Below are 54104 nucleotides of genomic sequence, written 5' to 3'. Positions count from 1 at the left end.
GCGCCGGCGCGCCGCCGGAAGGCGCCAAGGTGAAGACCGGCCATATGGGCTCGGCGCGCCTGATCGACGGGGTCTGGCGCCTTGAACTGTGGAATTTCCCGCCCGAAGTGGCCCGTACCGGTTTCGAATCATGACCTTCGCGGCGCGCTACCGGCTGGGCGTGTTCCTGGTGTTCGCCGCGCTCAGCATATTCCTGACCGGGGCGGGCGGGCTTGGCCTGTCATCGTCGGTGGGGTTCATCGGCTTGCTCACCCTGCCCTTTCTGGCGGTCCCGGGCTGGCGGGCCGCGCGCGCCGCGCCTTTGCCGCTGGCTCTGGGCGCGGCGGCCATCGCCTGGTTCTGCATCACGCATGCCTGGTCGGCGCATCCGCGAGCGGATGAGGTCTACAAGCTCGCCCTGCTGACCCCGCTCTATGTGGCGGCCGTCTATGCGGGCGTGCGCATGGGCGAGGACGAAGCGCGCTTCGCGCGGCCATTGCTTCTGGCAGGCGCGCTGGCGCTCGGGGTGTTCTTCGCCATTGAAGCGCTGGCCGGCCTGCCCATCGCCGTGGCGTTCCAGGACTGGCTCCATGACCTGACCGATCCCGAAGGCGCACTGGGGATCGCCACGCGGCGCCTGTCGCGCGGCGCCACCGCCTTCATCATGCTGGCCGGCCCGGCCGGACTCTGGTTCTGGCTGAAAGGCGGCTATCTGCACCGCGCCGCTGCGCTGTGTCTTCTGGCCGCCAGCGCCATCGCGGCGTCCGGCTTCGGCGTCGAGGCGAACATTCTGGCGCTGGTTGGCGGGCTGGGCGCCATGGCGTTCGCCCTGCGCTGGCCGCGCATGACGCTGCAGGTGATCCTGACCGGAGCGGCGATTGCTGTGCTGATCTCGCCGCTGATCATTGGCGCGCTCGTTGCGTTTCTCCCCGACAGTGTGGCCGAGCGCCTGCCGCTCTCATGGCACTGGCGCCTCGAGATCTGGGGTTTCGCGCTGGAGCGGATCGCGGAGGCGCCCCTGCTGGGCCAGGGCCTCGACGCCGGGCGGACGCTGTCTGAAACGATCTTGCTGCGCGGCGTGGAGATCGAGCGCATGCCAATCCACGCCCACAACGCCGGCCTGCATATCTGGATGGAGACCGGGGCGGTGGGCGCCATGCTTGCGGCCGGAACGCTGCTGGCGCTGGCGCGCAGCGCCGGGCGGGCCGCGCTGGGCGGCCCGTTGAGCGCCGGTCTCGCCTTCGCCGGGTCGGTCTGGATGATCAGCGTGATGCTGGGCTATGGCGTCTGGCAGGAATGGCACCACGGCGCCCTGGCCTTTGCACTCGGCTCAGCCTTCATCTTGCTGCGCGCGCGGGGCTGAACGCCAGCCTGACCCAGCGCTACACCACAAAACAATTTTTGTGGTGTAAGCCGTCGCTTCAGCGCGCCCGGATCGCCCGGGCGCGGATCGTGCCGTCAATGGCGCGAATCCGGTCCAGGAAATCGTCCGGCAGTTCGCCTTCCAGATCGGCGACCGCATAGCCAAGCTCGCCGTCGGTCTGCAGGAATTGCGCGGCGACGTTGGCGCCGGCGTCTTCGGCCATGTTGTTGAGCTTGCGCAGATAGCCGGGCCGGTTGAGGTGCGGCGCCAGGATGCGTACGCGGCCTGGCTGCAACGGGCCGGGATCCACTTCGGGAAAGTTTACCGCCTGGGACGTGGCGCCCTCAAACATGAAGCGCGCGAGCTTGGTGGCCGCGTCCATGCCGATCGCGGCCTGGGCTTCCAGCGTCGAGCCGCCGATATGCGGGGTCAAAATAACATTGGGGCAGCCGATCAGCGGGCTCTCGAACCGCTCGTCCTTGCTTTTGGGCTCCACCGGGAACACGTCCACCGCTGCGCCCGCCAGATGGCCCGAGCGCAAGGCCTCAGCCAATGCATCGACATCCACCAGATCGCCGCGCGCCTGATTGATCAGGAAGGATCCCGGCTTCATCGCCTTGATGCGTTCAGCATTCATCAGATTGCGTGTGCGCGCCGTGGACGGCACGTGGACCGTGACCACATCGCACTCCGCGATCAGCGCGTCCAGGCTCTCCATGGGCCGGGCATTGCCGTGGGCGAGCTTGGGCTCGATGTCATAGAAATACACGTGCATGCCCAGCGCCGAGGCGATCACCGACAGCTGGGCGCCGATATTGCCGTAACCGATAATGCCGAGCTTCTTCTTGCGCACCTCGTTGCAGCCGTCGGCGCTTTTCAGCCATTCGCCGCGTTCGATGGCGCTCATCTTCTCCGGCACGCGGCGCATCAGCATGATGACGCTGGCCATGGTCAGCTCGGCCACCGAGCGGGTGTTGGCGAAGGGGGCGTTGAACACCGGGACGCCGCGCGAGGCGGCGGCGGCGAGATCGACCTGGTTGGTGCCGATGCAGAAGCAGCCCACCGCCAATAGCTCCGGCGCGGCGTCCAGAAGCGCCGCGTCCACCTGGGTGCGCGATCGTATGCCCAGCACCTGGGCGCGGGCGATCTCGCTGCGCAGCGCCTCGGGCGAAGGCGATCCGGCCACCCGGCGGATCGCCACCGGCCCATACTGGGTCAGCGCGCTGTCAGCGTCGGGATGGACGTTTTCGACCAGAAGAGCGTCAAAGGCGGGCTGGGTCATGGGGCGAATCCGCGTCGGGGGCTGGGGGCGTGTTGCGCTGCACACAATGGCGCCCGCCCATACAATTGCAAGCCGCCCTGAAACCGCTGCGGCATACGGCGCGCTAGCGTCTGCCGCCGCCGCTGCGGCGCTTTTTGGGCGCGGCCCGGCGCGGGGCGAACACCACCACGAACCAGAAGGCCGCCGCGAAGATGATCCCGGCGATAAAACCCTGCAGCCAGCCGCCCAGCACCAGCCACATGATCAGGCCGATGATCACGGCCAGCGACACGATCATGCTGATGACGTTGGCCGGCGGCAGCCAGCGGGGGCGCGGTTTGCTCATCGCGTAGCGTCCCGGTACAGTGTGGCGGTCATGCGCTCGGTGGTGATGAAGCGCCAGTTCCACTCTTCGTGGAACGGCGCCAGCGGCGCGGCGGCCATCACCTCTTGCTGGGTCAGGCCCTGGGCGGCCAGTTCACCCACCGCGTCACGCGCCGCGGTGAGCATGTCGATGCTCGCCAGCACGTCCGCGCGGGTGGATAGCGGGCCATGGCCGGGAATGATTTGCGTGTCCGGACCGGCGGCGTCGGCGATGGCCTGCATGCCCGCGATCATGCCGTCCACATCGCCGCCATTGTCCAGATCAATGAAGGGAAACATCCCTGAGAACAGCAAATCGCCTGCATGGATGATGTCGGCCTCGACGAAATGGACCCACAGATCGCCGTCGGTATGGGCGTCCGGGGCGTATTGGATGCGCGCCGTCAGGCCGTTCAGAATGATCTCGCTCTCGCCCGGAATGCCGATCACAGGCAGGAAGCCACCGGACAGCGGCTCGGGCGTGCTGCCGGTCACCGCATTGGGTGAGGGCGACTGAAGCCGCGCGCGCACGCTGGTGTGGGCCATGATCAGGGCGCCGCGTTCAGCAAAATAGGCATTACCCAACACGTGATCGCCATGCAGGTGCGTGTTGAGCACCAGCCGCACCTCGCCGCCGTCCGAAACGGCCTTCTGCGCCTCATCCAGAGCCGGCGCGATGGGCGCCATCTGGGTGTCGATCATCCACACCCCGTCCTCGCCGACGCTAACCGCCACATTGCCCGCCATACCGGTGGAAAGCATGTAGACGCCGTGTCCCAGATCGGTGGTCTCCACTGCCGGGCCATCCTGGGCCAGGGCGGCAGGGGCGAGGCACAGGACGGCGGTGGCGGACAATGCGCGCAGGATCATGACGTGAACTCCTTGGCAGGATCGGCGGTCCTCCAACCATGAAGGGGAAGCCTGGCGGCGTCCAGTATCTCAGCGCCTTAACCTGGCCTTCACCGTGTGCGCGCAGCTTTGAGCCATGCTTCGCACCGGTCTCGCCATCCTCATCGCCGCCAGTCTTGCTGTGCCCGCGCTGGCGCAGGACTGCGACACGTTTTCCGGGCTGGCGACGCCGCGCTTCGTGACGCTGAAAGGCGATGACGCCATCGGGCGCACCGGCCCGTCGCTCCAGCATCCTGCGCAGTGGCGCTACCGCCGCGCCGGCCTGCCGGTGCTGATCGTGGCCGAGACCCCGCTCTGGCGCCGGGTGGAGGACCCGGACGGGGCGCAGGTGTGGATGCATCACGCCCTGCTTACCGGGCGGCGCTCAGTGATCGCCCGCATCGGAACCGATCTGCGCGCCCGGGCCGACGCGGACGCCAATCTGATCGCGCGCATCGAGCCGGGCGCCATCTTGTCCCTTGAAAGATGCCGGGCCGGCTGGTGCCGGATGAGCGCTGGCGGGCGGCGCGGCTGGGCTGAGGCCGGAGCCTTCTGGGGCGTCTATGCCGATGAGGCCGGCGCCAGTGGCGCGCTTGAGGGCGCGCAGGACCCGTGCTACCGCTCGCTTCCGGAGCCAGCGGCGCTGGCCGCCCGCGACGCGACAGCGCCCGACGGGCCGGCCCGCTGATCATATCAGTCCCGCGCCGCGCATGGGCCTCGCCCTGCCCGCCGCCAGAGCAGACCGTCGCCGGGATTGTCATGTCCCGGCCGGCCCAGAGGACCCATGACCGCTCAAAGCAACAGCTATGACTATGACGCCCTGATCGCCTGCGGGCGCGGGGAGCTATTCGGGCCGGGCAATGCCCAGCTGCCCCTGCCGCCCATGCTGATGTTCGACCGCATCACCCGCATCGCCGCAGAGGGCGGCTCCTATAACAAGGGCGAGGTTATCGCCGAGCTCGATGTGAAGCCGGACCTTTGGTTCTTCGACTGCCACTTCCAGGGCGACCCGGTCATGCCGGGCTGCCTGGGGCTGGACGCCATGTGGCAGCTGGTGGGATTTTATCTCGGCTGGACCGGCGCGCCGGGCAAGGGCCGGGCGCTGGGCGTGGGCGAGGTGAAATTCACAGGCCAGGTGCCTCCGAAGGTCAGGGATGTGCGTTACATCATCGACCTGAAGCGCGTCATCAACCGCAAGCTCGTGCTGGGCATCGCCGACGGGCGTGTTGAGGCGGACGGTCAGCTGATTTATGTGGCGAAGGATTTGCGGGTCGGCCTGTTCCGCCCCGAAGACCTCAATAGCGGAGGCTCTCAATGAGACGTGTCGTCGTCACCGGCATCGGTATCGTATCCTCCATCGGCGACAATGCTGACGAGGTCGCCGCTTCGCTCAAAGCCGGACGCTGCGGCGTCGGCGCCGCGCCCGAATACGCCGAGCTGAACTTCAAATGCCAGGTGCATGCGCGCCCGAAAGCCAATCCGGCCGACCATGTGGACAAGCGCGCCTGGCGCTTCATGGGCGACGGCGCCGGCTGGGCCTATATGGCCATGGAACAGGCCATCGCCGATGCGGGCCTGAGCCCCGAAGAGGTGTCCCAAGAGCGCACCGGGCTGATTGTCGGCACGGGCGGGCCCAGCGTGGAAGCCATCGTGGCGGCCGCGGACGTCACCCGCGACAAGGGCCCGCGCCGCATCGGGCCGTTCGCCGTGCCCAAGGCGATGTGCTCCACCGGCTCGGCCACGCTCGCCACCCCGTTCAAGATCAAGGGGCTGAACTATTCCATCAGCTCGGCCTGCACGACCTCGCTGCATTGCATCGGCGCGGCGGCCGAACAGATCCAGTTCGGCAAGCAGGACGTCATGTTCGCCGGCGGCGGCGAGGAGCTGCACTGGGCACTCTCCAACCTGTTCGACGCCATGGGCGCCATGAGCTCGAACTATAACGACACGCCGCAGAAAGCCTCGCGCGCGTTTGACAAGGACCGCGACGGCTTCGTCATCGCCGGCGGGGCCGGCATCGTGGTGCTGGAAGACTATGAGCGGGCCAAGGCGCGCGGCGCGACGATCTGGGCTGAAGTGCTCGGCTATGGCGCCACGTCGGACGGCCATGACATGGTCCAGCCCTCGGGCGAGGGCGCGGCGCGCTGCATGCGCATGGCGCTGGCTGAGGCCAAGGGCCGCCAGATCGACTATATCAACCCCCACGCCACCTCCACGCCGGTGGGAGACATCAAGGAAGCCGAAGCCCTCCGCGCGGTGTTCGGCCAGACCATCCCGGCCCTGTCAGGCACCAAGTCCATGTCCGGTCACTCTCTGGGCGCCGCAGGCGTGCAGGAGGCGATCTACTGCCTCCTGATGATGAAGCACGGCTTCATCGCGCCTTCGATCAATGTGGACAACGTGGACCCGGAGCTCGCTGACCTGCCCATCGTGACCAAAACCCAACAGGCCGAGCTCAACACCATCCTGTCCAACTCCTTCGGCTTTGGCGGCACCAACGGCACGCTGATCATGGGACGGCCGGATTAGGCGCTTCAATCCGGCGTCAAAATCCACCCCTTTTCTGGCCGCAATGTCAGGTGCACCATGACGCTCTCAACGGGACAGGGAGCGGGATATGACACGTATTGTATGGACAGCGCTGGCGGGCGTGATGGCGGGCGCGCTTCTGGCCGGGTGTTCGGAGGGCGGCGGCGCCGGCTCGGACAGGCAAGTTATTGGCGAGTTCGATGCGCGGTCTTCGGTAACGACCGCCGGCGCGCGCATGGCCGCCGCGCCGCCGCCGCCCGCTATGGCCGAGCAGGCGATGGAGTCGGGCGGCGGCGCGTCACAGGCGCCGGCTGAGGCCGGCGATCCGGAATCCTATCTGGCGTATCGCTATGACTACTCGGTGCGTCTGCCCGGCGAGGGCCTGGCCGGTCTGCACGGCGCCCATGTGGCGACGTGCGAGGCGGCGGGGCTGGGTCAGTGCCAGGTGGTTCACGCCTCCACCCAGAATGCCGGAACGGAGAATGCCCGCGCCAATCTGCGCCTGCGCGCCGCGCCGGCCTGGATTGCGCGCTTCCGCGAGGGGCTGGCCGCCGAGCTGGAGGGCGCGGGCGGCACAGTGATTTCCGAGCAGACCGGCGTGGAGGACCTGACCACCCAGATCGTGGACGGCGAGGCGCGCCTGCGCGCCCGCATCGCCCTGCGCGACCGGCTGCAGGCCATGCTGGAGCAGCGCGAGGCGCGGCTGGAAGAGCTGATCCAGGTGGAGCGCGAGCTGGCCCGGGTCCAGTCGGACATTGAAGCGCGCGAGAGCGTGATCGCGGCCCTGCGCCTGCGCGTGTCCATGTCAGAACTGAGCGTGGCCTATCACCCCCAGCTGACCCCGGCCTCGGCCTCCAACTTTGAGCCTGTGAGCGAGGCCATCGAATCCATGAGCCGGACCTTCGCCGAGTCGGTGGCTGCGCTGATCAGCTTCCTGGCGGCGCTGCTGCCCTGGCTGGTGCTGATCATCCCCGGCGCCTGGCTGATCCGGCGCTGGGTGCGCAAAGGGCTGGAGCGCCGCCGCGCCCGCAGGGCGGGGGAGACGGGCTAGCTGGTCGAACGGGCTGAAGATTCCAACGCAATCAGGGCGCTCGTGGCGGACATGGGGGCCGAGGCGGTGATCCCGCGCAATCGAATCCGAACACGCGCGATCGCTTACGCATTCGAGGCCCGGAAGGCGAGAATCACCGTCGAGCGCTGCTTCAACAAGCTCAGGCACGTCCGCTGTATCGCCACGCGCCCCGACCGGCGCGCAGTTTGCTTCCTCGGCCTTCTGCAGATTGCAGCTACTCTGCTTTGGGTCCGCTGAATGTCGATTCAGCCCAATATCCCTCGCCATGGCGAACCGGCCCGGCTAACGTCGGCCTGGAGTGAGGGGGCGGGCCATGAGTGAATTTGAATATGCAATCTTGTTCGTTGAGTTCCTGAACGCGTCCAATGTCGTGTTCGCCAACTACATGACGCTGGTTTTCGCGGGCCTGACCGCCAGCTGGTTCCTCGCCCGCCGCATGACGCGCGCCGTGGCGATCAGCTTCCTATTGCTGTTCACCCTGGGCGCCTTCGCAATCGGTATAGGGGTCTTTTTCTCCTTCAGCGACTTCTTCGCGCTGCAGACCCATCTCGCCGCCTCGGGCGCGTCTTTCCCGGCGCTGGACTGGCTGGGACCGCTGCGTGCCGGCGGCGCGGCGCCACTGCTTGGCGTGCAGCTTCTGATCCTCGCCATCCTGGTTTTCAGCTGGGCGGGAACCCTTGTGTTTTTCTGGATCGTGCGCCGCTCGAAATCCAATCAGCCCGAGGCGGCCAGCTGATGTTTCAGCGCCCATTCATTTGAAGCATGTTGGCGCGTCGTTCATCTCTTGGGGCGTGACTGCGGCGCTTGCGCCTCCGCCTTTCATAGACGCCCTGCTCGCAGACGCCTGTGCGCCGCTTTGTGGAGGGCGCATGTGCGGCGCCGGGTCGCCGGGCTCGTGACGGCAGGCGTGCTGCATGCCGTGGCGCTCTGATTGCTCGACGTGCTGACCCCGGCTGTTCTGCCCCAATCGGTGTGCGCCGCCGCTGCGATCAGCGTATGGATTTAAAATCGCCGTACGCTCTGAGTTTTTGATCAGGCGCGAATTTGCCCGAAAACCGGCGCCGATTTTCCGGATTGCGTCCTAGCTCCGCAGCCGCGCGCCCGCTTTCTCCGCCGCCGCGATGATCGCTTTGGAGGCCGCGTCGATTTCGGCGTCGGTGAGCGTCTTGTCAGACGGCTGGAGCGTCACCTCAACGGCCAGGCTCACATGACCCTCGGGCACGCCCTGACCGGCATAGCGGTCGAATAGCGCGGCGTCGGCGATCAGCGCCTTGTCCGCGCCGTGCACAGCGCGCAGGAGGTCGCCTGCGCTGAGGCTGTCCGGCGCCAGGAAGGCGAAATCGCGCCGCACGGGCATCAGGTCTGACAAGGCCAGCGCCGGGCGGGCTTTCAGCGCCTTCTTGCGCGCCGCCGGGATCGCGTCCAGCACGATCTCGAACGCGACGACGCGGCCCTCAATATCGAGGGCTTTGAGGACGCGCGGGTGAATCTCGCCGAACTCGGCGATGATATTGCGCCCCAAACGCAGAACGCCCGACCGTCCCGGATGCCACCAGTCGCGCGCATCGGCCGTGATCTGCAGATTGTCCACCGGCGCTTCGGCGGCGGCGAGCGCGGCCAGGACATCAGCTTTGATATCGAACACGTCCGGCGCATCGCCGCCGCGCCAGTCGCGGGAGGCGATCACCCGGCGGGCCGCCGCGACGACCGTGCGCTGGCCATCGGGCTGGTCATTGAGATAGACGGGTCCGGCCTCGAAGAAGCGCGGGTCGGGCAGGCCCCGGCGCGCATTGGCTTCCAGCGCCGTGATGAGGTGGATCAGCGCGCTGGGGCGCATCACGTCCAGTTCCGAACTGATCGGATTGGCAAGCCGCAGGCCCGGCCCGGCGCCGCCGAACAGGGCGGCTTGCGCGTGGTGGCAGAAGGACCAGGTGACCGCTTCCTGATAGCCACGCTGGGCCACAGCCCGGCGCGCCGCGCGCACGCGGTTCTGCAGGGGCGTGGCGGGCGCTTCAAGCCGGCCTTCGGGGCGGGACAGGCGCGTCGCGGGCAGCTTGTCATAGCCTTCGATGCGCGCGATTTCCTCAATCAGGTCAGCCGCCTCGCGGCAATCGCGCCGCCAGCTGGGGGGCGCGACGGTCCACACCGGCCCGCGCGTCACCTTGAAGCCCAGCGCGGTGAGGATGGCCTCAATCCGCTGGGGCGGCAGGTCCAGACCCAGCAGTTTCTTGACCCGCGCGATATCGAGCTCGATGGCCGGCAGGCGGGCGGGCGCCTTGCCCGCCACGCGCACTTCGCTGGGCTCGCCGCCGCCATATTCGAGGATCAGCGCCGTGGCGAGCTCCAGCCCGTCCATGACGCTTTCAGGGTCCACCCCGCGCTCGAAGCGGTATTTGGCGTCGCTGTCGATGCCGGTCTCGCGCCCCGCGACGCGGGTGATGGCCGGATCAAACCAGGCGCTCTCGATGAACACGTCTTTCGTGTCGCCGGTGCAGCCTGAATGCGCCCCGCCCATGACGCCACCCAGGCCCAGGCAGCGCTCATCATCGGCGATCACGCAGTGATGGGATGCGGGATCATACTCGCGCCCGTCCAGCGCCTCGAACCGGTCGGCCTCGCCGGCGCCGCGCCGGGCGCGGATCACCTTGCCGATCTTGGAGAGGTCATAGACGTGCAGCGGGCGGGCGCGGTCGTAGGACACGAAATTGGTCACATCGACCAGGAGATTGATCGGGCGCAGGCCCACCGCCTTCAGCCAGAGCTGCAGCCAGTCGGGCGAGGGGCCGTTTTTGACGCCCTTGATCACCCGTCCGGCGAAGACCGGGCAGGCCTCCGGCCAGTCGGTTTCGATGGTCACCGGGCAGGGGAAGAGCCCCGCCACGATCTCCACCGGCGCGTCCTTGAAGGTCCCGGCGCCCGAGGCGGCGAGATCGCGCGCAATGCCGTGCACGCCCAGCCAGTCGGGGCGGTTGGGCGTCACCTCGAAATCAATCACCGGATCATTGAGGCCGAGGGCCTCCGCCGCGGGCGTGCCCACCGGCCAATCGCCGGTCAGGTCCGCGATGCCGTCATGGTCCTCGCCTGCTTCCAGCTCCTTGGTGGAGCACAGCATGCCATGGCTTTCCACGCCGCGAATCTTGCGCGGCTTGGGGTCCAGCGCGAAATTGAGACCGGGGATATAGGCGCCCAGCGGGGCGTAGATCGCGGTCATCCCGGCGCGGGCATTGGGGGCGCCGCACACGATCTGCTTCTCGCCTTCCTTGGTCTCGACGCGGCAGACCCGCAGCTTGTCGGCGTCGGGATGCGGCTCGGCGGCGATCACGCGCGCGGTGGTGAAGGGGGCAAGGCGCGCCGCCGGATCCTCGACATGCTCGATCTCCAGCCCCGCCATGGTCATGGCGTCGGTCAGGGCCAGGATGGAGAGGTCCGTGTCGAGATGGCGTTTCAGCCAGGAAAGGGTGAATTTCATGGGTCCAGTGTCCTGAAACGCTTAGCTGAGGCCGGTGGCGAGGTTTGCCTGCAGGAGCGGGCTGAAGCCGTAATGGGCCAGCCAGCGCGAATCCGGTTCGAAGAAGGGGCGCAGATCCGGCATGCCGTATTTCAGCATGGCTAGGCGATCCACCCCCATGCCGAAGGCGAAGCCCTGATACTCGTCCGGATCGAGGCCACAGGCGCGAATGACATTGGGATGCACCATGCCGCAGCCCAATATCTCCATCCATTTATCGCCCGAGCCCACCTTCACCGCGTCGCCCACGCGCTCATAGCGCACATCCATCTCCGCGCTCGGCTCGGTGAAGGGGAAGTGATGCGGGCGCAGGCGCGCCTCCACCTGATCGGTCTCGAAAAACGCCGCGAGGAAATCGAGAAGGCAGCCCTTGAGGTGACCCATATGGGTCTCCCGGTCGATCACCAGGCCCTCGACCTGATGGAACATGGGCGTGTGGGTCTGGTCCCAGTCACAGCGATACACCCGGCCCGGCGCGATGATGCGGATCGGGGGCTTGTCTTTCATGAGCGTGCGGATCTGCACTGGCGAGGTATGGGTGCGCAAAAGCTTCGCCACGCCGCTCTCGTCAGTGGACATGAAAAACGTGTCGTGCATGTCGCGCGCCGGGTGACCGGCGGGGAAGTTCAGGGCCGTGAAGTTATGAAAATCATCCTCCACGTCCGGCCCTTCAGCCACCGCAAAGCCCATATCGGCAAAGATCGCCGCCAGCTCTTCCATCACCTGCGCCACCGGGTGCAGACCGCCCTGCGGCTCGCGCCGGGCAGGCAAGGTCACGTCCACGCGCTCAGAGGCGAGAGCGGCATTGAGCGCTTCGTCTTCAAGGGCTTGCTTGCGCGCATCAATGGCGGCGCTGAGCCGGTCGCGCAGGCCGTTGAGGGCCGGGCCCATCACCTGACGCTCGTCCGGGCTCATACCGCCCAGCTCGCGCATTTTCAGCGACACCTCGCTCTTCTTGCCCAAGGCTGCGACACGGATGTCGTCCAGCGCCTTGAGATCGGCGGCGGCGGCGATGTCGGCGGTGAAGCGCGCTTCCAGCGTTTCAAGGTCTGCTGTCTGGCTCATGATTCCGGCGGTGTCCGTTTCAGGTCTGGCGCGGTGTCTAGCGTGTTTTCGTGATCAGGGGCGCCCGGTTTGTGCGATTGGCGGCGGTCTAACGCAAACGCCCGCCTGGCGGGGCCAGGCGGGCGCTGTCGAGACGGTGTGAGAGCGGTGAGCTCTTACGCCAGCGCCTGCTTGGCCTGCTCGGCCAGCGACGCAAAGGCTTCGGGCTCGTGGATGGCGATGTCGGACAGCACTTTGCGGTCCAGCTCGATGCCGGCCTTGTTCAGGCCGTTGATGAAGCTGGCATAGGTCAGGCCGTTAAGACGGGCCGCCGCATTGATGCGCTGGATCCAGAGTGCGCGGAACACGCGCTTCTTGGCGCGGCGGTCGCGATAGGCGTACTGGCCGGCCTTTTCGACGGCCTGACGGGCGATGCGGATGGTGTTCTTGCGGCGGCCGTAAAAGCCTTTCGCCTGCTCAAGAACTTTTTTTCTCCGGGCGAGACGCGCCGGACCGGTGGAAACGCGGGACATGGGATGATCTCCTGAACGTCGCTAAATCTGGTGGGTCCCGGCCGCGTTAGCGGCTGTACGGGAAGTAGGAACGCTTGACGATCTTCGCGTCCGGCGCCGAGAGGGCGACGGTGCCGCGTTTCTGGCGGATCTGTTTCGGGGTCCGCTTGATCATGCCGTGGCGCTTGCCAGACTGAGCGGCCAGGATCTTGCCTGTGGCCGTGACCTTGAAGCGCTTTTTGGCGCCGCTTTTGGTCTTCATCTTCGACATTTTGCTCTCCTTGAGTGGCGATCGAGCGCTGGCGCTGATCGCGGTCGGCGGCCGCCCGGCATGTCGATTGGGCCGGGTAGGCCTGTTTTTACGAAGCGGCGGTTATACGCGCGCGCGCCCAAAACGCAAGGGCCAGCGCGCATCCGCAGACGTCATTCTGGCATGGATGAAAGCAAAAGGCGCGCCCGGGATGTCCCGGACGCGCCCCATGCCTGCATATGACGTTTCAGGACGCCTAGTTCGCCCAGCTCGGGGTGATCTCGGAGATCCTCACGCGCGCCGGCGTGCCTGCATTGTCAGACCGGTAGGTGCCGACATAGATGTCGTAGCGGCCCGACAGGGCTTCATCGAACGCCAGACCCGGGTTCAGATTGCCCGCGCCGTCATCGTTACACGCCCAACTGCCGTCGGGCAGGTTGATCGCGATGGTCGTGTCCACCTCGCTCTCGGCCCAGATATAGAGCGGGCCGTCCTGACCGTCCCAGAACAGATTGGCGGTCGGTTCGCGGGTGATATGGCCCGCGCACCACAGCTCATCGCCCGAGAACCCGGCGTCGCTGGCGACGATTGAGCCGCCCGCCTCGACATCCAGATCATGCGGGTCGGGCAGGAAGCCGGCGGCCAGGGTCACCGCGCCGAACAGTGGCTCGGCATTGATATCGACCTGGCCCGCCATCGGGTCAGCGCCGCCGCCAATTTCCGAAATATACAGCGTGGCCGGGGCGGTCTCGCTGCCGAACGTGCCGGCATAGATGTCATAGACGCCTGCTTCAGCGTCGCTGAATCGCACGACGGGATCGAGCCCGATCGCATCGTCATTGCAATACCAGGCGCCGTCAGGCGAATTGACCGCCAGCGTGGTGTCGGCGTCGGACGTCAGCGAGATGAAGAGCGGCCCCATCGGCTCGTCAAAGCGAAGGCGGAAGCTCGGCTCGCGCGTTGCACTGCCGACACACCAGCCGTCAGCGACCACGCCGCCGGTGGTGCCCATGCCCAGATCCACCGGTCCACCGGCGGTCAGTTGGACCGAAACCGGATCGGGCAGGAAGCCGCCCGTCAGGCGGCGTTCGCCATGGCGCGGACGTCCGGCCACGTCGAGGCGGTTGTCCACCCCGTCAAAGCCCAGCTCTGAGATTACCAGCGAAGCGGACTCAGCCGGCCGGGACGCGCTGAGCAGGCCGGTCCAGATCAGGTACCGCCCGCTCTCCGGCTCGCTGAACGCGACGCCCGGGTTGAGTTCGATCTGGTCGTCATTGCAATGGAAGGTCCCGTCCGGGGCGCGCACGGCGAGCGTGCCGTCATTTTCCGAACGCATGAAGATATAAAGCGGCAGGTCGCCCGCCTCATAGTCCAGAGCCACGGCTGCTCCCTGGCTGGACTGGCCCACACAGGACCAGTCGAGCACGGCCATGTCGCCATCACCGCCGGCCATCACGTTGATGCGCCGCGGATCATTGCGGAAGCCCGCGCGCAGGCTGAGCGTCTGCAGCGGCGCCGCGTCCGCAGACGGGGCGGTGCTGTAGGGGTTGAGGGTTATGAAGGCATCGGTGGCCACGTGCACCACGGCGTCGGGATAGCCCACGCCCGGTGAGAAACTGCCCAGCCATACATCATAGCGGCCAGACGCGGCGTTATCGATGGCGACGCCGGGATTGAAGGAGCCGGCGCCGTCGTCGTCACACGAGATCGTTCCGTCAGGCGCACGCACGATCATGGTCGTGTCGGTGTCGCTGGCGGCCGCAAAGCGGACATTTCCGCGGCTGCGCAGGACAACCGCGACGGAGGGCTGTTCGGAAATATAGCCCCAGCAGTCCGGCGACAGGCGCTCGGCCGGGATGGCCCCGGCGGCGCGGATGCGCAGGCTGACCGGCTCGGCGCCGGGCGTGTAGTCCAGTTCGCCATAGACGGGCGCGCCGGTGAAGGATTGCGCCAGCGAAGGTGCGGACAGTCCCAGCGCGCACAGGGGCGCCAGACAGGTGGACAGAATGAGGTTGCGAGTACGCATGAGCGTCTCCTTGGCGGCGCGTCGGGATGACGGGGGAACAAAGCAAAGCGGCCCCGCCCGGGAGGGCGGGGCCGTTCATTGGCCTTAGCGGCTGGTCAGCTCGGAGATGAAGAGCTGAGCCGGCTGCAGCGACGCGGTGCCATAGGTTCCGATCCAGATGTCGTACTGGCCCGATTGCGGGTTGTTGAAGCGGATCGAGGCGTTGAAGCCCTGGCCGCCATCATCATTGCAGTACCACGAGCCGTCCGGACCATTGATCACCAGCGTGGTGTCAGCCGAGGAGCTGGTGGAGAGGATCAGCGGCAGGCTGCCAGCCGAGAACTGCAGGCGCACGTCCGGCGCGTCAGCGATGAAGCCGGCGCAGCTGGACGAGATATTGCTCGCGGCGATCCCGCCGCCCGACTGAACATTGATCACATACGGATCGGGCGTGAACCCGCCAGACAGCGCAACGGTGCCATAGGTCGGATTGAGCGAGAAGTTCTGCGCGGACGCGACGCCAGCCAGAGCGGTTGCGGCGAAGGCCGCAGTCATGAGAGTGCGAATCATTGAATTAGTCCCTTTAAGCCCCGCCATTCCCCCCCCGCCAGCCGGGGCGAATTGCCGGCGACGGTGATTCACTGCCGCTCCATTGGAGGTCGGCAGGTCACGCGAGCTTCATGAACGCAGGCTGTACCGGACATGAACGCCGGAGACTTGCGCCAATCGGGACCCTCAACTCTCTCGCATGGCGTGCGCCTGTGGCGCCATTCAGGCGAGATCGGACTCCAAAGCTTAAAGCTCGATCAATACTTTAGCCGGATTTCGAAGGGGGCGCTACTCAAATCACGATGCCGGGAGGCGGACACCTAGGCGCCTTCGATCTCCTCGCGCAGCAGCTCCAGCTCCAGCCACCGGTTTTCTTTCTCCGCCTTCTTCTTGGAGAGGCGCTCCAGCTCTGCGCTGGCGGCCTGGAAGCGGGCGTGGTCGCGGGTGAACAGGTCGGCATCGGCCAGTTCGGTCTCCAGAGCGGTGATGCGCCCGGTCAGGGTTTCGATCTCGACCGGCAGGGATTCCAGCGCATGCTTGTCCTTGAACGACATCTTGGCGCGGTTCTGGGGCTTGGTCCGGGCGCTGGTCTGGGCGGGGGCGTCGCGTGAAGTGACCAGGTTCGCGGCCGCGCGGGCGGTGACGCCTTCGCCGCGCTGGGAGGCCATGTCTGAATAGCCCCCGGCGAACAGGCGCCAGACGCCGTCGCTTTCATAGGCCAGCGTCGCGGTGGCGGTGCGATCGATGAAATCGCGGTCGTGGCTGACGAGGATCACCGTGCCGGCATAGTCCTGGATGAGCTCTTCCAGCAGGTCCAGCGTTTCCAGGTCGAGATCATTGGTCGGCTCGTCCAGCACCAGAAGATTGGACGGCAGCGCGAGCGCGCGCGCCAGCATCAGCCGGGCCCGCTCGCCGCCGGACAGCGCCCGCACGGGCGTGCGCGCCTGTTCGGGCTGGAACAGGAAGTCTTTCATATAGGCGGCCACGTGCTTGGAGACGCCGCCCACCTCGACGCGCTCGCCGCCGCCGGGGGCGATGGCCTCGGTGACGGTCCATTCGGGCTGCAGGGCGGCGCGGCTCTGGTCCAGCGCGGCGATATCCAGATTGGCGCCCAGGCGCACCTGACCTGTGTCCGGCGCCATCTGGCCGGTCAGCATCCGGATCAGCGTGGTCTTGCCCGCCCCGTTGGGTCCGATCAGGGCCAGCCGGTCGCCGCGCGCGATGCGCAAAGACAGGTTTTCCGCGATGACGCGGTCTTCAAACCGTTTTGTGAGGCCTTCAGCCTCGATCACCAGCTTACCCGACCGTTCGGCATCGCTGAGCGCCATGGACGCCGCGCCCTGGGGTCCGCGCCAAGCCTTGAGCTGCGCCTTCATGGCCTGGAACTCGCCCACGCGGCGCATGTTGCGCGTGCGCCGGGCGGTGACGCCATAGCGCATCCAGTGCTCTTCACGGGCGATCTGGCGCGACAACTTGTGGCGTTCGGCCTCCTCGGCTGCAAACACCTCGTCGCGCCAGGCCTCGAAATGGGCGAATCCCTTGTCCAAGCGGCGGGTCACGCCGCGATCAATCCAGACGACCGCACGCGTCAGCGTCTCCAGAAAGCGGCGGTCGTGACTGATCAGCACCAGCGCGCCGCGCCAGCTTTTCAGCTCGCCTTCCAGCCATTCGATCGCTGGGAGGTCCAGATGGTTGGTCGGCTCATCCAGAAGGAGGATATCCGGTTGAGGCGCCAGGCAGCGCGCCAGCGCCGCGCGCCGCGCCTCGCCGCCTGACAGGCTGGCCGGCGCCGCTTCCGGATCAAGGCTGAGATGTTCGCACAGATAGTCGGCCCGGTAGGCGTCATCGCCATCGGTCAGCCCGGCGCGGATATAGGAAATGACGCTGTCATGCCCGCCCAGATCGGGTTCCTGGGGCAGATAGCGCAGGGTGGATCCGGGATGGACGAAGCGGTCGCCCCCGTCCGCTTCGATCAGGCCGGCGGCGATTTTCAGGAAGGACGACTTGCCTGATCCATTGCGTCCGACCAGCCCGATGCGTTCACCGGCGCCGACAATCATGTCGGCCCCGGTCAACAGGGGCGTCGCGCCAAACGTCAGCCGGATGCCCGCGAGGGTCAGAAGGGGAGGAGCAGCCATGGCGCAGGTCTATGCAGGCGCGCGCCCGCCCCGGCAAGGGGCGCGCTACAGACGCGCCTCGCGCCGGGCCATCCGCGTGCGCAATTCCTCGCGGGCCATGTGCAGCTGGAAATCTTCACCGGTCTCCCAGTCTTCGGGCGGCTGGCGGATATCCTCGTATTCGAAGGGCGCTTCGGTCTCTTCAACCTCGTTGGCCAGCGCATTGCGCAGGTCAGCCTCACCCGACAGGATGCGCGTCTCCGGCGTGATCTGGCGCGGCGCGACCAGAATATCCGGAATCACGCCCTGACCCTGGATGGAGCGCCCGGCGGGGGTGTAGTAGCGCGCCGTGGTCAGACGCAGGGCGCCGTCCCGGCCGCCGCGCAGCGGCACCACAGTTTGCATGGAGCCTTTGCCGAAGCTCGGCAGGCCGATGATTGTGGCGCGCTGGCGATCCTGCAACGCACCAGCCACGATTTCCGAGGCGCTGGCGGAGCCCGCATTGGTGAGCACCACGATGGGCGCCCCGGCCAGCATATCGCCAGCCTCTGCGTTATAGCGGCGCGTGTCGCGCGGATCGCGCCCGCGCGTGGACACCACTTCGCCGCGGTCGAGGAACAGGCCGGAGACCGACACCGATTGTTCCAGCAAGCCGCCGGGATTGGAGCGCACGTCCAGGATCAGGCCGGGCAGCGGACCGCCCTGGGCCGTCGTCATGTCGCGCAGCGCGGCGACTACGCGCTCGGTGGTGTTCTCGTTGAACGTGGTGATGCGCAGGTAAGGCAGGTCCTCGTCCATATTATAGATCACCGAGCGCACTTCGACGGCGGCGCGCACGACCGTGACCTCGAAAGGCTCCTGGCCTTCACGGCCAATGGTCAGGGTGACCGGCTCGCCGGCGGGTCCGCGAATGCGGTCCACGGCGGCGTCCATGCCCGCGCCCACCATGTTCTCGCCGTCCACGGCCAAGATCACGTCATTGGCCTCCAGCCCCGCTGCTTCGCCGGGCGTGCCGGCCATGGGTGACACGATGGTCACCAGATCATTGCGGAAGGTCACCTCGATGCCGATGCCGAAATATTCGCCGCGCGTCGTGGTCTGCATCTCTTGGAAGGCTTCGGGCGGCAGGTAGCGCGAATGGGGGTCCAGCGAACCCAGCATGCCGTTGATGGCCGCCTCAATCAGCGCCGCCTTGTCGGTTTCGACCACGAAGTCGGATTCGACCCGGCTGAGCACATCACCAAACAGTTCCAGCTGCCGGAAGGTCTCGGCGCGCTGCTGGTCGGGCGTCTCCTGCGACATGCCCAGCGTGGCCGCCCCGATGCCGAACAATACGGCGGAAGCGATGATCAGAAGGCGCATGCGGGTCATCCTTGCTCGGCGTCGTCAGGCGCGGTTCACGTCAGAGGCTCAGCCCCTGCGAAATTCGGGCCGCAGCCATTGTTCAGGGTCTACAGCGTCGTCGGTGCTGCGCCGTATCTCAAGATAGAGCATCGGCGCCGGATTGACACGCTCGCTCATGAGTCCGACCGGCTCGCCTGTCAGAAGGGACTGTCCCTCCGTAGCGTAGATCAATGCAAGCCCGCCTAACACAATCGTGTAGCCGTCGGGCGTGTTGATCATCACCACGCCGTCAAACCCCTGGAAGGGACCGGCATAGACGGTGATCCCGTCAAACGGCGCCGTGACCGTGGCGCGCGCCGGAGCCTCGAACCAGATGCCGTCGCGCCGCACCCCGTCCGGGCCCGGCTGGCCCGCGCGGATGGCGAGGCGGCCATTGACCGGCGGCCGCAGGGCGCCGCGCGCGTCCGCCAGTCTCAATGTCTCGATCGGGCCGGCCAGCGGGCGGGCGTCGACAAGACCGCCGCTTTCAGCCGCGGCCCCGCTGCGCACCGCCGATTCCGCCTCCGCCAGCAGTGCACTGAGATCGGCGTCATCATTTTCCGGCGGGTCGGTTGGCGTCAGGGCCGGGTCCGGGCGCAGACGAGGCGAGGGGATGACCTCGGCCACGCTGGACGGGTCCGGCACAGCTGGTGGATCGGGTTCGAGCCTGGGCGCCAGGCGCGGTTCGGCGGCGGCGAAGCGGCGGATATCGGCCAGCAGATCGCGCAGCGACCCGGCTTCACGTGCGATGCGGGCCGCCTGCGCCGACAGATCATCGGCTTCGGCCCGCAGGCGGCGCTCGGCGTCGCGGCGCCGGGCGATCAGGGCGTCCACCTCGGCGCGGGTCAACGACAAGGCCTCGCGCGCCTCGCCCACGGTCTCGGCCTGGGCGGACAGCCGCTGCTCCAGGGTGTCAATCTCGGCCAGGCGCGTGCGCACCGCCGTGGCGCGCGCTTCCAGCTGAGGCGCCAGCGCCGCCAGCAGCCCAGCGGCGCGTGCGGCTTCAGCCGCGTCGTCCGGCGTGACAGCCAGAGCGGGCGGATCGGCCATGGCGATGCGTTGCAGCGCGGCCAACACCCGCGCGAGCCCGCCGCGATCTTCGGCAAGGCGCCGGCCCAGCTCGGCGCGCTCTGCTTCCAGCGATTCCAGCGTGCGCACTGCGGCTTCGGCTTCGCCTTCGCGGGCGCGCACCTCCTCACCCGCAGCGGCCAGGCGGCGTTGCAAAAGGGCGATCTCGGCTCTGGCGGCTTCCGCATCCAGGCGGCGCGCTTCGGCCGCTTCGCGCAAGGCTTCAGCTTCGCTGTCCAAAGCCTCAACCTGATCAGGGTCAGGGGCAGGCGGGGGCGTCGCCTGGCCAAGAGCGGCGGCGAGGATGAGGGCTGTGAACATCATCCCTCCCGGTGATAGGGCGCGCCCGCGATCAGCGAAGCAGCGCGATAAAGCTGCTCGGCCAGCATGACGCGCACAAGCTTGTGGGGCCAGGTCGCCGTGCCGTAGCTGATGAGCTGAACCCCGGGCGGCAGCAGGGCGCGCTCATGCCCGTCCGCGCCGCCGATCAGGAAGGCAGCGCTGCGCACGCCGTCATCGCGGGCGCGGGTGAGGCGGTCAGCAAAATTCATGGAGCTGATGGTCCTGCCGGTTTCGTCCAGCGCGATCACCAGGCTTCCAGGCTCCAGCCCGTCCAGCAGCGCAGCGGTTTCGGCCGCCTTGTCTTTCAGGCGGCGCGGATCAATCTCGTGGTCTGTAAAGGGGCCCAGGCCGCTCGGCCGGCCCGTTGCGGTGGCGCGGGCGAGATAGTCATCCACCATCGCGCGTTCAGGACCGGCTTTCAGCCGGCCTATAGCCCGGATTTCCGCCCGCATCGCCGTGCTCCGCGCGTGAGCCGCCGACGGGTCAGGCCGTCCCGCCGGGCGAGGCTGACCACATCTTCTCCAGATCGTAGAAGACGCGCACTTCGGGGCGGAACACGTGGACGATCACATCTCCGGCGTCGATCAGCACCCAGTCGGCGCTTTTCAGGCCTTCAGCCCGCACGCCGTCCACGCCCGCTTCCTTCAGCTTCCGCAAAAGGTGGTCGGAGATCGCGCCTACATGCCGGTTGGACCGGCCCGAGGCGATGATCACGATGTCGGCGACGGAAGATTTGCCGTCGAGGTCGATGGCGACGATGTCTTCGGCCTTGTCGTCCTCGAGGGCGGCGATGACGAGCGCTTCAAGCGCTTGAGGTCCGTTCGCGTCGGCGGCCGAAGGGCCGTCAGGCGCTCGGTGTTGCAGGTCAGTGGACAGAGTCCTTACTCCCATGGCTGTCACACCCGGCTGCGTCCGGGCGGTCAGCACCCTATCACGCTTCGCCCGGGCATTCGAGCCAGTGTATGGAGAAGGGCTCGTCATGCGCCTGCCAGGCGTGGACCGGCGCAAGCCCGGCCGAACGGGCGAGGTCGCGGAAGGTGTCGAGCGTGAATTTGTGCGAGTTCTCGGTGTGGATCGTCTCGCTTTCGCGCAGCACGAAAGCGCGTCCCGACACCGTGAAATGCTGATCCTTCACTGCTTGGAGATACATTTCCATGCGTGAGCGGTAGGGGTTCCAGAAAGCGCGGTAGCGCAGGCCTTCAGGGTCCAGCGTGCCATCGAGCTCGGTATTGATGCGCCGGACCAGATTGAAATTGAACTCCGCCGTGGCGCCGCCGGCATCATCATAGGCGGCTTCCAGAACCCGCGCGTCCTTGCGCAGATCGGCTCCGATCAGCAGCGCATCGCCGGGCCGCAGCCAGCCGGCCAGCGTCTGCAACAGCGCGCGCGCATCGATCAGCTCGAAATTGCCGATGGTGGAGCCGGGGAAAAACACGATCCGGCGTCCCGGCGGCAGCGGCAGGGCGGAGAGGTCAATAGGGCGGGTGAAGTCATGGCACACCGCCCCGATCACCATGTCGCGATGGTCGCTGGCGATGTCGGCGCAGGCTGCTTTGACGTGCTCGCCGGAAATATCCATGCCGACATAGGCGGACGGCGCGTCCAACGCATCGATCAGCTTGCGCACTTTCACGCTGGAGCCGGCGCCAGGTTCCAACACCACGGCGCCGGGACCGGCCAGAGCGCGCAGCTCCGGCCCGATCTCGTCGAGCAAGGCGAGCTCGGTGCGGGTGGGATAGTATTCCGGCGCCCGCGTGATCCGGTCGAAAATGCGCGAGCCTTCCGCGTCGTAGAAATACTTTGGCGCAATGGCCTTTTGCGGCTTGGCGAGACCTGCCAGCACATCGGCGCGGAAATCGCCGGCAGGCGGACGCAGATCTTCAAAAAAGGCGAGCGCGGGCTCGCTGGGGAGGGGGTTGGTCATGGCGCCAGCCGGGCTGCTGAGGGTCAACCGCGCAACAGGCGCGACGCGTGGGGATGTAAGGGCTCGGTCAGATAAGTCCACCCGGGCGAGCCGGTATTCACCAGAGCGTGCGCCTGGCTCTCAGGGATTTGCGTGTGGCCGGGCGCACGTGCGGCGCGGCTGAAGCGGGCGGCGAGCCCGGCGCCGGGCCTCGCCACCACAGCCAGCGGCGTGCGCGCGGTGATCTCGCGCCAGGCCTTCCAGCGGTGCAGCTCGGCGAGGCCATCCGCGCCCATGATCCAGACAAAGCGCACGCCGCGATGGCGCGCTTGCAGCCAGGCGATGACATCCACCGTGCGATGGCTCGGCAGGCGGGCTTCGATCGCACTGACCACATGGCGCGGCCCGGGCGCGAGGGTGCGCACGGCGTCCAGGCGCCCTTCCAGCGGTGCAGGCGGGTTGTCCTTGAACGGGTTGCCCGGGCTGACCAGCCACCAGACCCGGTCCAGCTGCAGGCGCTTGAGGGCCGTACGGGCGACGTGCAGATGGCCGTCATGGGGCGGATCGAACGTCCCGCCATACAAGCCCACCCTCATACCCGGGGCTAGCAGCTCGCTTTTCAGCGCGGCCATGTTCCGCGCACCTGACCTGTGCCGCGCACGATGTATTTGCCGGTGGTCAGCTGAGCGGCGCCGACGGGTCCGCGGGCGTGCAGACGCCCCGTTGCGATGCCGATCTCGCCGCCATAGCCGAATTCGGCCCCGTCAGAAAAACCCGTCGCCGCGTTGTGCAGCGCCACAGCGGAATCCACCTGCCCCAGAAAGCGCGCGGCGGCGTCCTCGTCCTCGGTGACGATCGCGTCCGTATGGCCTGACCCGTGGGCGGCGACATGGTCCAACGCCTCCTCGATGCCGCCGACCACGCGCACCGACAAAATGGCGTCGAGATACTCGGTGTCCCAGTCCTCGTCCGTCGCCGCATCCATGCCGGGAACCAGCTTGCGTGCAGGGTCATCGCCGCGCAGCACACATCCTGTGCCCGCCAGCGCTCCGGCGATCACAGGCAACAGGTCCGGCGCGCAGGCAGAATCGATCAGCAGCGTCTCGGCGGCGTTGCACACGCCGGTCCGGCGCATTTTGGAATCCAGCGTGATGCGCAGCGCCTTTTCAGGATCGGCGTCCGCGTGGACATAGACATGGCACACGCCGTCCAGATGGCTCAGCACCGGCACGCGCGCGTGCTGGCGCACATGGGCGACCAGGCTCTTGCCGCCGCGCGGGATGACCAGATCGCACCCGTTTTCATCCAGGCTCAGCATGGCGGTCACCCAGGCGCGATCAGAATCCGGCGGGGTCTGGACCGCGTCCTCCGGCAGGCCTGCCGTGCGCAAGCCCGCACGCATGGCCTCGACCAGCGCGGCGCTCGTGCCAGTCGTCTCTGACCCGCCGCGCAGGATCACGGCATTGCCGGCGCGCACGCACAGCGCAGCGGCGTCGGCGGTAACATTGGGCCGGCTTTCGAAAATCACGCCGATCAGCCCGATGGGAACGGACACTTCAGAAATCTCCAGCCCGTTCGGCCGGGTCCAGCGGCGGCGTTCGCCGCCCACAGGATCAGGCAAATCGGCCACCGCCTCCACGCCAGCGGCGATGGCCTCCAGGCGCTCGGCGTCTAGGGTCAGGCGATCCAGGAAGGCGCCGGTCTGGCCGCGTTCACGGGCCGCCTCGGTCTCTTTGGCATTGACGTCCAGAATGGCTTTGGCGCGCGCGCGGATTTCAGCGGCGCTGGCGCGCAGGGCTGCACTGCGGGCGTCGGGTCCGGCGGCCTCCAGCGCGCGCCGGGCGGCGCGTCCTCTGGCGGCCAGGGCGGCAAAGCGATCAAGATGGGTCAATGGGTCTCCTCACTATCCAGTACGATATCGCCGGCATGGACGAGGGATGCCCCGCGGCGATAGCCCAGCGTGGCCTCCACGGCCTTGGACCGCAGGCCGGCGATGCGCCGCGCCTCCTCGCCATTATAGCCGGCGATCCCGGTGGCGAAGCCGCGTCCGTCCGGGTCCGCGATGCGCACCGTGTCACCGCGCCGGAACACGCCTTCGACCCGGGTCACCCCGGCGGGCAACAAGCTGCGGCCTGAAATGATGGCGCGGCAGGCGCCGGCGTCCAGATGAAGCGTGCCGCTGGGCGACAGGGCACCCTGTATCCAGGCCCGGCGGGCGCTTTCAGGCGAGCCATGGGCGGCGAACCAGCTGGCGCGCGCACCGTCGCGCAAGGCCTCCAGCGGACGGGCCGGCGCGCCGGAGGTGATCACCACCGCGCAGCCCGCCGACATGGCGATGCGCGCTGCGGCGATCTTGCTGGACATGCCGCCGGTTCCGGCGCCGGGGCGGGGCGGGCCCGCCAGAGCCTCGATCTCCGGCGTGATCGCGGCGATGTCAGGAATGTGCTGCGCGCCCGGCTCGGACGGATCGCGATCATAGAGACCGTCCACATCCGACAGAATGACCAGCAGCTGCGCACTGCACAGCTGGGCGGTGCGCGCAGCCAGCTTGTCATTGTCGCCAAAGCGCAATTTCTCGGTCGCCACGGTGTCGTTTTCGTTGATCACCGGCACGGCGCCAAAGCCGAACAGCGCCTCGATGGTGTTGCGGGCGTTCAGCCAGCGCGGGCGCGCCTCGGTATCGGCGGGCGACAGCAGCGCCTGGGCGGCCGGGAAACCATGAAAGGCGAAGGCCTGGTCCCACATCTGAATGAGCAGGGCCTGCCCGGCGGCGGCGGCGGCCTGCTTGTGTTCGAGGTTCAGGCGCTGTCGCGGGCCAAGGCCAAGCCTCGGACGTCCCAGCGCGACGGCGCCGGACGATACCAGCACCGCCTCCTGCCCGCGTGCGCGCAGCTCCGCGATATCAGCGGCCAGGGCGGCAAACCGGTCGGCGCGTGGCGCGCCGGTCTGCTGATCGATCAGCTGGGCTGATCCGATCTTGATCACCACCCGGCGCGCAGACGCGAGGCGTTCGGCAGCGTTCATGGCGTCCATCCGGTTTCGGCTTGTGCGGCGGCCTCCACCGCGGCCGCGGCGGCTTTGCGCTCGGCGATCTGGTGCGCCTGGACGGCTTCCCAGACCTTGAACATCAGGGGGCGCACGCCGTCCTGCGTGGCGCCCGACAGGCGCATCACGTCGCGTCCGCTGGCTGCGCGCAAGGCGGCTTCGGCGGCGTCCAGCGTCTCGTCGTCCACCGCGTCGATCTTGTTGAGCACGACGATTTCCGCCTTGTCTTCCAGCCCGGCGCCATATGCTTCAAGCTCGCCACGCACGATGGCGTAGGCGCCAGCCGGGTCTTCGCCCGAGGCATCGACCAGATGCACCAGCAGGGCGCAGCGTTCCACATGTCCGAGGAAGCGGTCGCCAATCCCGGCGCCTTCATGGGCGCCTTCGATGAGGCCTGGAATATCCGCAATCACGAAGCGCGCGCCGGGCGCCAGATCCACCACGCCCAGATTGGGATGCAGGGTGGTGAAGGGATAGTCGGCGATTTTCGGCGTGGCCGCGCTGACGACCGAGAGCAGCGTCGACTTGCCCGCATTGGGCAGGCCGATCAGGCCCGCATCCGCGATCAGCTTCAGGCGCAGCCAGACCCAGCGCTCCTCGGCCTCTTCGCCCGGCTGGGCGATGCGCGGCGCCTGGTTGCGGCTGGTGGTGAAGTGGGCGTTGCCCTTGCCGCCCCGGCCGCCCTTGGCGAGCAGTACGCGCTGACCGGCCTCGGCCAGGTCGGCGAGGATTGTCTCATTGTCCTCATCCAGGATCTGGGTGCCCACCGGTACTTTCAGGACCACGTCCGGCCCGTCCGGCCCGGTGCGGTTGCGCCCCGAGCCATGCACGCCGCGCCCTGCCTTGAAGTGCTGCTGATACCGGTAGTCGATGAGGGTGTTCAGCCCCTCCACCGCCTCGGCCCAGACATCGCCGCCGGCGCCGCCATCGCCGCCATCGGGACCGCCGAATTCGATATATTTCTCCCGCCGGAAGGAGACACAGCCCTGCCCGCCTTGGCCGGACTTGATGTAGACGCGTGCTTGATCGAGGAATTTCATGGGCGAAGCTCTATCCGGTCTGGGGTCCGATGTGTAGGGCCATGGCCCGGTGCGCAGCGTGCGCCATGCGGCCCATGGAGAACATGTGTGTTTCGGCGCCGCCATCACTGTAGGCGAATCCGAGCTTTGTCAGCACCCGCGCCGAGGCCGGGTTGTCACTGAAATGGCCTGCGACGAGGCGCTCGATGCCGCGTGATTGCGCGTCTGCGATCACAGCGGAGCCCGCTTCCGTCGCGATGCCGCGCCCCCAGGCCGGCATCGCCAGCCAGTATCCCAGCTCCCACAAGCCATCGCCGTGGGGATGCAGGCCGATGACGCCCAGCGGCGCCTGGTCCGTGCGCTGCGTGATCAGCCGGACGCGGTCTCCGCGCGCGCCTTCAGCGGCGCGCATCGCCAGCACGAAGTGTTCTGACGCCAGCGCCATGCAGGGCGAGGGGATGCGCGCCACCATCCGCGCGACTTCAGGCCGCCCGCCTTCACGCGCCAGGAAAGGCGCATCCTCGAGGCGCAGCCTGCGCAGCGCGAGGCGCGCCGTGATCAGGTCAGGGGGCGAGGCCTCGTCCGGGTCGCCGATGCCGCCACGCATGTACCGCCTCCAGTTGAGCGGCGCGCCGGGGAGGGCGCAAGAAAAAGGGGAGGCGGGCGACCCGTCTCCCCTTTTTCAGCATGTCTGCCGGACCGGATCGCCCCTGTCGGGTGAGGCGGTCCGCGTCCTGTCGCGCCGCCCTATTCAGCCGCCTCGGCAAGCGGGGCCACGCTCACGAATGTGCGCTGGTTGGCTTTGGTGCGGAACTCCACCCGGCCCTCGGTCAGGGCGAACAGGGTGTGATCCTTGCCGATGCCGACATTGACGCCGGGATAATATTTGGTGCCGCGCTGACGCACGATGATATTGCCCGGGATGACCGCTTGGCCGCCGGATTTCTTGACGCCCAGGCGACGGCCTGCGGAGTCGCGGCCGTTGCGTGAGGAGCCGCCTGCTTTTTTGTGAGCCATATCCGCTCTCCTTTAATCCTTGCGCAGACGCGTTACGCGCCGGCCAGTTCTTTCGCCTGGGCGATCCACTCGCCCGATTCCGCTTTCGCCTTCAGGCCGGCGATCTCGCCGTCCAGACGCTCAAGGTCCGCCCCGGTCCACGCCGCCACCTGGGCAAACGTGGTGACGCCCGCCTCGGCCAGCTTTTTGGCGAAGGCCGGGCCGACGCCGTTGAGCTGGGTCAGATCGTCCGCGCCTGCCGCAGCTTTCGGCTTCGCCGCCGCCTTGGCGGGCTTGGCGTCGGCCTTTGCAGGCTTGGCCGGGGCCGCTTCAGCAGCCGGCTCTTCAGCCGCCGGCTTGGCCGCTTTTTTCTTGCCGCCGAGCGCGGATTTCGCGCCGGGTTTGAGAATTTCGGCGATCGAGATCACCGTGATCCACTGGCGGTGGCCGAGCTTGCGGCGGTAATTCTGCCGGCGGCGCTTCTTGAAGATGATGACCTTCTTGTCCTTGCGCTCGTCAAGGACTTCGGCCGTCACCGAGGCGCCATCCACGCCGGGCGCGCCCACCATGGGGTCGCCTTCGCCGCCGATCATGAGGACCTGGTCAAACGTGACCACGTCGCCCGCTTCGGCGTCGAGCTTTTCCACGCGCAGAATGTCGCCCTGGGCGACCCGGTACTGCTTGCCGCCGGTTTTGATCACCGCGTACATATGTCTCTTCCTTCTGATCCGGCACCGTGACCGCGTGCGCCTCGACGGAGGCGGCCTTCCCGCGGGCCGGGACCCTTTTTCTTCGCCGGTTCTGATCTGATCCGGCGTTGTGAACAGGACAAACGCACCGGGCGAGCAAGGCCGTTGACCTTGCCCGCCGCAGCGCGAGCGCGCGATATAGGCGCATGGGCCTTTGTGAGTCAATGAGCGCGCCTGCCGGTGCGCGGCCCTGCGCGCTTGATTTCGCCGCCGGACTGCGCCACAAACCGCACCGCCGCTCGGAGAGGTGCCGGAGTGGTCGATCGGGGCGGTCTCGAAAACCGTTGTGCCTTCACGGGTACCGTGGGTTCGAATCCCACCCTCTCCGCCACTTGCCCTTGAGAAAGCGTTCTCCCGATCCGGCTGCGGCCGGATTTTTCCGTTGTTTTCGGGGGTTATGCGGGTGGGGCTGTTAACCGGCCCACGCCCCGAAGGGCGCACACGCGTTCTCTCCGGGCCGATATTCTCCGGACCTGTTAACCGCCGCGTTTCCGGTGAACAGCCTCTAGTCTTTGCTTTCAAATGATCTTTCGAACTCTCTGATGCATGCGATTTGGAAAATCCTTCTGGTTGGCGGACGGAACAGAGATCGAACGCCGCCCGTTGCACCGCGGTTCGGCTGCAGCTGGAGACTAATCGGGCCACAGCGGCCGTTCGTGCTTTGTGCTGAGTCAACCGCGTGTTAGCCTCGTAAAAAAGTGAGAGGCGAGCAGTTGGCCCAGAAGTCAGACATCGAATGGACGGACGCAACGTGGAACCCGGTTACGGGCTGCACCAAGGTCGGTCCTGGTTGTGACAACTGCTACGCAGAGCGGTTCGCAGAGCGCTGGCGTGGAATCCCTGGACACCCCTACGAGCAGGGCTTCGACCTGACACTCTGGCCGTCGAGGCTGAAGCAGCCTGTGCTCTGGAAGAAGCCGCGGATGATCTTCGTCAACTCGATGAGCGACCTCTTCCACAAGGACATCGATCGGAAATTTGTCGACGCGGTGTTCGATGCTATGGAGCAGGCGGACTGGCACGTCTACCAGGTGCTGACCAAGCGCAGCTCGCTCATGCGCAACTACGTCCGGCGGCGGTATGATGGTGGGTCGGTCCCGCGCCATATCTGGCTCGGCGTTTCTGTCGAGGACGCCGCGCACACGAGCCGGATCGAGCACCTGAAGCAGATCAGTTCCGACGCACGCTTCATCTCGTTCGAGCCACTGCTCGGACCGATCGGGGATGTTGATCTGCAGGGCGTCGCGTGGGCCATCGTCGGGGGGGAAAGCGGGCCTCGGGCTCGGCCCATGGACGAGAGCTGGGCACGCCAACTTCGTGACATCTGCGACCGTGACGACGTGGCGTTCTTTTTCAAACAATGGGGCGGTGCACGGCCGAAGTCAGGCGGGCGCCTTCTTGATGGTGAAGAGTGGAATGGCTTTCCGTGGAAGATTGTTCCCGAACCCATCATCCGTGCTCTGCAGCCCGAGGATGCTTGATGCCACCTCGGATCGAAAACTATCAGGGGCGCGAACAGTCGTTCATCAAGCACCTGTTTCTCAACAAATACCTTGAGTCAGCGGCGTACAAGCTGTTCCAGGGCAGATCGCCGGTCTTCAATTTCGTGGATGCATTTGCGGGTCCCTGGCGGGTCTCGGACACGGACAAATACTCAGACGCTTCGTTTTCCCAAGCGATAGAAACGCTGGATGCCGTCCGCCGGTCGCTACTTGATATGGGGCGCCCGGGGCTGAAGGTTCGATTCCGGTTCTGCGAGCGAAACCCGGCTTCGGTCGCCAAGCTCCAACAGTTTGCAGCCCAGAAGCCCGAATTCGATATTCGGGTGTTCTCTGGCGCTTTCGAGGACAATCTCGATGGCATCCGCTCCGCCTGCCGCGATGGCTTCACTTTCACTTTCATCGACCCAACCGGCTGGAATGTCGAGTCCGGCAAGATCTTCGATTTCCTCCGGAATCTCAACGGAGAGTTCCTGTTCAATTTCATGGCCGAAGAAGTGAACCGACACGCAGGTTGGGATGGTGTGGCGCAATCGGTCGGTCGCTTCCTAGCGGACCCCGCTTGGAAGGCTGCGTTCGAGGCGCTGCCCGAGGGGGCCAACGAAACGAAAATCCTGCATCTCTTGAAAGCTAGGATGAAGGAGGCACGGGTCGCGACGTATCTGACGGACATGGCTATCCGGAAGCCTCGTGAGGACCGGATCAAGATGCGCTTGATCCTCGGCACGCACAGTAGTTTCGGAGTGTCCCCCGTCAGCACCTATGGCACAGGTTTGGGGTTGTGATTTAAGGAGGATTTGGGTCTCGTCGCAGTGACGAAGGAACGAAGATGAGATCCAAATCCACAAAGCCCAAAGCCCCTGCTGCAACCGTTGTGAAGGACATTCGCCGAGCGACCCGGCGACACTTCTCGGCTGAAGACAAGATCCGCATTGTTCTGGAAGGCCTGCGCGGTGACGACAGCATCGCCGAGCTGTGCCGCAAGGAAGGCATAGCCCAGAGCCTTTATTATACTTGGTCGAAGGAGTTCATGGAGGCTGGCAAGCGCCGACTGGCGGGCGACACGGCACGTGCTGCCACCAGTGACGAGGTCAAGAACCTGCGCCATCAGGCGCGTGACCTGAAAGAATGCGTGGCTGATCTGACCTTGGAGAACCGTCTGCTCAAAAAAAGCATGATCGCGGATGGGGAGGACGACGCATGAGGCACCCCGCATCCGAGAAGCTCGAGATCATCAGGATCGTCGAGCAGTCGCACCTGCCTGCCAAGGTCACGCTCGACAAGCTGGGTATAGCCCGTCGGACCTTTTATCGCTGGTATGACCGGTATCTGGAAGGCGGACCTGAAGCGCTAGAGGACCGGCCATCAGCGCCAAGCAGGGTGTGGAACCGCATCCCCGCCGAGGTGCATGACCAGATTATCGAACTGGCGCTGGAGCAGTCCGAGCTGAGCCCGCGCGAGCTGGCTGTGCGGTTCACCGACGAGACGCGTTACTTCGTGTCGGAGGCGACGGTCTATCGCCTTCTGAAGGCCCATGATCTGATCACCAGCCCGGCCTATGTCGTGATCAAGGCCGCCGACCAGTTCCACACCAAGACCACCCGGCCGAACGAGATGTGGCAGACCGACTTTACCTACTTCAAGATCATCGGCTGGGGCTGGATGTATCTGTCAACCGTGCTCGACGACTTCTCGCGCTACATCATCGCCTGGAAGCTTTGCACCAATATGCGGGCCGAGGACGTGACCGACACGCTGGACCTCGCTCTCGCGGCTTCCGGCTGCGACCAGGTGAACGTCCATCACAAGCCGCGCCTGCTGTCGGATAATGGCCCTTGTTACATCGCCGGCGAGCTCGCCGAATACATCGAGGCCCAGCGTATGAGCCATGTGCGCGGTGCGCCGTTCCATCCCCAGACGCAGGGCAAGATCGAGCGCTGGCACCAGACCATGAAGAACCGCATCCTGCTGGAAAACTACTTCCTGCCCGGCGATCTTGAGACCCAGATCGAAGCGTTCGTCGAACATTACAATCACCAACGCTACCACGAGAGCCTGAACAACGTGACGCCCGCCGACGCCTACTTCGGCAGGGCCCCAGCCATCATCAAAGAGCGTGAAAAGATCAAGCGACAGACCATCGAACATCGACGCTTGCAACACCGAAAGCACGCCGCCTAATATCAACCAACCAGACGAGGCCGATGCTCCACTAATCTACGATGCCATCTGTGCCAAATGTTCTGACGACGGACACATGGCCACAGATCGTGCGCACCCGTCAGGAGATCGCGGCCATGGAGCCGGAGCCGATGCGGGTGCGGCCATCACCCGCTGCGATCACGAGGCTGGAACAGACCTTCGACTGGATGCTCTGGATCGAGGAGGAGGAGCGCAAGCTGGTCTGGGGCCGCGCCGCGCGCACGCCGTGGAAGCAGCTGTGCTGGAGCATGGGCTGCGATCGCACCACTGCATGGCGACGCTGGCAGATCGCGCTGACCAAGATCGCAGCGCGGATGAATGCGCAAAGGGCCAGACATGTCGCAGCAGATTTACGTTGAGGGCGTACGGACCAAGCCCTTCCAGCCGGACTTGAGCTGGCTGCGCGCCATGTCAAACGTCAGAGGAGCTACCGTGCTCAAGAGTCAATTGATAACTAGGGTCGCAGAACTGAACCCTCATTGGACGCGGGCTGAGATTGATCTGGCCGTGCGCACGATCTTTGAGGCGATCGCCCACAAGCTCGCTGAAGGCGGACGCGTGGAGCTTCGCGGTTTCGGCGCGTTCACTGTGAGGCAGCGCGATGCTCGTCATGGCCGCAACCCGCGTACAGGAGAGGTCATTGACGTCAAGGCGAAGAGCATTCCCTGTTTCAAGCCGGGCAACGAAATGCGCCGCCGTCTCAACTCGAAAGGCCGCTGAAGTGTTGCAACACTTTTGTGTTCGACACCTGCAACAGATCAGTGCTAGGAATTATGCATCGTGGGGAGAGTGCGCCGAAGGGCTCGCTCTCCCTTTTTCTTGAGCTGGATCCCGCCCTGGACCCCGGAGTCCATGGCGGAGTCCAGACGTGCCAGCGCACCGCGGTTTGCAAGGGTCACTCGCCTGCCGTCTGCCCTTGTGAAAACCGTCTCTGGAAGCAGTTTTCAGACGGTTTTTCCGGTTCAAACGGTGACCGGTTGACCGAAAAAACAGTCTCCGCCCTCTCGTAAGCCATTGATTGTACGGTTCCTTTCCGTTCACTTCGTATGCTGGCGGGCTAAGCGCGCCATATCGCTAGCGTCAGGGCGATTTTTTTGGGAAGCCACCCCTTTTGGAGTCCACTCTCCGGACCCTGAAAACCTACAATAAATCAGTGACATGGCAGGTGGATTCCAGGGTGGACTCCCTGGACTCCGGAAGCCACCCGGAGTCCACCCGGGAAGCCAGTGGAATCCACCTGCCGGAATCCACCCCGCCAGCTCACAGGATCAGCGTCATGACCCTCGCCTTCGCGCCAGAGCGGATCGAGCACTGGCCGCTTGCGCGCCTGCAGCCCTATGCCCGGAACGCCAAGGTCCATGGCGCCGACCAGGTCGCCAGGATCGCCGCCAGCATGGCCGAGTTCGGCTGGACCGTGCCGTGCCTCGTGGGAGAGGACGGTGAGCTGATCGCGGGCCATGGCCGCGTGCTGGCGGCTGCCCAGCTCGGGCTGACCGAGGCGCCGGTGATCGTGCTCGGTCATCTGACCGAGGCGCAGCGGCGAGCTTACCGGATCGCGGACAACAAGCTGACCGAACTCGGGACCTGGGATGAGGCGCTGCTGTCGGCGGAACTGAACGAGCTGCTGGCCGAGGATTTCGACCTGTCGCTGGTCGGGTTCTCCGACGGGGAGCTGGACAAGCTGCTGGCCTTCGTGCCACAGGGCGAAGGTGAGGACGGTGGCGGCGGCTGCGTGCCGCCGGTGACCATCCCCGAACCTCCCCGCAACCCGGCCTCGCGCACGGGCGATCTGTGGATCCTCGGTGATCATCGCCTGCTGTGCGGCGACAGCACAAACCACGTCGATGTCCGCCGTCTGATGAATGGCGAGCGCGCCGTCCTGTTCGCAACCGATCCGCCCTATCTCGTGGACTATGACGGCTCGAACCATCCCACACGCAACAAGGACTGGAGCCAGTCCTACGGCGTGACCTGGGACGACAGCTCGCAGGGCGCCGAGCTCTATGACGGGTTCATCGGCGCGGCTGTGGCTGAAGCCATTACCGAGGATGCAGCCTGGTATTGCTGGCATGCCTCGCGCCGCCAGGCGATGCTGGAGGCGTGCTGGGAAAAAGCCGGCGCGTTCGTTCACCAGCAGATCATTTGGGTGAAGGACCGCGGCGTCCTGACCCGGTCTCATTACCTCTGGAAGCACGAGCCGTGCTTCATGGGCTGGGTGAAGGGCAAGCGCCCGCCCAAGGTCGCCGAGGAGACGCTGGCCTCCACATGGGCGCTGCCGAGCTTTGCCAAGGATGACCGCCCGGACCACCCGACCCCGAAACCGCTCGATGCGTTCGCGATCCCGATGCGCCAGCACGTGGCCCGCGGCGGGCTCTGCTACGAGCCGTTCTGCGGCTCAGGCTCACAGATCATGGCCGGTGAGGCCAACGGTCGGCGCGTGTTCGCGATGGAGATCAGCCCGGCCTATGTCGATGTCGCCGTCGAACGCTGGCAGGCGGATACGGGACGCAAGGCCATCCTGGACGGTGACGGGCGGGCGTTCGACAAGGTGAAAGCCGAGAGGTTGGGCGACAATGCATCCGAAGCGGATGCGGCATGAAACAGTCGCGCGTCGGCTATCACAACGCGCCGCTACTAGGTGCTGTTGACAAAGTACCGGAACCACAGGCGGATTGAAGCGAGATGGATGAAGCCGAGATAGCTGTCGGCGGTCTTGTCGTAGCGTGTGGCGAGGCGGCGTGAGCAGCGCAGCTTGTTGAAGCACCGCTCGATGCGGTTTCTCAGCCCATAGACGAAGTCGTCGATCTGGACGGGGTTCTTGCGGTTTCGGCGCGCCGGGATCATCGGCACGGCGCCGGCGGCTTCCAGCGATGTTCGGATATTGTCGCTGTCATAGCCTTTGTCGGCCAGCAGGACGCGCGGGACTGGGCCATGCGCGGCCATCACCGCCTCATAACCTTTGTAGTCGGAGACTTCACCGCCGGTGATCTCAGCGGCTATGGGCAGCCCTTCAGCGTTGGTGCGAAGGTGTATTTTGGTCGTGAAGCCACCTTTTGAGCGCCCAAAACCCTGTTTTTGAGTCCCCCTTTAGCGCCCGCAGCCTGATGGTGCGCGCGAACGATAGTGGAATCGACCATTTGAAGACTGTCGGGTACGGCCCCGCTCTCGCCCAGCGCTTCCAACATCACCTCCCACACGCCTGACAGCGTCCAGCGGCGGAACTGGCGGTAGACCCGCGTCCACGGACCGAAATAGTCGTGAAGATCACGCCAGGGCGCGCCGGTGCGCGCGATCCAGAACACGCCGTCCAGCACGCGGCGATGATCAGAAGGCGGGCGGCCCCGCTTGCCTCCGGTCGCCACCACGAAAGGCGCAAAGAACGCCCACTCCTCGTCCGTCATCAAACCGCGAACCAAGACCACCTCCCAAAAGCCAGTCTTGAATCACGCTTCGGGCGGGTTGGGAATCCACTTCGTCAACAGGTCCTAGATGTGCCTTCAGTCAGATGCTGCACTTGGTGGTGCTGCGGTCGGCATCTCTCTCAACAATCGTTCGATTTCCCTGATCCTTTCTCGCGCTGCGTGAGCTTTCTTGGCTTCGCCTCGCTCCTTCCGGAAGGTTGCAAGCGCCTCAAATACAGCCTTGGCTTCCGCAAGGTGGCTTGGACTTCTTGCCATCCGCCCGAGAGACACAAGCGTATCGCCAAGCTTCTCCTGTGCTATTCCCCAGTGTGCGGGACTGGCCTCAGGCGTGTAGATTTTCAAGGCGTTTCGGTAGGCATTGGCTGCTGCTTGAAGGCGCGTTGGATCAGCCGCCATTTCTCCCAGAATTTGCAACGCGCGGCCAAGGTTGGTCTGCGTCATCGCAAAAAGCATAGAATTTTTGAGCACGATGGGAGCTGTCGAGGTTATTGTTAAAATCTCAATTGCATTTTCAACCAAATTGCGATCTTCATGCATTTCCCCAATGCTTCGCAAAGCAAGGGCCAGTGTGTTTTGAGCCATAACCCAGTCCGTTGGCATCTCTTCTAGTGTAAAAATCTCCAAGGCGTTTCGACATACCTGAACAGCCTCATACAAGTAAGTCTCATCGCTCGTGACTGTGCCAAGATCCACAAGGACATTTCCAAGGTTAGCTTGGATCATCGCCCACTTTGCCGCATTGGCCTCACGTGTTCGAACTGCCAGCGCGCACCGGAATGCCTCAATGGCCGCCGTCAAATGCGTGACTCCCGTCACCATCTCACCCAAAAGCGCAAGCGCAAGACCCAAATTATTTTGAGTTGCTGCCCAGCCAGCAGGGTTAGCTGCACGGGTGCGTACTTCCAAAGCCAGTTTATAGGCTATTATAGCCTTTTCCAATGGCGCTGGGTGCCCAGTCATTTCGCCCAGACCTGCAAGGGCGTTACCTATATGGTGCTGCGTGATCGCCCAACCAGCAGGGTTTGACTCACGAGAATACACTTCGAGAACGCTACAATGAGCCTCTACTGCTTCCTCCACCCTAGCGATCTTGCCGACCATCCGGCCTAATGAAAGGAGCACCAGACCCAAATTGTTCTGCGTCGTAGCCCATCCGACCAGGTTGGTCTGCCTCGTGTAAACTTCCAAAGCATTGCGGTAAGCATGAGCGGCATCTTCCAGTAGCTCCGGGTTGCCAGTTATCCATCCAAGTCCCTGCAGGGCCAATCCCATATTGATCTGCGTCGCTGCCCAGTCCGTCGGGTGTGTCTCTCGCGTAAGGACATCAAGTGCGCTGGAATAAGCTTGAACGGCGTTCTCTAGCATGGATTGATCGCCTCTTATCTTGCCAAGCTCCTGAAGCGCGTTGCCGAGGCCTGATTTTGTAATGGCCCATGTCGTCAAATCAGGCTCATGGGAATAATAATCCAATGCGCTATTTAACGCCTCTATTGCTGCCTCAAGCCGACTAGGGTCCCCCGCCATCGAGCCAAGCACTCGAAGTGCATTGCCCAGATTTTTCTTTGTCATGGCCCATTCTGCGGGGCTCACACTGCGGTTCCGGAGACTGTCAAGCGCATGAAGGCTTTCGATTACAACAAAACCGATAGCGATGTCGCCGCGCCGATCGGTTACAGCCAATAGGGCAATTGCTGCTCGCTCGCGCAGGTCCAAGTCTGTTAACCGCTCGTCGCTCCTGCGAGCCAGAGCGATATCGGTCAGCGCCCGTAAAGCGTTCGTGCGCCCTCGAAGGGCGAGTTCTTCAAGCCTTGCAATGGCTGCATTGATCGAGGCGATGTCGCCTGTCGCCAAGTCACGCTCAATCTGGCGCAGGTCAAGCCCGCTGGTGATCCGCCGGATAATGTCTACCATACGAATAAGGGCAGCGATGATGACCAGATCGAATACAACCCTGAGGATAAAGGTGGCAGACCGGCCGACACCACCTGACGCTTCAAGGCCGCTGATGTTCCTCCAGCCATAAATCTCCGCGGCATCGACCAGCGGGACGGCTTTCAGAAACTCGCCCCATATGAACATTGCCGTTGAAGCTAAGGGCAGATGCGGATCGCCGGCATAGAGTGGGTAAAGCTCCTCGAGCCTGGCAAATCCCAACGCGAAAAAGCCCATCATGACGACCAGGCTGATCAGAAGCTCGTTGCGGTAGTCATTTCGGAAAGGAATGGTGTCGCCTGCATCTTCCAGCATGCGCCGCTCTGTTTCGTCATGCTCCCATTGACGGTAGATGGCGAGTATGGCGATCAGCGCAGCCAAGACAGCCACCAGACCAAGCGGCGTGGGGGCAAGGGTGCCGACTCCCGCCAGTCCGATAAAAACAAGCCAGTATACGCCCCAGCGCATCCAGAAATGTTCAAGCTGGATGCCCGTCCGAGGAGCTATGCGATTTAGCAATCCATCGACGGACCGCGCCGCTGGAACGACAATTTGCTCCAGAAACCGGCCTCCGAAGAAGCGAAAGATGATGAAGGCGACGAAGCCAAGGGCGAACGCTACGATCGTTGCCGCGGCGGCTTGCACCAGCGGATCAACCCTAGGAGCCAACCAGAGCCAGAGCCCGGATACGTCCATACCCATATCCCCCTTCGCAAAGTAGGCTGAAGGTGATGCGTCGAGTCAATTCGAGATTTGTGACACGCAGGCTTCCAGCCGAATTTGAAAAATCAACGTGTATAGGGCTTCTCGGTGCCTCTTGGCCTTGATCAATCTCAATCTTTGCCAGCAGTCTGGAAATGGTTGGCGTTTGACGACTGGCTCAGCGTGTTTGGGGACAACAGGATTGCGACCATTGTCCTCCACTGCTGATACGCCCTGCGCCGGGTGTTCGAGAGGATACCGATCTGCCACTCGCAACGATAACCCGCCGCCCCTCGCGGAGCAGCGGGTGCCGTTATTATACTTCCTGGTGCTCAATCCGATGGCGCGCCCGACGCCGGCGAGCCTCTCCGCCCCTGGGTGAGACTGGCCGACTTGCGATCCATTCTTCTATGTCGCTGTCACGCCAGCCTATTGATTGAGGCCCGAGACGGAGCGGCGGCGGGAAGTCGCCCCTGCCCATCAGGACATAGATGGTGCTTCTGCTGACACCTGTGCGATTGAGGACTTCACGCATGCGAAGGATATGTGTGGCCATGGCCTGTTACTCCGCGCAGATGGCGTAGACCCGCCCACGCCCCTCGACCTTTTCCGAGGTCACCTCGAGCCCGAGCTTCTTCTTCAGCGCCCCGGACATCGCCCCGCGCACAGTGTGCGATTGCCATCCGGTCGCGGCGACGATCTCCTCGATGGTCGCTCCCTCTGGTGCGCGGAGCATGGCGATCAGCATCTCCTGCTTGGTGCCCACGCGCGGCGTGCGCGGCTTGGGCGCGGCGTCAGCTTCGGTGGGCGCGCCCGTCGTCGCCTCCGGCTTGATGCCGATGGCGCCAAGGCCTGCGTCGGTGGCGATCAGCGTGACGCCATGCCCGTCGCCGGTCTCGCGCCAGACGGGATCGTTCTTGTGCATGTCGGCATCGACCTCTTCGAGGAGGCCCTTAGCGAGCATCGCGCCGACCACCCTGGCGGCTGCTCCGCCGCGCAGGGTGTCGGGCAGCGGCAGGGCGATGCGGGCTTCACGCTCCGCGGCGGCCTTGAGGATCAGGGTCTGAATGTTGGAAAGCTGGGTCATGGGTCGTCTCCGTGATCGGGGCGCGCGGGATGTGCGCCCTTCTACGACCCTAAGCCCGCCATGGCGGGCGAGAGGCGTGAGACGTGAGCGTTCAGGCGTGCGCGATCAGGACCGGCATGACGCGCCCCGGTGATCTGGCGCGCATCACGCAGGCCCCACGACATAGCTGTGCGCCCTGTCAGCGCGCTTCAGCCGGTTGGCTTCGTGCATGGCGTCCAGCGAGGTCAGATGCCCGCTGATCACTTGCTCGTTCTGAGGGGTGGCGCCGCGTGTCAGGCGGTCGCAGCGATAGACCGCCCAAGGCATGTTCGTTTGCGCGCTCATGATGCGCCCCCGTGTGCGGCGGCGATGGCCAGCGCCATGTCGAGGCTTGGCGCAGTCATGGGATCGCCGCTGAGCGTGCAGCCATAGACCCAGAAGGTCTCGCCCCATGGCTCAAGGCTGCGCCAGATCTCGATGCGGTCATAGGCGAACACCCGGCTCATGGGGCGCACTCGCCTTCGCTGAACGCCGCGTCGGTGACGCGCGTCAGGAGCTCGGCGTAGTGCGCGAGGGTTCCCACATGGCCCCAGTTGATCTGGTCGGGGCTGGCGTTGAAGTGCTCGTCGCTCAGGCTCGTGAGCCGGGCGAGCATGGCGTCGATCTCGGCCTTTCTGGCGATGAAGGCGTCGATGGCTCTGGGCGTGTCATGGGTCTGGGTCATGGCGGTCTCCCGTGTGTGCTGGTGACCCCATACAGGCTCTGTCCGCGCCGCTTATCAACTCAATAAGCACCTGTTCTGGAACAATAATCGGAGCACGCCATGCAGGGGATGAGCGAGCGCCAGTACGCCGCCCATGCGGGGCTTTCGCGCGGCGCGATCCAGAAGGCCAAGGCCGCCGGGCGGCTGGTGCTGCTGTCTGACGGCTCCATCGACGCGCCCGCCAGTGATGTGCGCCGCGCCGGGATGACCGACCCCTCCAGAACCAGAAAGTCACCGGCGCCCGAGCTGAAACCCGTCCCCGAAGCGGCCGTCACTGCGGTCGGTGACACCCTGCGCGAAGAGGGGTTGCCCAGCCCGGCTGCTGGCGGCGCCACCACATTCCTGCAGGCCCGGACAGCCAACGAGGTGCTGAAAGCGCAGGAGCGCCGCATCCGGCTTCAGATGCTCAAAGGCGAGCTGATCGAACGCGGTCGCGCCAGCGCGCTTGTGTTCCGCCTGGCGCGCGAGGAACGCGATGCGTGGGTCAACTGGCCGGCGCGCGCGGCGGCATTGATGGCCGCGGAGCTCACGGCGGCTCTTGGAGAGGGGATCGAGGTGGAGACGGCGCTGATGCAGAAGGTTCTCCAGGTCCATGTCCGCGCCCAGCTCGAAAGCCTTGCCGAGATCCGCGCTGAGTTTGGGTGAGGACGTCATCGGCTTTGACGGGGCTGAGGATCTGTTGCGCGCCTGGTCGCGCGCGATACGTCCCGATCCCGATCTTACGGTTTCCCAGTGGGCCGACCGGCATCGCTGGCTCTCGTCGCGCGCTTCGGCGGAACCGGGCCGGTACCGCACGGCGCGCACGCCCTACATGCGCGAGATCATGGATGCGCTCTCGCCCTCGAGCCCGGCCCAGCGCGTGGTGTTCATGAAGGCGGCTCAGGTGGGCGCGACAGAAGCAGGCAATAACTGGATCGGGTTTGCGATCCATCAGGCGCCAGGCCCGATGCTGGCGGTCCAGCCGACAGTGGAGCTCGCCAAGCGCAACTCGCGCCAGCGCATCGACCCGCTGATCGAGGAGAGCCCGCAGCTTCGCGAACGGGTCAAGCCTGCACGCTCGCGCGACGCGGGCAACACCATGCTGTCCAAGGAGTTCGCGGGCGGCATCCTGATCATGACGGGGGCGAACTCCGCCGTTGGCCTGCGCTCGACGCCGGCGCGATACATCTTCCTTGATGAGGTGGACGCCTATCCGGGCTCGGCCGACGAGGAAGGCGATCCGGTCACGCTGGCCGAAGCGCGCTCGCTGACATTCGCCCACCGGCGCAAGGTGTTCCTGGTCTCGACGCCGACGATCCGGGGCCTCAGCCGCATCGAGCGCGAGTACGAGGCGAGCGACCAGAGGCGCTATCACGTGGCGTGCCCGCACTGCGGCCATGAGCAGTGGCTGAAGTTCGAGCGGCTGCGCTGGGACAGGGGCCGGCCCGAGACGGCCGCCTACAACTGCGAGGGCTGCGAGCAGCCTATCGCCGAGCATCACAAGACGGCGATGCTGGAGGCGGGCGAATGGCGTGCGACCGCCACGTCAGTTGATCCCGGCACGGTGGGCTATCACCTGTCGGCGCTCTATTCGCCGGTGGGGTGGCTCAGCTGGGAGCAGATCGCGCGCAGCTGGGAAGCCGCTCAGGGCTCTGATGAGGCCATCAAGGCGTTCCGCAACACGATCCTTGGCGAGACCTGGATGGAAACCGGTGAAGCGCCTGACTGGCAGCGACTGGCTGAGCGGCGCGAGAGCTGGAAAGCTGGCGTCGTGCCGTCAGGCGGTCTGTTCCTGACCGCCGGGGCCGATGTGCAGAAGGACCGCATCGAGGTTGATGTCTGGGCCTGGGGTCGCGGGCTGGAGAGCTGGCTCATCGATCACATCGTCATCGAGGGCGGGCCGGGCGATGCCGCCTGCTGGAAAAAGCTGACGGACCTTCTCGGGCGCACATGGGAGCATGAGAACGGCCAGCACCTCAACCTTGCCCGGTTCGCCATCGATACAGGGTTCGACACCAGCGCCGTCTATGGCTGGGCGCGGGCTGTAGGGTTCTCGCAGGTCGCACCCGTGAAGGGACTGGAAGGGTTCAACCGCTCAAGCCCTGTGACGGGCCCGACCTATGTGGACGCCACCATCGCAGGCAAGCGCCTTCGCCGCGGGGCGCGCCTGTGGACGGTGGCGACCTCGACGTTCAAGGCCGAGACCTACCGGTTCCTGCGTCAGGATCGCCCAACGCCCGAAGAGATCGACGCGGGCGCTTCGTTCCCGGCGGGAACGGTGCATCTGCCAGCATGGGCGGACGGCGAATGGCTCAAGCAGTTCACCGCCGAGCAGCTGGTCACGGTACGCACAAGGCGCGGGTTCTCCAGGCTCGAATGGCAGAAGCTGCGCGAGCGCAACGAGGCGCTCGACTGCCGGGTCTATGCGCGCGCGGCAGCCTGGATCGCCGGCGCGGACCGCTGGCCCGAGGCGCGCTGGCGCGAGATGGAGGATCTGCTCGGTGTGAAGACGCCCGCCAGCCTCGATGCGGGCGCGCCGGGGACGCAGGCGCTGGCGGCGCGATCGAGCGCTCGGCGCAGAACTGTGCGGTCGAGCTATATGGACTAGGCCGCCCTGCGCATGGCGTTCAGGCTCGCTTGTGCAGGTGCTCCAGCCAGCTGGTTGTCGCGTGCAGGTGCCAGCATCATCTCGTGCAGCGCCGCGTCGTCACATCTGGCATGGGCCAGGACCCTTAGAAGGGCAGCCGATATTCGTTTCCACATGAACGTCTCCCACCACCGGAGGCGTTGCGTGTTTTATGGCTCAGCGCGTGCGCTGGCTCTTGTGGAACGCCTCGAGAGAGACTTTGCGACGCTCTATGATGGATTTCAAGCGATCGTTAATGATCTCCAATCCCATGTCGGCCGGGTCATAGGGCTCGCCATACCAGGCCTTGAGCTCCTTGTGTTGAGGGTGGGAGCGATCATTGATGGCGTGCACGAACTCGAAATACCCCGGCATGCCGCCGCAGTCTTCGGGCGGCGCGGCGCGCTCACCATCGACGAGGCGCGGATAATCGACACCCGGCTCGGCTGGCAGGACGTCCTCGATCGTCAGTGTGTGGCGCCAGTCATCGCCGAAATCATAGACATAGGTGAGGGTCGAGATGCCTCGATCGATCAACGCCGATAGCCGCAAGCCCTTGGCCTGCATGACCGAGCGCCCCCAGCTCAGGTCTGGGGGCGGCGGTTCGCCATAAATCTTCTCGCCGATGCGATACTCGTAAAGATGCCTGTCCTCCCAGCCCATCAGCGCCTGTATGACCTGATGCAGGGCGCGCAGGTTCATGGTGACGGGCGCCTGGATGCGCCGCCAGATCAGGGGCTCGATGTCTTGAAGTTCGATCAGGATGCGCGCGATCTGGCTCATGGTGCGACGTCCCTGGTAGCTCTGTTAAAGAGCGTTAGCTGGCCAGCATGCGCTGCACGATCCTCGGGTCCCGCTCGATAAGCGCCAGCAGAACGCGGGCTGGACCATCGGGGCTGCGCCGCCGATGCTCCCAGTTGAGGAGCGTGGCTTTCTTGACGCCTATGCTCCTTGCAAAGTCTGCCTGGGACAGACCGGTGCGCGCCCGGATCGCTTTGACGTCGGGCCGGTCCAGTTCGATCTCATGGATGCTGGCCGCGCCCTCTCCCTTTGCGTGGGCGATCGCCTGGTTGAGCCCCTGCTCGATACTCCTGAATGCCTCGTTCATGGTCGTCTCCTGTATGTGGCTGCAAGCATCTCGCCGAGCGCTGTGACTTTGGCCGCCTCGCCACGGGTCAGGTTGGCTTTCTCGTTTTTAGCAAAGACCGTGATCAGGAAAATCGGCAAGTGCGGATCCTGCCTGTAGAAGTGGATCACGCGATACCCGTTGCTCTTTCCGCCTCCCTCCCGGGCAAACCGGAACTTGCGAACGCCTCCGCCTATCGCAACGCCAGCATTGGGATTGCGGGCAACGTAGTCGATCAGCGCCGCGCGCTCGTGTTCGCTCATGACAGAGCGCGCACGGCGCGTGAATTCGGGCGTTTCGACCACTGTGACGATAGGCATGCGCCGTTATGTGCGCCTCTGACGCATAAGTCAATGACATATAGGAGACCGCCTTGACCGCGCTATCCGAACTTCGCGCGCGGCGTGAGGCGCTGCTGGCGCAGCGTTCCTCTGGCGTGGCGCGGGTGAGCTATGACGGGCGCACGGTGGACTATCGAAGCCTTGCCGAGATCGATCGGGCCATCGAGGCGCTTGAGCGCGAGATCGCCGCTGGCGAGGGCCGCGCCATCGTGCGCCAGGTGCGTGTGACCACCTCGAAGGGTCTGTGATCCATGGGACTGCTGGAACGGTTCACCCGCCGGGGCTCTGGCGGGCCGGCGGGCGTGCGCGCGCGGCTCGAGGGCGCGATGGCGAGGCGGCGCCTGCGCGGCTGGAACCCGCCGCTTGAGAACATCAACGCTCTCGTCGCGTCAGGGGGCCCGCGGCTTCTGGCGCGGGCGCGCGAGCTGTCGGTCACCAGCGGCTATGCCGCCAATGCCTGCGAGGCGTTCGCCTCCAACCTCATCGGGGATGGCATCAAGCCCTCCTCGCTGATCGCGGATGCGCGCGTGCGCGAGCAGGTCCAGAAGCTGTGGCTGGCCTGGACCGATGAGGCTGACGCTGACGGGCTGACCGATTTCTATGGCCTGCAGGCCTTGGTCGCGCGCGAGATGTTCGTGGCGGGCGAGTGCTTTGTGCGCCTGCGCCCGCGCCGGGCCGGGGATGGGCTGCTCGTGCCGCTTCAGCTCCAGCTTCTGCAGTCGGAGATGTTGCCGTTCGAGAAGACGCAAACGGCGCCCAACGGCAACCGCATCCGGTGCGGGATCGAGTTCGATGCGATCGGCAGGCGCGTGGCCTATCACTTCCGCCGGCGCCATCCCGGCGACAGCACCGATCAGCGTGTGGCCATACCCGAGACGGTGCGGGTTCCTGCTGAAGAGGTGCTGCACATCTACCGGCCCATCGATGCGGGTCAGATCAGGGGTCTGCCCCATGTGGCGCCGGCCATGGTGCGCCTGTTCCTGCTCGACCAGTACGACGACGCCGAACTCGATCGCAAGAAGACCGCGGCGATGTTTGCGGGGTTCATCACCAAGACCGCGCCTGAAGAAGCGATCATGGGGGAAGGTCAGGCCGATCCTGATGGCGGCGCGATCGCGAGCCTCGAGCCTGGCACCATGCAGGTCCTCCTGCCGGGCGAGGACGTGAAGTTCTCAAGTCCCGCCGATGTGGGCGGGGGCTATGAGGCGTTCCAGTACCGAACGCTTCTGGCGGTCTCGGCATCGCTGGGCCTGCCCTATCATCTGGTCACCGGCGATGTGCGCCAGGCCAACTACTCATCCCTGCGCGCCGAGCTCGTGGAGTTCCGCCGGCGCGTCCAGCAGCTCCAGCATGGCGTCATCGCCTATCAGCTGTGCCGGCCTGTGTGGCTGCGCTGGCTGGAGAGCGCGCAGCTTGCAGGCGCGCTCGAGCTTGATGATCCGGTGGGCGCTCGCGCCGTCCAGTGGATCGCGCCGCGATGGGACTGGGTCGATCCGCTCAAGGACATTCAGGCTCAGGTGCTCGCCATGGAGGCGGGCATCACCTCACGGCGCAAGGTGGTGGAGGGTACCGGCTACGACATCGAGGAGGTCGACCGCGAGAACGCGGCCGACGCCGCACGCGCTCAGGCTCTCGGGCTGAGCTATCGCGCAAGTCCCGGCGAGACCCAGGGCGCGCGCGCCACCCCGGCCGGGCGTCCCCAGCCGGCTTCCAGCAGCGATCAGGAGTAACACCATGCCAGGCTGGTATGAGATATGCGCCCGGGCGACCGGCGTGCAGATCACCATCTATGACGAGATCGGCGCCTTCGGGGTGTCTGCCAAGGGCTTCCTCGCCGAGCTTGGCGCGGCGCCCGAAGGCGCGCCGATCGATCTGCGGCTCAACAGCCCGGGCGGCTCGGTGTTCGACGCGGTCGCGATCCATAACGCCCTGCGCCGCCATACCGGGGCGGTGACGGTCTGGATCGATGGCATCGCGGCCTCGGCGGCCTCCTATGTGGCGATGGCGGGCGACGAGATCGTCATGCCCGCGAATGCCTTTCTCATGATCCATGATCCGTCCGGTCTGGTGGCGGGCACGGCGGGCGACATGCGCGCCATGGCCGAGGCGCTCGACAGGATCAAGACGACCCTGGTGCGCGGCTATGCGGGCCGCACGGGCCGGCCTGAGGACGAGATGGCGGCGCTGATGTCGGCCGAGACCTGGTTTGATGCGGGCGAGGCGCTCGCCGCCGGGCTTGCCACGCGCCTTGCTGACCCGGTGCGCATGGCCGCGAGGTTCGATATCGCAAGATTCCGCAACGCGCCGCCAGAGCTGGTCGAGGCGGTCACTGCGCCAGAGGCTGAGGAGCCGCCCGCTGCGCAGGCCGATCAGGACCATCAAGACCCTGGCGCCGAGGCCGAAGGCGCTGACACTGGGAGTGGCCCTGAGTCGGGTCCTGCTCCCGACCCCGATCCGGCTCCCGACACCGGGCCGGACACTGGCGCCATCCGCGCGCAGGGCGTGGCCCATGCGCGCGCGGTGATCGATCTGTGCCAGCTCGCCGGCCAGCCGCAGATGGCGGGGCGGTTCCTCGAAGAGGATGTCAGCCTCGAGGCGGTGCGCGCCCGGCTCCTGGCCCTCAAGGCAGAGGCCTCGCCCGAGATCACCGCCCATCACCCCCAGCCTGGACCATCCCCGTCCGCGCGCCCCTGGAGCGAGATCCTCGCCTCCACTTTCAAGCTGAAAGGATGACCCCATGACTACCCTCACTGAAGGACGCCATACCGGCGGTTTTCTTGTCTGGGAGGTGCTGCGCGACTACACGCGCGAGACCGTCACCATCGCCTCGGGCGCAGGCAGGCTCGAGCCGGGCACGGTGCTCGGCAGGATCACCTCCGGCGGCAAATACACCATTCTGGCTCCGGCCGCGTCCAACGGCAGCCAGAACGCGGCCGCGATCCTGTGGGGTGATGCCGACGCCACAGACAGCGACGCTCCTGGGGTGGTGCTGGTGCGCGGCCCCGCGATCGTCAACCGCCACGAGATCATCTGGCCCGACGCCATCACCGAAGGCCAGACCACCACCGCCACCACGGCGCTCGCAGCCATTGGCATCCTTGTGCGCTGAGCCGCGGCGCATCGATTTTTCTGACATACAGGAGGTTGGCGCATGGCCACCATGGACATCTTCGAAGGCGATGCCTTCTCCATCATCGAGCTCACCCGCGCGCTCGAGAACATCCCGTTCAAGCCCGCCATCCTGTCAGGCTCTGGCCTGTTCGGATCGCGCGGGGTGCGCACGCGCACCGTCATGATCGAGAGCCGCGACGGCACGCTCTCGCTGATCCCGTTCTCCGAGCGCGGCTCGGCCTATGAGAGCCAGATCCCCGAACGGCGCGAGATGCGCGCGTTCGTGTGCCGCCAGTTCAAGAAGCAGGACGTGCTGTGGGCCTCCGAGATCCAGGCGATCCGCGAGTTCGGCTCCGAGAGCGCGGTCCAGCAGGTGCAGACGGAAGTGGCGCGCAAGCTCGGCCGGCTGCGCAACGACGCCGAGGCCACGTTCGAGTTCCACCTGTTCAACGGCATCCAGGGCGTCGTCAAGGATCCGCGCGACGGCGCCACGGTAATCAACTACTACACCGAGTTCGCCATCACCCCGGCAGCCGAGGTCGACTTCGATCTCGATAATGCGACGCCCGCCTCGGGCGCCCTGCGCAAGCGCTGTCAGGCGATGATCGAGAGCGTCGAGGACACGCTTGGCGGCCTTGCGTCGGGACAGGTCCAGCTGCGGGCCGAGTGCGGCTCGGCCTTCTTTGCCGATCTGGTCGCTCACAAGGAGGTGCGCGAGACCTATCTCAACACGGCCGCGGCCGCCGATCTCAGGGGCCGTGTGGGCGAGGAGGTCAGCTTCGGGGGCATCTCGTTCCGGCGCTATCGCGGCGGGCTGGGGTTCGGCGTGCCCACCGACAAGGCCTACATCTATCCCGAAGGCGTCGAGGGCCTGTTCGAGATCTATTATGCGCCCGCCGACACGTTCGAGACGGTCAACACGCTGGGTCTGCCTCTCTATGCGCGCATGATCCCTGACCGTGACCGCGACGAGTGGGTGCGCCTCGAGATCGAGAGCAATCCTCTGCCCATCTGCACGCGCCCGCAGGTCCTGCGCAGCGCAAGGCGCACTTAATATCGGTGCGTCACCGTGCGCGGGGACGCTTCCAGATCATGCCTTGAAGACGTGGGTCGGGCGCAAAGCCATCTTTGGCGAACTCAAGACCAAGTTTTGGGTGCTCACGCACGGCCTGTGAGCCTGTCTGGCCAATCCGGATGCGCCAGGTCTGCCGTTCAAGCGGCTGTGGAGCGGTGAAGGCGCGGCAGGTGAGCACCGCAAGGTTTGCCCTGCCCGCAGGGTCGCGCACGGAGGCATAACGTATGAGTCCGGCGTCAATTTCTCGCGCGCCATCTGCCAGTGCCTGACAAGGCTCGTAATCTGTGAGATGGGTCCAGGCGTAATGGTTTGCGCCAAGGTCTCCAGTCGTCAGGTCCAGCGCAACGCCCGTCGCCACTTTTGCCGAGAACGCAGTGTACTCGGCCGCATCATCGGGGAACGGGGTCTGCGGGCTCTCTGCGTAGAATAAGAAGCGGTAGAAGACCATCTCAGCTGCCGCGGTCTCTGGGTGCTCGGCTCCATACCAGACGCCCGGCGTCAATCCTGCTCGACGGAATCTCGAACCGACCGGGTAGGGGCGGTAGCGGAACGGGGTGGCAAGCAGGTAGTCGAGGTGGCGGCACTCTTCCGGCAGCGGAGGCTTGGTCGCTTCGAGGACGTCCTCAAGCGTTCTCTGTTCATCGAGGCTATCAACGAGCTTCAGGGTCGAAACCTGATGCTGAGCCTCAACAAATCTCCATGCTTTGCCCTCGTAGGGCTGGGCATCAGAGCGGAGCGCGTCGTGAGTCCAGATACGTTGTGACATCGACAAGCCCCTGTACCTGAAACATGCGCTCGACCGGAGGAGCCGCAAGCGCTGAATTAGGGGCTGCAAGCCATTGACGTGCGACAGCCTCGTCCCCTCCGGTGATCGCGTCGAGAGACCGAAAGACCCTGACGAGAAGGGCTGAAAGCTCGAAGGGCTTCGTTCCCGGCTCGAGCACGCTTTCGCCCCTTTTCCAGCGTGATACGGTCGCCTCTGACACGCCGACTATCTCAGCCAGCTGGCGGCCTGATAGGCCGAGCCGGTCTGCCGCTCGGCAGGTCGCCTTGGTGAGCACGACGCCAGCCTTGGACTGGTGAATGATCTGATCTGAAAGTGTCATGGCTCTCTCCCGTTGCGTGAAAACATAACACTGATTGCTTTCTCAGGAAAGACGTAATGGCCGATGTCTTCGCTTCAGCGCTGCGCGCGCTATTCGACGACCCGAGCATCGGGCATGACGCCGTCTATGTCGCAGATGGCGGCGGGCCTTTGCCGGTGAGAATTGTCGCTCGGCGAGCGGACGCTGTCATGGATTTCGAGGACGCCAGGCTCTGGTCCGAGAGTGTCCGCATAGACGTACTTGCGGCTGAGATTTCAAACCCGCGCCCCGGCGACATGGTGGTGCTTGATGGAGCGTCCCATGTCATCGAGGGCGAGCCGGTGCGCGACCGTGAGCGTCTGACCTGGACGCTGACCTTGCGTGCGCCATGAGGCTGGAGCTCTCCACGATCGGCTCGGTCGCCGGGGTCATGGCGCAGGAGGTCGCGGCGGCCGAGGCCGCCATGAGCCGGGCGGTGAGCGAGGCGAGCGAGGGGCTCAAGGGCGAGCTGCGCAGCCAGATCACTCAGGCTGGTCTGGGCGCGCGCCTTGCTCGCACCTGGCGCTCGCGCGTCTTCCCCGACGGGCGCGACAGCATCACCGCGGCGGGGCTGGTCTGGTCCAAGGCGCCGGGCATCATACAGATGCACGATCGCGGCGTGGTCATCCGCTCGCGGTCAGGCGTGTTCCTGGCCATCCCCACCGCGGCGGCGGGGCGTTATGGCGATGGCGGGCGCCGGATCACGCCGGGCCTGTGGGAGCGCCGGCACGGCCAGCGCCTGCGGTTTGTCTACCGGCGCGCCGCCGCCTCGCTGCTGGTGGCGCAGATGCGCGCACGCACGGGGCAGCGCGGCGGGTTCGCGCCCGCCAGCGCTAGCGCACTTCGATCCGGGCGCGGTCTTGTGAGCGTGCCCATCTTCATCCTCGTGCCCCAGGTCACCATGAGAAAGCGACTGGACGTGGCCGGCGCTTCCCTGCGCTGGCGCGACCGTCTGGCCGAGCTTGCCGTGCGCCGCTGGGGCGATGGCCTTCAGGCGGCGCCGTCTGGCTCGAACCCCGCCAGACGATAGCTGGTTCGCCTGCTGCCGCCGCGATTGCGGATGAGAAGGCTGCGGGCAAGAAGGTCGTTGATGTCGCGCTGTGCGGTGTCGACCGAACATCCTGCCAGGGACGCCCATTTCCTGGCTGTCAGATTGCCCTCAAACCCGTCAAGAAAGCGGTTGAGGACATCCTTCTGCCGGGCCGAAAGGGGCTCATGCGCGGCGCGCCGCCAGAAGTCCGCCTTGCGCAGGACCCCCGTGCTGTCGGCTTCGGCGTCATCGATGGCTCTGCCAAAGCACTCAAGAAACCATGCCAGCCAGAGCGTGACGTCCAGCGAGCCTTTCTGGGTGCGCTCGAGCATCTCGTAATAACGCGCGCGTTCACGCTGGATGCGCGCTGACATGCTGTAGAAGCGCTGGCCGGATCCTTCCATCTGCGCGATGGCCAGATCGGCGACGGCGCGGGCCATGCGGCCATTGCCATCCTCGAAGGGATGGATGGTCACGAACCACAGATGGGCAATGGCGCTGCGCACCAGTGCGTCCATCGGCGGCGTATCGTTTAACCAGGCCAGGAAGCGCTCCATCTCTTGCGCCACCTGATCAGCAGGCGGCGCCTGAAAATGGACCTTCTGGCGCCCGAGCGGGCCGGAGACGACCTGCATCGGTCCGTCATGATCGGTGCGCCACGCGCCGACCACAATCTTGTGAAGCCCCGAATAGCCCGTCGGGAACAGAGCGCCATGCCAGCCAAACAGGCGCTCGCTGGTCAGAGGCGCGCGGTGATTATGCATGGCGTCGAGCATCATCTCGACCACGCCTTCAACACGCCGGTCTGATGGCCCTGAGCCACCTTGCGGAAGGCCAAGCCGGCGCGCAACGGAGGACCTGACGCTGGAAAGGTCAAGCAGCTCGCCTTCGATCTGGCTGCTCCTGAGCACGTCCTCGACCGTTGCACGAAACTCCGCCTCGAGCTGCAGATCAAAGCCGAGACGCTTCATCTGGCCGAGGAAACGGCCCTGCCTGTGACGGGCATCGCCCAGCCGGGCGAGCAGTTGCGCGCCGTCCCACGTGAATGCCGGCCAGGTGGTGTGCTCCCAGATATACATGATTTCTCCGCAGGATTTGCCGGGAAAGCTATGCCCTCCTGCGGATAAAGACAAGATTTTTGCCGCATGACGTGCGGAGAAAATCGCTTCATTCGCTGCAGATCATGAGACACGGGATGACCAGCCGCCGCGAATCCGTCCTCAGCGCCCTGTATCAGACCCTCTTGGTCACGCTTGAGGCGAGGGTGGTGCGCAATGAGGTGCTGCCCGAGAAGGTCGCGTCTCAAGGTCTTGTCATCGTGCGCGATGGCGAGCCGGGCGAGCCGGACGTGACCCTCAATCCGCGCACGGAATATTATGCTCACCGTGTGGAGATCGAAGCCTATGTGCCGCGCCCGCCCACGGGCGGAGGCGAGGCCGGGCTCGACGAGCTCATAGCGGCCATCGCGAGCGCGCTGCGCCCCGATCCTTCGCTTGGCGGGCTGTGCGAGATGCTCAACCTTTCGGCGCCGGAGACAAACGTGCTGGCGATTGAAGGGGCAGCGCCCTTTCTCAGCGCCCGCGTGAGCGTGATGGCCGAATACCTGGTGAGCGATCCGCTCTCGCCCTGACCCCTATAAGCCTGCAGCGATCTAATAAAAAGTGAAGTCAGCAAATAGCTTAACTCAATGCATCCGGGCTTATGGATGATATGGCGATGCAGGAGGCAGCGACCCGGGCGGCGCTGAGGGCCGGCTCCGCCGCATGGTCAAGGATGGCCTTTCGCCTGCCGCGCCCAAACCTCGGTTAGTCGTTCACCCTTACATAATCGCTCAGCACCTGTTCAGCCGAAGCGCACTGATCCGGGGCGGGCTGTCGGCTTGACCCAAACTCCATTCCGTACACGAACCCTACCCAATGAATATGATGATGCAGCAAATCCATTTCGAGCTGGCTGTAGTCTCCCGCCGCCAGCACGTCAGAAACGGCCTGTGTGACGTCACTCATGTATTGTGTGTATGCGGCTCCAAAAAGGATCATGGATTCAGTCACAAACTGCGGATCGGATACAGCGACAATAACCAGCGTGCTGTAGTCAAAGCGATAACATTTTCCATAAATTCCAACGGCGCGGCGCTGTTCGGTGTACTCTTCCATGATGGAGCGCAACCATGGAAACGCGCGCTCAAAACGCTCTTCTCGCTCATCGCGTGCGGACGAAATAACACCCAAGTTCGCAGCGGAATATGCCCTCATGGCTTGGGTGCCGGCCTCATCTGAACCGTGGGCGTCAGCCTGGCTGGCGAGCATGGCGGCCGCAATCAATCCGGCAGTGATGAACTGAAACGGCATGGGACATTCCTCCGCACTGTTGAACTCCCGCCAGTATCGACGTTCAGCACTAATCAAAGGTTACAGGTTGTATCATTGGGAAGAGCGCTATCGGTTGCGCCGCGACCGCGCTTCCCCTTGCGCGCCCTGCCGAAATAGATTTCGTCCACGTCGCCCACATCCCACATCAGCGCCCCGCCGACGCCGCATCTGCGGCTGACCAGATCGGACGCGCTCATAAACCCATACAGGAGTGATCCCATGTCCAAGGTGCGCGCTTACGGCGCGGATGCCACGCTGAAGGCTTGCCGCGAGACAAGCTATGGCGCGGCGCCGGTGTCGGGCTATCGAAGCCTCGACTTCAAATCCACCGATCTGTCCTCGGCCCAGCCGCTGGGAGACGACCCGCTCCTGGGGCGCGGGCGCAACGCGCAGGATCCCTATCGCGGCCTGATCACCGATGAGGGCCAGCTGGAGATACCGCTCGATCTGCGCGGAACCGGGTTCTGGCTGACCGGCCTGTTCGGCGATCCCGTGACGACGCCGGTCAAGGCGTCAGGCGCGATCGCCTTCGCCACCAATCCGGCGCCCGGGGCGACCCTCACGCTGAACGGGGTGGCCTGGACGTTCGTCTCCGGGACGCCATCGGGCGACGAGACCGGGATCCAGGCGACCATCACCCAGACCCTCGATCAGCTGGTCAGCGACCTCAATGCGTCCGCCGATGGCGAGATCGCAAAATGCACGTATTCCCGGCCGACCAGTACACAGACGCTGGTGATCGTGTTCGATACGGCAGGCCCGACCGGCAACAGCTTCACGCTTGCTGCGTCCGCCGGCGCCGTATCGGGTCCCACGCTGACCGGGGGCGGCTATGCGCATGTCTGGGAGAGCGGCGCCGACGACATCCCGAGCTACACCATCGAGGTCGGGCACCCCAGGCTCATGACGCCGGTGTTCTTCCGCCATCTCGGCACGGTGATGGAGAGCCTCAATTTCGAGATGGGCCAGGAGGGGCCGGCAAACGCCCGCCTGCAGCTCGTGGCGCAGGGCGAGGAGCCCTTCGCCGCGACGGTCGACGCCAGTCCTGATGCCTTCTCGCTGCGCCGGTTTGCCCAAGGTCGCGGGTTCATCCGGCGCGCCGGCCAGCCGCTGGCAGGCGTCACTGGCGGCAGCCTCACTTTCTCCAACAATCTCGAACGGGTGCGGGTGATCCGGGAGGACGGCAGGATCGAGGCGGCCGATCCCACTTTCGCGTCTGCCGAAGGCTCGATGACCGTGCGCTTTGATGGCGCGACGCTGGTGGCCGAGGCCGCCAATGGTGATCCTGTCGCGCTCGAATACGGGTTCAGCTTTCCCGACGGATACGCGCTGCGGTTCGAACTGCCGCGCGTCTTCCTGCCCAAACCCAAATACGCCGTCTCCGGCCCCGGCGGGGTCGAGGCGAGCTTCGACTGGCGCGCCGCCTTCGACGACAACGAGGACACGATGCTGCGCGCCCATCTCCTGAACGATGTCACCAGCTACGCATGAGGATGCATCCATGATCCGTCTTGATCTCTCCCGCGAGCCTGTCTGGCTCGATCTCGGCCACGGCGTGCGCGTGCGCGTGGGGCCGCTGACCACATCCCTGATGGCGGCCGCGCGCAGTGATGCGTCCGTCGCCAGCCTGCCCGAAGGAGCCTCCAACGAGACCATTGCGGTCACGATGGCCAAGGCGCTCGCGCGGCTCGTAGTCGAAGACTGGGAGGGCGTCGGCGATGCAGACGGCAATCCCGTTCCGGTCAATCCGGAAGGGATCGACGCGCTGCTTGATATCCTACCGCTCTTC

Annotated in this window: 61 protein-coding genes and 1 tRNA gene (2 of these 62 only partly in view); 26 read left to right on the top strand and 36 right to left on the bottom strand. The window is 65.5% G+C overall.

The window, feature by feature from the left end; translation table 11 throughout:
• Both L2D01_13790 and L2D01_13785 read left to right on the top strand, forming a co-directional pair.
• A protein-coding gene (locus L2D01_13790) for a histidine phosphatase family protein (protein WBQ09943.1) crosses the window boundary here: on the top strand, nucleotides 1–134 show its 3' end. Its footprint begins 505 nt before the window's first position; the window shows 134 of its 639 coding nt (coding positions 506–639); the start codon falls outside the window, past its left edge; the stop codon is at nucleotides 132–134.
• Nucleotides 131–1342 (top strand): O-antigen ligase family protein, encoded by a 1212-nt coding sequence (locus tag L2D01_13785; GenBank protein ID WBQ09942.1) that lies wholly within the window; start codon nucleotides 131–133, stop codon nucleotides 1340–1342. The genes L2D01_13790 and L2D01_13785 overlap by 4 nt, the downstream gene beginning before the upstream one ends.
• Nucleotides 1343–1400: 58 nt before the next feature.
• Here L2D01_13785 and serA read toward each other — a convergent pair whose 3' ends face one another.
• From serA to L2D01_13770, 3 genes are all read right to left on the bottom strand, one after another.
• Nucleotides 1401–2624, bottom strand: a complete 1224-nt coding sequence (gene serA, locus L2D01_13780; protein ID WBQ09941.1) for a phosphoglycerate dehydrogenase — start codon at nucleotides 2622–2624, stop codon at nucleotides 1401–1403.
• A 103-nt stretch (nucleotides 2625–2727) separates the two neighbouring features.
• Nucleotides 2728–2949 (bottom strand): hypothetical protein, encoded by a 222-nt coding sequence (locus L2D01_13775; protein ID WBQ09940.1) that lies wholly within the window; start codon nucleotides 2947–2949, stop codon nucleotides 2728–2730.
• Nucleotides 2946–3836, bottom strand: a complete 891-nt coding sequence (locus tag L2D01_13770; protein ID WBQ09939.1) for an MBL fold metallo-hydrolase — start codon at nucleotides 3834–3836, stop codon at nucleotides 2946–2948. The genes L2D01_13775 and L2D01_13770 overlap by 4 nt, the downstream gene beginning before the upstream one ends.
• A 115-nt stretch (nucleotides 3837–3951) precedes the next feature.
• On the opposite strand from L2D01_13770, the gene L2D01_13765 reads away from it, so the two are divergent.
• From L2D01_13765 to L2D01_13745, 5 genes are all read left to right on the top strand, one after another.
• Nucleotides 3952–4542 carry a hypothetical protein gene (locus L2D01_13765; protein WBQ09938.1) on the top strand — a complete coding sequence of 197 codons (591 nt, stop codon included), beginning with the start codon at nucleotides 3952–3954 and terminating at the stop codon, nucleotides 4540–4542.
• Between the two features lie 96 nt (nucleotides 4543–4638).
• Nucleotides 4639–5172, top strand: a complete 534-nt coding sequence (fabA, locus tag L2D01_13760) for a 3-hydroxyacyl-[acyl-carrier-protein] dehydratase FabA (protein WBQ09937.1) — start codon at nucleotides 4639–4641, stop codon at nucleotides 5170–5172.
• Nucleotides 5169–6383: a beta-ketoacyl-ACP synthase I gene (fabB, locus tag L2D01_13755; protein ID WBQ09936.1), complete on the top strand. Its 1215-nt coding sequence runs from the start codon at nucleotides 5169–5171 to the stop codon at nucleotides 6381–6383. Before fabA ends, fabB begins: the two co-directional genes overlap by 4 nt.
• Before the next feature lie 88 nt (nucleotides 6384–6471).
• Nucleotides 6472–7434, top strand: coding sequence for a DUF4349 domain-containing protein (locus L2D01_13750; GenBank protein ID WBQ09935.1), 963 nt, complete (start codon nucleotides 6472–6474; stop codon nucleotides 7432–7434).
• A 334-nt stretch (nucleotides 7435–7768) separates the two neighbouring features.
• Nucleotides 7769–8191 (top strand): hypothetical protein, encoded by a 423-nt coding sequence (locus tag L2D01_13745; GenBank protein ID WBQ09934.1) that lies wholly within the window; start codon nucleotides 7769–7771, stop codon nucleotides 8189–8191.
• 345 nt (nucleotides 8192–8536) lie between these two features.
• Here L2D01_13745 and pheT read toward each other — a convergent pair whose 3' ends face one another.
• The 19 genes from pheT to L2D01_13650 all read right to left on the bottom strand — a co-directional run bounded on the left by pheT (nucleotide 8537) and on the right by L2D01_13650 (nucleotide 27906).
• A complete protein-coding gene (gene pheT / locus L2D01_13740) occupies nucleotides 8537–10924 on the bottom strand; it encodes a phenylalanine--tRNA ligase subunit beta (GenBank protein ID WBQ09933.1) in 2388 nt (795 codons plus the stop codon).
• 21 nt (nucleotides 10925–10945) lie between these two features.
• On the bottom strand, nucleotides 10946–12028 hold the full coding sequence (gene pheS / locus L2D01_13735) for a phenylalanine--tRNA ligase subunit alpha (GenBank protein WBQ09932.1): 1083 nt from the start codon (nucleotides 12026–12028) through the stop codon (nucleotides 10946–10948).
• A 155-nt stretch (nucleotides 12029–12183) separates the two neighbouring features.
• On the bottom strand, nucleotides 12184–12540 hold the full coding sequence (gene rplT, locus L2D01_13730) for a 50S ribosomal protein L20 (protein WBQ09931.1): 357 nt from the start codon (nucleotides 12538–12540) through the stop codon (nucleotides 12184–12186).
• 46 nt (nucleotides 12541–12586) lie between these two features.
• Complete coding sequence (rpmI, locus tag L2D01_13725) at nucleotides 12587–12790, bottom strand: 50S ribosomal protein L35 (GenBank protein ID WBQ09930.1); 204 nt, start codon at nucleotides 12788–12790, stop codon at nucleotides 12587–12589.
• Nucleotides 12791–13025: 235 nt separating this feature from the next.
• Nucleotides 13026–14795, bottom strand: a complete 1770-nt coding sequence (locus tag L2D01_13720) for a hypothetical protein (GenBank protein ID WBQ09929.1) — start codon at nucleotides 14793–14795, stop codon at nucleotides 13026–13028.
• Nucleotides 14796–14879: 84 nt separating this feature from the next.
• Nucleotides 14880–15344 carry a peptidase S1 gene (locus L2D01_13715; protein ID WBQ09928.1) on the bottom strand — a complete coding sequence of 155 codons (465 nt, stop codon included), beginning with the start codon at nucleotides 15342–15344 and terminating at the stop codon, nucleotides 14880–14882.
• Between the two features lie 299 nt (nucleotides 15345–15643).
• Nucleotides 15644–17461 (bottom strand): ATP-binding cassette domain-containing protein, encoded by a 1818-nt coding sequence (locus L2D01_13710; protein WBQ09927.1) that lies wholly within the window; start codon nucleotides 17459–17461, stop codon nucleotides 15644–15646.
• Nucleotides 17462–17506: 45 nt separating this feature from the next.
• The gene (locus L2D01_13705; protein WBQ09926.1) at nucleotides 17507–18802 is read right to left on the bottom strand and encodes a S41 family peptidase; all 1296 of its coding nucleotides are present in this window, start codon (nucleotides 18800–18802) and stop codon (nucleotides 17507–17509) included.
• A 48-nt stretch (nucleotides 18803–18850) separates the two neighbouring features.
• Nucleotides 18851–20212: a peptidoglycan DD-metalloendopeptidase family protein gene (locus tag L2D01_13700; GenBank protein WBQ09925.1), complete on the bottom strand. Its 1362-nt coding sequence runs from the start codon at nucleotides 20210–20212 to the stop codon at nucleotides 18851–18853.
• A complete protein-coding gene (locus L2D01_13695) occupies nucleotides 20212–20685 on the bottom strand; it encodes a 23S rRNA (pseudouridine(1915)-N(3))-methyltransferase RlmH (protein WBQ09924.1) in 474 nt (157 codons plus the stop codon). Before L2D01_13695 ends, L2D01_13700 begins: the two co-directional genes overlap by 1 nt.
• 31 nt (nucleotides 20686–20716) lie before the next feature.
• Nucleotides 20717–21124, bottom strand: coding sequence for a ribosome silencing factor (gene rsfS, locus L2D01_13690; protein WBQ09923.1), 408 nt, complete (start codon nucleotides 21122–21124; stop codon nucleotides 20717–20719).
• Nucleotides 21125–21164: 40 nt separating this feature from the next.
• Entirely contained in the window at nucleotides 21165–22157 is a 993-nt protein-coding gene (egtD, locus tag L2D01_13685) for an L-histidine N(alpha)-methyltransferase (protein ID WBQ09922.1), read from the bottom strand.
• Nucleotides 22158–22180: 23 nt separating this feature from the next.
• Complete coding sequence (locus L2D01_13680; GenBank protein WBQ09921.1) at nucleotides 22181–22768, bottom strand: nicotinate-nicotinamide nucleotide adenylyltransferase; 588 nt, start codon at nucleotides 22766–22768, stop codon at nucleotides 22181–22183.
• A complete protein-coding gene (locus L2D01_13675; GenBank protein WBQ09920.1) occupies nucleotides 22756–24027 on the bottom strand; it encodes a glutamate-5-semialdehyde dehydrogenase in 1272 nt (423 codons plus the stop codon). The genes L2D01_13680 and L2D01_13675 overlap by 13 nt, the downstream gene beginning before the upstream one ends.
• Nucleotides 24024–25160: a glutamate 5-kinase gene (gene proB, locus L2D01_13670; GenBank protein ID WBQ09919.1), complete on the bottom strand. Its 1137-nt coding sequence runs from the start codon at nucleotides 25158–25160 to the stop codon at nucleotides 24024–24026. The genes L2D01_13675 and proB overlap by 4 nt, the downstream gene beginning before the upstream one ends.
• Nucleotides 25157–26221 carry a GTPase ObgE gene (obgE, locus tag L2D01_13665; protein WBQ09918.1) on the bottom strand — a complete coding sequence of 355 codons (1065 nt, stop codon included), beginning with the start codon at nucleotides 26219–26221 and terminating at the stop codon, nucleotides 25157–25159. The genes proB and obgE overlap by 4 nt, the downstream gene beginning before the upstream one ends.
• Nucleotides 26222–26231: 10 nt before the next feature.
• Nucleotides 26232–26807 carry a GNAT family N-acetyltransferase gene (locus L2D01_13660; protein ID WBQ09917.1) on the bottom strand — a complete coding sequence of 192 codons (576 nt, stop codon included), beginning with the start codon at nucleotides 26805–26807 and terminating at the stop codon, nucleotides 26232–26234.
• 140 nt (nucleotides 26808–26947) lie between these two features.
• Nucleotides 26948–27217 carry a 50S ribosomal protein L27 gene (gene rpmA, locus L2D01_13655; protein ID WBQ09916.1) on the bottom strand — a complete coding sequence of 90 codons (270 nt, stop codon included), beginning with the start codon at nucleotides 27215–27217 and terminating at the stop codon, nucleotides 26948–26950.
• A 32-nt stretch (nucleotides 27218–27249) separates the two neighbouring features.
• Nucleotides 27250–27906, bottom strand: a complete 657-nt coding sequence (locus L2D01_13650; GenBank protein WBQ09915.1) for a 50S ribosomal protein L21 — start codon at nucleotides 27904–27906, stop codon at nucleotides 27250–27252.
• A 280-nt stretch (nucleotides 27907–28186) separates the two neighbouring features.
• Between L2D01_13650 and L2D01_13645 the strand changes: the two genes are divergently transcribed.
• The 7 genes from L2D01_13645 to L2D01_13615 all read left to right on the top strand — a co-directional run bounded on the left by L2D01_13645 (nucleotide 28187) and on the right by L2D01_13615 (nucleotide 34245).
• Nucleotides 28187–28276 (top strand) — tRNA-Ser (locus L2D01_13645).
• Between the two features lie 367 nt (nucleotides 28277–28643).
• Nucleotides 28644–29426: a phage Gp37/Gp68 family protein gene (locus tag L2D01_13640; GenBank protein ID WBQ09914.1), complete on the top strand. Its 783-nt coding sequence runs from the start codon at nucleotides 28644–28646 to the stop codon at nucleotides 29424–29426.
• Nucleotides 29426–30229: a three-Cys-motif partner protein TcmP gene (gene tcmP / locus L2D01_13635; protein ID WBQ09913.1), complete on the top strand. Its 804-nt coding sequence runs from the start codon at nucleotides 29426–29428 to the stop codon at nucleotides 30227–30229. The genes L2D01_13640 and tcmP overlap by 1 nt, the downstream gene beginning before the upstream one ends.
• 44 nt (nucleotides 30230–30273) lie before the next feature.
• Nucleotides 30274–31625 (top strand): IS3 family transposase gene (locus tag L2D01_13630; GenBank protein ID WBQ09912.1). Its coding sequence is split into 2 segments (ribosomal slippage): nucleotides 30274–30610 and nucleotides 30610–31625, totalling 1353 coding nucleotides; the frame shifts between segments, so codons are not numbered across the junction.
• 41 nt (nucleotides 31626–31666) lie between these two features.
• Nucleotides 31667–32005, top strand: a complete 339-nt coding sequence (locus tag L2D01_13625; protein ID WBQ09911.1) for a DUF6362 family protein — start codon at nucleotides 31667–31669, stop codon at nucleotides 32003–32005.
• Nucleotides 31983–32366: an HU family DNA-binding protein gene (locus L2D01_13620; GenBank protein ID WBQ09910.1), complete on the top strand. Its 384-nt coding sequence runs from the start codon at nucleotides 31983–31985 to the stop codon at nucleotides 32364–32366. The genes L2D01_13625 and L2D01_13620 overlap by 23 nt, the downstream gene beginning before the upstream one ends.
• Before the next feature lie 556 nt (nucleotides 32367–32922).
• A complete protein-coding gene (locus tag L2D01_13615; GenBank protein WBQ09909.1) occupies nucleotides 32923–34245 on the top strand; it encodes a site-specific DNA-methyltransferase in 1323 nt (440 codons plus the stop codon).
• Between the two features lie 35 nt (nucleotides 34246–34280).
• Here the strand turns inward: L2D01_13615 and L2D01_13610 are convergent.
• The 7 genes from L2D01_13610 to L2D01_13580 form a co-directional block, all read right to left on the bottom strand.
• A protein-coding gene (locus L2D01_13610; GenBank protein WBQ09908.1) for an IS5 family transposase occupies nucleotides 34281–35068 on the bottom strand; the annotation gives its coding sequence in 2 pieces (ribosomal slippage) (nucleotides 34281–34735 and nucleotides 34735–35068; 789 coding nt in all).
• A gap of 75 nt (nucleotides 35069–35143) precedes the next feature.
• Nucleotides 35144–37696: a tetratricopeptide repeat protein gene (locus L2D01_13605; GenBank protein WBQ09907.1), complete on the bottom strand. Its 2553-nt coding sequence runs from the start codon at nucleotides 37694–37696 to the stop codon at nucleotides 35144–35146.
• Nucleotides 37697–38018: 322 nt separating this feature from the next.
• Nucleotides 38019–38237 carry an AlpA family phage regulatory protein gene (locus L2D01_13600; GenBank protein WBQ11652.1) on the bottom strand — a complete coding sequence of 73 codons (219 nt, stop codon included), beginning with the start codon at nucleotides 38235–38237 and terminating at the stop codon, nucleotides 38019–38021.
• A gap of 27 nt (nucleotides 38238–38264) precedes the next feature.
• Nucleotides 38265–38789 carry a DUF3489 domain-containing protein gene (locus L2D01_13595; GenBank protein ID WBQ09906.1) on the bottom strand — a complete coding sequence of 175 codons (525 nt, stop codon included), beginning with the start codon at nucleotides 38787–38789 and terminating at the stop codon, nucleotides 38265–38267.
• 144 nt (nucleotides 38790–38933) lie between these two features.
• Nucleotides 38934–39113, bottom strand: a complete 180-nt coding sequence (locus tag L2D01_13590) for a hypothetical protein (protein WBQ09905.1) — start codon at nucleotides 39111–39113, stop codon at nucleotides 38934–38936.
• Nucleotides 39110–39274, bottom strand: a complete 165-nt coding sequence (locus L2D01_13585; GenBank protein ID WBQ09904.1) for a hypothetical protein — start codon at nucleotides 39272–39274, stop codon at nucleotides 39110–39112. The genes L2D01_13590 and L2D01_13585 overlap by 4 nt, the downstream gene beginning before the upstream one ends.
• A complete protein-coding gene (locus L2D01_13580; GenBank protein WBQ09903.1) occupies nucleotides 39271–39492 on the bottom strand; it encodes a hypothetical protein in 222 nt (73 codons plus the stop codon). The genes L2D01_13585 and L2D01_13580 overlap by 4 nt, the downstream gene beginning before the upstream one ends.
• A gap of 99 nt (nucleotides 39493–39591) precedes the next feature.
• On the opposite strand from L2D01_13580, the gene L2D01_13575 reads away from it, so the two are divergent.
• Nucleotides 39592–40176, top strand: a complete 585-nt coding sequence (locus tag L2D01_13575) for an elements of external origin (protein ID WBQ09902.1) — start codon at nucleotides 39592–39594, stop codon at nucleotides 40174–40176.
• Complete coding sequence (locus L2D01_13570; GenBank protein WBQ09901.1) at nucleotides 40124–42118, top strand: phage terminase large subunit family protein; 1995 nt, start codon at nucleotides 40124–40126, stop codon at nucleotides 42116–42118. The genes L2D01_13575 and L2D01_13570 overlap by 53 nt, the downstream gene beginning before the upstream one ends.
• 195 nt (nucleotides 42119–42313) lie before the next feature.
• On the opposite strand, the gene L2D01_13565 is transcribed toward L2D01_13570, so the two are convergent.
• Genes L2D01_13565 through L2D01_13555 form a run of 3 tightly spaced genes read right to left on the bottom strand, consistent with a single transcriptional unit; the run spans nucleotide 42314 to nucleotide 43525 of the window.
• A complete protein-coding gene (locus L2D01_13565) occupies nucleotides 42314–42919 on the bottom strand; it encodes a plasmid pRiA4b ORF-3 family protein (protein WBQ09900.1) in 606 nt (201 codons plus the stop codon).
• 34 nt (nucleotides 42920–42953) lie between these two features.
• Nucleotides 42954–43244, bottom strand: coding sequence for a helix-turn-helix domain-containing protein (locus L2D01_13560; protein WBQ09899.1), 291 nt, complete (start codon nucleotides 43242–43244; stop codon nucleotides 42954–42956).
• Entirely contained in the window at nucleotides 43241–43525 is a 285-nt protein-coding gene (locus L2D01_13555) for a type II toxin-antitoxin system RelE/ParE family toxin (protein WBQ09898.1), read from the bottom strand. Before L2D01_13555 ends, L2D01_13560 begins: the two co-directional genes overlap by 4 nt.
• Nucleotides 43526–43635: 110 nt before the next feature.
• Here L2D01_13555 and L2D01_13550 point away from each other — a divergent pair, with 110 nt between their 5' ends.
• Genes L2D01_13550 through L2D01_13530 form a run of 5 tightly spaced genes read left to right on the top strand, consistent with a single transcriptional unit; the run spans nucleotide 43636 to nucleotide 47768 of the window.
• A complete protein-coding gene (locus L2D01_13550) occupies nucleotides 43636–43851 on the top strand; it encodes a hypothetical protein (GenBank protein WBQ09897.1) in 216 nt (71 codons plus the stop codon).
• 3 nt (nucleotides 43852–43854) lie between these two features.
• The gene (locus L2D01_13545) at nucleotides 43855–45333 is read left to right on the top strand and encodes a phage portal protein (protein ID WBQ09896.1); all 1479 of its coding nucleotides are present in this window, start codon (nucleotides 43855–43857) and stop codon (nucleotides 45331–45333) included.
• Between the two features lie 4 nt (nucleotides 45334–45337).
• Entirely contained in the window at nucleotides 45338–46336 is a 999-nt protein-coding gene (locus L2D01_13540; GenBank protein ID WBQ09895.1) for a Clp protease ClpP, read from the top strand.
• A 4-nt stretch (nucleotides 46337–46340) separates the two neighbouring features.
• Nucleotides 46341–46712, top strand: a complete 372-nt coding sequence (locus L2D01_13535) for a head decoration protein (GenBank protein WBQ09894.1) — start codon at nucleotides 46341–46343, stop codon at nucleotides 46710–46712.
• A gap of 42 nt (nucleotides 46713–46754) precedes the next feature.
• Nucleotides 46755–47768, top strand: coding sequence for a major capsid protein (locus tag L2D01_13530; protein WBQ09893.1), 1014 nt, complete (start codon nucleotides 46755–46757; stop codon nucleotides 47766–47768).
• A 10-nt stretch (nucleotides 47769–47778) separates the two neighbouring features.
• On the opposite strand, the gene L2D01_13525 is transcribed toward L2D01_13530, so the two are convergent.
• Nucleotides 47779–48555: an RES family NAD+ phosphorylase gene (locus tag L2D01_13525; protein ID WBQ09892.1), complete on the bottom strand. Its 777-nt coding sequence runs from the start codon at nucleotides 48553–48555 to the stop codon at nucleotides 47779–47781.
• Nucleotides 48515–48895, bottom strand: a complete 381-nt coding sequence (locus L2D01_13520; GenBank protein WBQ09891.1) for a DUF2384 domain-containing protein — start codon at nucleotides 48893–48895, stop codon at nucleotides 48515–48517. Before L2D01_13520 ends, L2D01_13525 begins: the two co-directional genes overlap by 41 nt.
• A gap of 56 nt (nucleotides 48896–48951) precedes the next feature.
• Here L2D01_13520 and L2D01_13515 point away from each other — a divergent pair, with 56 nt between their 5' ends.
• Both L2D01_13515 and L2D01_13510 read left to right on the top strand, forming a co-directional pair.
• Complete coding sequence (locus tag L2D01_13515) at nucleotides 48952–49266, top strand: hypothetical protein (protein WBQ09890.1); 315 nt, start codon at nucleotides 48952–48954, stop codon at nucleotides 49264–49266.
• Nucleotides 49263–49943, top strand: coding sequence for a DUF6441 family protein (locus tag L2D01_13510; protein ID WBQ09889.1), 681 nt, complete (start codon nucleotides 49263–49265; stop codon nucleotides 49941–49943). The genes L2D01_13515 and L2D01_13510 overlap by 4 nt, the downstream gene beginning before the upstream one ends.
• Here the strand turns inward: L2D01_13510 and L2D01_13505 are convergent.
• Entirely contained in the window at nucleotides 49904–51022 is a 1119-nt protein-coding gene (locus L2D01_13505; GenBank protein ID WBQ09888.1) for a Fic family protein, read from the bottom strand. The genes L2D01_13510 and L2D01_13505 overlap by 40 nt on opposite strands.
• 116 nt (nucleotides 51023–51138) lie before the next feature.
• Between L2D01_13505 and L2D01_13500 the strand changes: the two genes are divergently transcribed.
• Nucleotides 51139–51573, top strand: coding sequence for a hypothetical protein (locus L2D01_13500; protein WBQ09887.1), 435 nt, complete (start codon nucleotides 51139–51141; stop codon nucleotides 51571–51573).
• A gap of 175 nt (nucleotides 51574–51748) precedes the next feature.
• Here the strand turns inward: L2D01_13500 and L2D01_13495 are convergent, their stop codons facing one another.
• Nucleotides 51749–52294 (bottom strand): hypothetical protein, encoded by a 546-nt coding sequence (locus L2D01_13495; protein WBQ09886.1) that lies wholly within the window; start codon nucleotides 52292–52294, stop codon nucleotides 51749–51751.
• Between the two features lie 240 nt (nucleotides 52295–52534).
• On the opposite strand from L2D01_13495, the gene L2D01_13490 reads away from it, so the two are divergent.
• Nucleotides 52535–53806, top strand: coding sequence for a phage tail tube protein (locus L2D01_13490; GenBank protein ID WBQ09885.1), 1272 nt, complete (start codon nucleotides 52535–52537; stop codon nucleotides 53804–53806).
• 10 nt (nucleotides 53807–53816) lie between these two features.
• A protein-coding gene (locus L2D01_13485) for a hypothetical protein (GenBank protein WBQ09884.1) crosses the window boundary here: on the top strand, nucleotides 53817–54104 show its 5' portion. Its footprint extends 150 nt past the window's final position; only the first 288 of its 438 coding nucleotides appear in the window; its start codon is at nucleotides 53817–53819; its stop codon lies off the right edge, out of view.

The organism is Hyphomonadaceae bacterium ML37, from assembly GCA_027627685.1.
GTDB lineage: Bacteria > Pseudomonadota > Alphaproteobacteria > Caulobacterales > Maricaulaceae > Oceanicaulis.
This window is presented reverse-complemented; position numbering and strand designations above follow the sequence as displayed.

What these genes read in the sequence shown, in the direction of transcription:
- L2D01_13615 (WBQ09909.1), top strand. Translation starts at nt 32,923, where the DNA reads ATGACCCTCGCCTTCGCGCCAGAGCGGATCGAGCACTGGCCGCTTGCG.
- serA (WBQ09941.1), bottom strand. Translation starts at nt 2,624, where the DNA reads ATGACCCAGCCCGCCTTTGACGCTCTTCTGGTCGAAAACGTCCATCCC.
- L2D01_13515 (WBQ09890.1), top strand. Translation starts at nt 48,952, where the DNA reads ATGGCCGATGTCTTCGCTTCAGCGCTGCGCGCGCTATTCGACGACCCG.
- L2D01_13580 (WBQ09903.1), bottom strand. Translation starts at nt 39,492, where the DNA reads ATGACCCAGACCCATGACACGCCCAGAGCCATCGACGCCTTCATCGCC.
- L2D01_13620 (WBQ09910.1), top strand. Translation starts at nt 31,983, where the DNA reads ATGTCGCAGCAGATTTACGTTGAGGGCGTACGGACCAAGCCCTTCCAG.
- L2D01_13750 (WBQ09935.1), top strand. Translation starts at nt 6,472, where the DNA reads ATGACACGTATTGTATGGACAGCGCTGGCGGGCGTGATGGCGGGCGCG.
- rplT (WBQ09931.1), bottom strand. Translation starts at nt 12,540, where the DNA reads ATGTCCCGCGTTTCCACCGGTCCGGCGCGTCTCGCCCGGAGAAAAAAA.
- proB (WBQ09919.1), bottom strand. Translation starts at nt 25,160, where the DNA reads ATGAACGCTGCCGAACGCCTCGCGTCTGCGCGCCGGGTGGTGATCAAG.
- rsfS (WBQ09923.1), bottom strand. Translation starts at nt 21,124, where the DNA reads ATGGGAGTAAGGACTCTGTCCACTGACCTGCAACACCGAGCGCCTGAC.
- L2D01_13500 (WBQ09887.1), top strand. Translation starts at nt 51,139, where the DNA reads ATGACCAGCCGCCGCGAATCCGTCCTCAGCGCCCTGTATCAGACCCTC.
- L2D01_13785 (WBQ09942.1), top strand. Translation starts at nt 131, where the DNA reads ATGACCTTCGCGGCGCGCTACCGGCTGGGCGTGTTCCTGGTGTTCGCC.
- L2D01_13605 (WBQ09907.1), bottom strand. Translation starts at nt 37,696, where the DNA reads ATGGACGTATCCGGGCTCTGGCTCTGGTTGGCTCCTAGGGTTGATCCG.
- L2D01_13625 (WBQ09911.1), top strand. Translation starts at nt 31,667, where the DNA reads ATGCCATCTGTGCCAAATGTTCTGACGACGGACACATGGCCACAGATC.
- L2D01_13570 (WBQ09901.1), top strand. Translation starts at nt 40,124, where the DNA reads ATGTCCGCGCCCAGCTCGAAAGCCTTGCCGAGATCCGCGCTGAGTTTG.
- L2D01_13745 (WBQ09934.1), top strand. Translation starts at nt 7,769, where the DNA reads ATGAGTGAATTTGAATATGCAATCTTGTTCGTTGAGTTCCTGAACGCG.
- L2D01_13770 (WBQ09939.1), bottom strand. Translation starts at nt 3,836, where the DNA reads ATGATCCTGCGCGCATTGTCCGCCACCGCCGTCCTGTGCCTCGCCCCT.
- L2D01_13710 (WBQ09927.1), bottom strand. Translation starts at nt 17,461, where the DNA reads ATGGCTGCTCCTCCCCTTCTGACCCTCGCGGGCATCCGGCTGACGTTT.
- L2D01_13560 (WBQ09899.1), bottom strand. Translation starts at nt 43,244, where the DNA reads ATGAACGAGGCATTCAGGAGTATCGAGCAGGGGCTCAACCAGGCGATC.
- L2D01_13650 (WBQ09915.1), bottom strand. Translation starts at nt 27,906, where the DNA reads ATGTACGCGGTGATCAAAACCGGCGGCAAGCAGTACCGGGTCGCCCAG.
- L2D01_13495 (WBQ09886.1), bottom strand. Translation starts at nt 52,294, where the DNA reads ATGCCGTTTCAGTTCATCACTGCCGGATTGATTGCGGCCGCCATGCTC.
- L2D01_13510 (WBQ09889.1), top strand. Translation starts at nt 49,263, where the DNA reads ATGAGGCTGGAGCTCTCCACGATCGGCTCGGTCGCCGGGGTCATGGCG.
- L2D01_13775 (WBQ09940.1), bottom strand. Translation starts at nt 2,949, where the DNA reads ATGAGCAAACCGCGCCCCCGCTGGCTGCCGCCGGCCAACGTCATCAGC.
- egtD (WBQ09922.1), bottom strand. Translation starts at nt 22,157, where the DNA reads ATGACCAACCCCCTCCCCAGCGAGCCCGCGCTCGCCTTTTTTGAAGAT.
- L2D01_13540 (WBQ09895.1), top strand. Translation starts at nt 45,338, where the DNA reads ATGCCAGGCTGGTATGAGATATGCGCCCGGGCGACCGGCGTGCAGATC.
- obgE (WBQ09918.1), bottom strand. Translation starts at nt 26,221, where the DNA reads ATGAAATTCCTCGATCAAGCACGCGTCTACATCAAGTCCGGCCAAGGC.
- L2D01_13595 (WBQ09906.1), bottom strand. Translation starts at nt 38,789, where the DNA reads ATGACCCAGCTTTCCAACATTCAGACCCTGATCCTCAAGGCCGCCGCG.
- L2D01_13695 (WBQ09924.1), bottom strand. Translation starts at nt 20,685, where the DNA reads ATGCGGGCGGAAATCCGGGCTATAGGCCGGCTGAAAGCCGGTCCTGAA.
- tcmP (WBQ09913.1), top strand. Translation starts at nt 29,426, where the DNA reads ATGCCACCTCGGATCGAAAACTATCAGGGGCGCGAACAGTCGTTCATC.
- L2D01_13520 (WBQ09891.1), bottom strand. Translation starts at nt 48,895, where the DNA reads ATGACACTTTCAGATCAGATCATTCACCAGTCCAAGGCTGGCGTCGTG.
- fabB (WBQ09936.1), top strand. Translation starts at nt 5,169, where the DNA reads ATGAGACGTGTCGTCGTCACCGGCATCGGTATCGTATCCTCCATCGGC.
- L2D01_13490 (WBQ09885.1), top strand. Translation starts at nt 52,535, where the DNA reads ATGTCCAAGGTGCGCGCTTACGGCGCGGATGCCACGCTGAAGGCTTGC.
- L2D01_13575 (WBQ09902.1), top strand. Translation starts at nt 39,592, where the DNA reads ATGCAGGGGATGAGCGAGCGCCAGTACGCCGCCCATGCGGGGCTTTCG.
- L2D01_13535 (WBQ09894.1), top strand. Translation starts at nt 46,341, where the DNA reads ATGACTACCCTCACTGAAGGACGCCATACCGGCGGTTTTCTTGTCTGG.
- L2D01_13705 (WBQ09926.1), bottom strand. Translation starts at nt 18,802, where the DNA reads ATGCGCCTTCTGATCATCGCTTCCGCCGTATTGTTCGGCATCGGGGCG.
- L2D01_13660 (WBQ09917.1), bottom strand. Translation starts at nt 26,807, where the DNA reads ATGCGTGGCGGCATCGGCGACCCGGACGAGGCCTCGCCCCCTGACCTG.
- L2D01_13765 (WBQ09938.1), top strand. Translation starts at nt 3,952, where the DNA reads ATGCTTCGCACCGGTCTCGCCATCCTCATCGCCGCCAGTCTTGCTGTG.
- L2D01_13700 (WBQ09925.1), bottom strand. Translation starts at nt 20,212, where the DNA reads ATGTTCACAGCCCTCATCCTCGCCGCCGCTCTTGGCCAGGCGACGCCC.
- L2D01_13590 (WBQ09905.1), bottom strand. Translation starts at nt 39,113, where the DNA reads ATGAGCGCGCAAACGAACATGCCTTGGGCGGTCTATCGCTGCGACCGC.
- L2D01_13565 (WBQ09900.1), bottom strand. Translation starts at nt 42,919, where the DNA reads ATGAGCCAGATCGCGCGCATCCTGATCGAACTTCAAGACATCGAGCCC.
- L2D01_13555 (WBQ09898.1), bottom strand. Translation starts at nt 43,525, where the DNA reads ATGAGCGAACACGAGCGCGCGGCGCTGATCGACTACGTTGCCCGCAAT.
- L2D01_13720 (WBQ09929.1), bottom strand. Translation starts at nt 14,795, where the DNA reads ATGCGTACTCGCAACCTCATTCTGTCCACCTGTCTGGCGCCCCTGTGC.
- fabA (WBQ09937.1), top strand. Translation starts at nt 4,639, where the DNA reads ATGACCGCTCAAAGCAACAGCTATGACTATGACGCCCTGATCGCCTGC.
- L2D01_13505 (WBQ09888.1), bottom strand. Translation starts at nt 51,022, where the DNA reads ATGTATATCTGGGAGCACACCACCTGGCCGGCATTCACGTGGGACGGC.
- L2D01_13585 (WBQ09904.1), bottom strand. Translation starts at nt 39,274, where the DNA reads ATGAGCCGGGTGTTCGCCTATGACCGCATCGAGATCTGGCGCAGCCTT.
- L2D01_13545 (WBQ09896.1), top strand. Translation starts at nt 43,855, where the DNA reads ATGGGACTGCTGGAACGGTTCACCCGCCGGGGCTCTGGCGGGCCGGCG.
- rpmI (WBQ09930.1), bottom strand. Translation starts at nt 12,790, where the DNA reads ATGTCGAAGATGAAGACCAAAAGCGGCGCCAAAAAGCGCTTCAAGGTC.
- L2D01_13530 (WBQ09893.1), top strand. Translation starts at nt 46,755, where the DNA reads ATGGCCACCATGGACATCTTCGAAGGCGATGCCTTCTCCATCATCGAG.
- pheT (WBQ09933.1), bottom strand. Translation starts at nt 10,924, where the DNA reads ATGAAATTCACCCTTTCCTGGCTGAAACGCCATCTCGACACGGACCTC.
- rpmA (WBQ09916.1), bottom strand. Translation starts at nt 27,217, where the DNA reads ATGGCTCACAAAAAAGCAGGCGGCTCCTCACGCAACGGCCGCGACTCC.
- L2D01_13680 (WBQ09921.1), bottom strand. Translation starts at nt 22,768, where the DNA reads ATGGCCGCGCTGAAAAGCGAGCTGCTAGCCCCGGGTATGAGGGTGGGC.
- L2D01_13525 (WBQ09892.1), bottom strand. Translation starts at nt 48,555, where the DNA reads ATGTCACAACGTATCTGGACTCACGACGCGCTCCGCTCTGATGCCCAG.
- L2D01_13715 (WBQ09928.1), bottom strand. Translation starts at nt 15,344, where the DNA reads ATGATTCGCACTCTCATGACTGCGGCCTTCGCCGCAACCGCTCTGGCT.
- L2D01_13600 (WBQ11652.1), bottom strand. Translation starts at nt 38,237, where the DNA reads ATGCGTGAAGTCCTCAATCGCACAGGTGTCAGCAGAAGCACCATCTAT.
- pheS (WBQ09932.1), bottom strand. Translation starts at nt 12,028, where the DNA reads ATGAGCCAGACAGCAGACCTTGAAACGCTGGAAGCGCGCTTCACCGCC.